The sequence below is a fragment of the Actinoplanes sp. NPDC051470 genome (genome assembly GCF_040682035.1).
Taxonomy (GTDB): Bacteria; Actinomycetota; Actinomycetes; order Mycobacteriales; family Micromonosporaceae; genus Actinoplanes.
Map to the genome: position 1 here is coordinate 287080 of NZ_JBFBAA010000003.1, position 55147 is coordinate 342226.

General features: G+C 72.0%; 57 protein-coding genes and 2 tRNA genes (2 of these 59 running past the window's edge). 31 read left to right on the forward strand and 28 right to left on the reverse strand.

Going from position 1 to position 55147, the window contains the following annotated elements; all coding sequences use genetic code 11:
• The 5 genes from AB0M54_RS08415 to AB0M54_RS08435 form a co-directional block, all read left to right on the forward strand.
• Positions 1–29: the end of an HD domain-containing protein gene (locus tag AB0M54_RS08415; protein WP_364328325.1), read on the forward strand. Its footprint begins 1768 nt before the window's first position; only the last 29 of its 1797 coding nucleotides appear in the window; its start codon lies beyond the left edge, outside the window; its stop codon occupies positions 27–29.
• A gap of 30 nt (positions 30–59) precedes the next feature.
• Positions 60–584 carry an NUDIX hydrolase gene (locus AB0M54_RS08420; protein ID WP_364328322.1) on the forward strand — a complete coding sequence of 175 codons (525 nt, stop codon included), beginning with the start codon at positions 60–62 and terminating at the stop codon, positions 582–584.
• Positions 578–1417, forward strand: coding sequence for a sugar phosphate nucleotidyltransferase (locus AB0M54_RS08425; protein ID WP_364470055.1), 840 nt, complete (start codon positions 578–580; stop codon positions 1415–1417). Before AB0M54_RS08420 ends, AB0M54_RS08425 begins: the two co-directional genes overlap by 7 nt.
• A gap of 184 nt (positions 1418–1601) precedes the next feature.
• Entirely contained in the window at positions 1602–2441 is an 840-nt protein-coding gene (locus AB0M54_RS08430; RefSeq protein ID WP_364469894.1) for an alpha/beta hydrolase, read from the forward strand.
• Complete coding sequence (locus AB0M54_RS08435; RefSeq protein WP_364469896.1) at positions 2434–2976, forward strand: TetR-like C-terminal domain-containing protein; 543 nt, start codon at positions 2434–2436, stop codon at positions 2974–2976. Before AB0M54_RS08430 ends, AB0M54_RS08435 begins: the two co-directional genes overlap by 8 nt.
• Before the next feature lie 76 nt (positions 2977–3052).
• Here AB0M54_RS08435 and AB0M54_RS08440 read toward each other — a convergent pair whose 3' ends face one another.
• Entirely contained in the window at positions 3053–3481 is a 429-nt protein-coding gene (locus AB0M54_RS08440) for a MarR family transcriptional regulator (protein WP_364328313.1), read from the reverse strand.
• A gap of 84 nt (positions 3482–3565) precedes the next feature.
• Between AB0M54_RS08440 and AB0M54_RS08445 the strand changes: the two genes are divergently transcribed.
• Positions 3566–4663 carry an epoxide hydrolase family protein gene (locus AB0M54_RS08445; RefSeq protein WP_364469898.1) on the forward strand — a complete coding sequence of 366 codons (1098 nt, stop codon included), beginning with the start codon at positions 3566–3568 and terminating at the stop codon, positions 4661–4663.
• On the forward strand, positions 4660–5706 hold the full coding sequence (locus AB0M54_RS08450; protein ID WP_364469900.1) for a hypothetical protein: 1047 nt from the start codon (positions 4660–4662) through the stop codon (positions 5704–5706). Before AB0M54_RS08445 ends, AB0M54_RS08450 begins: the two co-directional genes overlap by 4 nt.
• On the opposite strand, the gene AB0M54_RS08455 is transcribed toward AB0M54_RS08450, so the two are convergent.
• From AB0M54_RS08455 to AB0M54_RS08465, 3 genes are read right to left on the reverse strand one after another with little or no spacing between them, the layout of a single operon-like run.
• Complete coding sequence (locus AB0M54_RS08455) at positions 5692–6507, reverse strand: MerR family transcriptional regulator (protein ID WP_364328305.1); 816 nt, start codon at positions 6505–6507, stop codon at positions 5692–5694. The genes AB0M54_RS08450 and AB0M54_RS08455 overlap by 15 nt on opposite strands.
• Positions 6507–6995, reverse strand: coding sequence for a GyrI-like domain-containing protein (locus AB0M54_RS08460; RefSeq protein ID WP_364469902.1), 489 nt, complete (start codon positions 6993–6995; stop codon positions 6507–6509). Before AB0M54_RS08460 ends, AB0M54_RS08455 begins: the two co-directional genes overlap by 1 nt.
• 52 nt (positions 6996–7047) lie before the next feature.
• On the reverse strand, positions 7048–7500 hold the full coding sequence (locus tag AB0M54_RS08465; protein WP_364469904.1) for a pyridoxamine 5'-phosphate oxidase family protein: 453 nt from the start codon (positions 7498–7500) through the stop codon (positions 7048–7050).
• A 27-nt stretch (positions 7501–7527) separates the two neighbouring features.
• On the opposite strand from AB0M54_RS08465, the gene AB0M54_RS08470 reads away from it, so the two are divergent.
• Positions 7528–7911: a VOC family protein gene (locus AB0M54_RS08470; protein ID WP_364469906.1), complete on the forward strand. Its 384-nt coding sequence runs from the start codon at positions 7528–7530 to the stop codon at positions 7909–7911.
• Positions 7912–8070: 159 nt separating this feature from the next.
• On the opposite strand, the gene AB0M54_RS08475 is transcribed toward AB0M54_RS08470, so the two are convergent.
• Positions 8071–8577 carry a hypothetical protein gene (locus tag AB0M54_RS08475; protein WP_364469908.1) on the reverse strand — a complete coding sequence of 169 codons (507 nt, stop codon included), beginning with the start codon at positions 8575–8577 and terminating at the stop codon, positions 8071–8073.
• Between the two features lie 291 nt (positions 8578–8868).
• On the opposite strand from AB0M54_RS08475, the gene AB0M54_RS08480 reads away from it, so the two are divergent.
• On the forward strand, positions 8869–9156 hold the full coding sequence (locus AB0M54_RS08480; RefSeq protein ID WP_285680688.1) for an Lrp/AsnC ligand binding domain-containing protein: 288 nt from the start codon (positions 8869–8871) through the stop codon (positions 9154–9156).
• Between the two features lie 61 nt (positions 9157–9217).
• Here the strand turns inward: AB0M54_RS08480 and AB0M54_RS08485 are convergent, their stop codons facing one another.
• From AB0M54_RS08485 to AB0M54_RS08500, 4 genes are read right to left on the reverse strand one after another with little or no spacing between them, the layout of a single operon-like run.
• Entirely contained in the window at positions 9218–10837 is a 1620-nt protein-coding gene (locus tag AB0M54_RS08485) for a ubiquinol-cytochrome c reductase cytochrome b subunit (RefSeq protein ID WP_364328290.1), read from the reverse strand.
• Positions 10834–11937, reverse strand: a complete 1104-nt coding sequence (locus AB0M54_RS08490; RefSeq protein WP_364328287.1) for a Rieske 2Fe-2S domain-containing protein — start codon at positions 11935–11937, stop codon at positions 10834–10836. Before AB0M54_RS08490 ends, AB0M54_RS08485 begins: the two co-directional genes overlap by 4 nt.
• Positions 11934–12782 carry a cytochrome c gene (locus AB0M54_RS08495; RefSeq protein WP_364328284.1) on the reverse strand — a complete coding sequence of 283 codons (849 nt, stop codon included), beginning with the start codon at positions 12780–12782 and terminating at the stop codon, positions 11934–11936. Before AB0M54_RS08495 ends, AB0M54_RS08490 begins: the two co-directional genes overlap by 4 nt.
• A gap of 58 nt (positions 12783–12840) precedes the next feature.
• Positions 12841–13443, reverse strand: a complete 603-nt coding sequence (locus tag AB0M54_RS08500) for a heme-copper oxidase subunit III (RefSeq protein ID WP_364328281.1) — start codon at positions 13441–13443, stop codon at positions 12841–12843.
• A gap of 124 nt (positions 13444–13567) precedes the next feature.
• On the opposite strand from AB0M54_RS08500, the gene AB0M54_RS08505 reads away from it, so the two are divergent.
• The 4 genes from AB0M54_RS08505 (at position 13568) to AB0M54_RS08520 (ending at position 16337) form a co-directional block, all read left to right on the forward strand.
• On the forward strand, positions 13568–14491 hold the full coding sequence (locus tag AB0M54_RS08505; protein WP_364470057.1) for a cytochrome c oxidase assembly protein: 924 nt from the start codon (positions 13568–13570) through the stop codon (positions 14489–14491).
• A gap of 51 nt (positions 14492–14542) precedes the next feature.
• A complete protein-coding gene (locus AB0M54_RS08510; protein WP_364328279.1) occupies positions 14543–14968 on the forward strand; it encodes a hypothetical protein in 426 nt (141 codons plus the stop codon).
• Between the two features lie 6 nt (positions 14969–14974).
• The gene (trpD, locus tag AB0M54_RS08515) at positions 14975–16036 is read left to right on the forward strand and encodes an anthranilate phosphoribosyltransferase (protein WP_364328277.1); all 1062 of its coding nucleotides are present in this window, start codon (positions 14975–14977) and stop codon (positions 16034–16036) included.
• Positions 16037–16139: 103 nt separating this feature from the next.
• Positions 16140–16337, forward strand: a complete 198-nt coding sequence (locus AB0M54_RS08520) for a hypothetical protein (protein WP_364328274.1) — start codon at positions 16140–16142, stop codon at positions 16335–16337.
• Between the two features lie 56 nt (positions 16338–16393).
• Here AB0M54_RS08520 and AB0M54_RS08525 read toward each other — a convergent pair whose 3' ends face one another.
• Positions 16394–16819: a cytochrome c oxidase subunit 4 gene (locus AB0M54_RS08525; RefSeq protein WP_364328271.1), complete on the reverse strand. Its 426-nt coding sequence runs from the start codon at positions 16817–16819 to the stop codon at positions 16394–16396.
• 9 nt (positions 16820–16828) lie between these two features.
• Positions 16829–17776, reverse strand: a complete 948-nt coding sequence (gene coxB, locus AB0M54_RS08530; protein ID WP_364328269.1) for a cytochrome c oxidase subunit II — start codon at positions 17774–17776, stop codon at positions 16829–16831.
• 173 nt (positions 17777–17949) lie between these two features.
• Between coxB and AB0M54_RS08535 the strand changes: the two genes are divergently transcribed.
• Together AB0M54_RS08535 and AB0M54_RS08540 are read left to right on the forward strand one after the other, a co-directional pair.
• Entirely contained in the window at positions 17950–19098 is a 1149-nt protein-coding gene (locus AB0M54_RS08535; RefSeq protein WP_364328267.1) for an aminotransferase class V-fold PLP-dependent enzyme, read from the forward strand.
• On the forward strand, positions 19095–19307 hold the full coding sequence (locus AB0M54_RS08540) for a sulfurtransferase TusA family protein (protein WP_364328264.1): 213 nt from the start codon (positions 19095–19097) through the stop codon (positions 19305–19307). Before AB0M54_RS08535 ends, AB0M54_RS08540 begins: the two co-directional genes overlap by 4 nt.
• A gap of 48 nt (positions 19308–19355) precedes the next feature.
• On the opposite strand, the gene AB0M54_RS08545 is transcribed toward AB0M54_RS08540, so the two are convergent.
• The 4 genes from AB0M54_RS08545 to AB0M54_RS08560 form a co-directional block, all read right to left on the reverse strand.
• On the reverse strand, positions 19356–19862 hold the full coding sequence (locus tag AB0M54_RS08545; protein ID WP_364328261.1) for an ATP-binding protein: 507 nt from the start codon (positions 19860–19862) through the stop codon (positions 19356–19358).
• 7 nt (positions 19863–19869) lie between these two features.
• Positions 19870–20847 (reverse strand): carbohydrate kinase family protein, encoded by a 978-nt coding sequence (locus AB0M54_RS08550; protein WP_364469910.1) that lies wholly within the window; start codon positions 20845–20847, stop codon positions 19870–19872.
• A 109-nt stretch (positions 20848–20956) separates the two neighbouring features.
• Entirely contained in the window at positions 20957–21334 is a 378-nt protein-coding gene (gene erpA, locus AB0M54_RS08555) for an iron-sulfur cluster insertion protein ErpA (RefSeq protein ID WP_364328256.1), read from the reverse strand.
• Between the two features lie 106 nt (positions 21335–21440).
• Complete coding sequence (locus AB0M54_RS08560; protein ID WP_364328253.1) at positions 21441–22556, reverse strand: glycerate kinase; 1116 nt, start codon at positions 22554–22556, stop codon at positions 21441–21443.
• A gap of 49 nt (positions 22557–22605) precedes the next feature.
• Here AB0M54_RS08560 and AB0M54_RS08565 point away from each other — a divergent pair, with 49 nt between their 5' ends.
• The 5 genes from AB0M54_RS08565 to AB0M54_RS08585 all read left to right on the forward strand — a co-directional run bounded on the left by AB0M54_RS08565 (position 22606) and on the right by AB0M54_RS08585 (position 27004).
• Entirely contained in the window at positions 22606–22755 is a 150-nt protein-coding gene (locus AB0M54_RS08565) for a hypothetical protein (protein WP_364328251.1), read from the forward strand.
• 51 nt (positions 22756–22806) lie between these two features.
• On the forward strand, positions 22807–23985 hold the full coding sequence (nadA, locus tag AB0M54_RS08570; RefSeq protein ID WP_364469912.1) for a quinolinate synthase NadA: 1179 nt from the start codon (positions 22807–22809) through the stop codon (positions 23983–23985).
• A gap of 181 nt (positions 23986–24166) precedes the next feature.
• Positions 24167–25522: a UDP-N-acetylglucosamine 1-carboxyvinyltransferase gene (murA, locus tag AB0M54_RS08575; protein WP_364328245.1), complete on the forward strand. Its 1356-nt coding sequence runs from the start codon at positions 24167–24169 to the stop codon at positions 25520–25522.
• Between the two features lie 58 nt (positions 25523–25580).
• Entirely contained in the window at positions 25581–26201 is a 621-nt protein-coding gene (locus tag AB0M54_RS08580) for a DUF3043 domain-containing protein (RefSeq protein WP_364328242.1), read from the forward strand.
• A gap of 77 nt (positions 26202–26278) precedes the next feature.
• Positions 26279–27004 carry a TetR/AcrR family transcriptional regulator gene (locus AB0M54_RS08585; RefSeq protein WP_364469914.1) on the forward strand — a complete coding sequence of 242 codons (726 nt, stop codon included), beginning with the start codon at positions 26279–26281 and terminating at the stop codon, positions 27002–27004.
• 405 nt (positions 27005–27409) lie between these two features.
• Here AB0M54_RS08585 and AB0M54_RS08590 read toward each other — a convergent pair whose 3' ends face one another.
• Genes AB0M54_RS08590 through AB0M54_RS08610 form a run of 5 tightly spaced genes read right to left on the reverse strand, consistent with a single transcriptional unit; the run spans position 27410 to position 31650 of the window.
• On the reverse strand, positions 27410–28651 hold the full coding sequence (locus tag AB0M54_RS08590; RefSeq protein ID WP_364469916.1) for a sigma-70 family RNA polymerase sigma factor: 1242 nt from the start codon (positions 28649–28651) through the stop codon (positions 27410–27412).
• The gene (locus tag AB0M54_RS08595; RefSeq protein ID WP_364328230.1) at positions 28648–29028 is read right to left on the reverse strand and encodes a YciI family protein; all 381 of its coding nucleotides are present in this window, start codon (positions 29026–29028) and stop codon (positions 28648–28650) included. The genes AB0M54_RS08590 and AB0M54_RS08595 overlap by 4 nt, the downstream gene beginning before the upstream one ends.
• A gap of 45 nt (positions 29029–29073) precedes the next feature.
• On the reverse strand, positions 29074–30030 hold the full coding sequence (locus AB0M54_RS08600; RefSeq protein WP_364469918.1) for an ATP-binding cassette domain-containing protein: 957 nt from the start codon (positions 30028–30030) through the stop codon (positions 29074–29076).
• Positions 30027–30830 carry an ABC-2 family transporter protein gene (locus AB0M54_RS08605; protein WP_364328225.1) on the reverse strand — a complete coding sequence of 268 codons (804 nt, stop codon included), beginning with the start codon at positions 30828–30830 and terminating at the stop codon, positions 30027–30029. Before AB0M54_RS08605 ends, AB0M54_RS08600 begins: the two co-directional genes overlap by 4 nt.
• Positions 30823–31650: an ABC-2 family transporter protein gene (locus AB0M54_RS08610; RefSeq protein WP_364328222.1), complete on the reverse strand. Its 828-nt coding sequence runs from the start codon at positions 31648–31650 to the stop codon at positions 30823–30825. The genes AB0M54_RS08605 and AB0M54_RS08610 overlap by 8 nt, the downstream gene beginning before the upstream one ends.
• Before the next feature lie 2977 nt (positions 31651–34627).
• Between AB0M54_RS08610 and AB0M54_RS08615 the strand changes: the two genes are divergently transcribed.
• From AB0M54_RS08615 to AB0M54_RS08625, 3 genes are all read left to right on the forward strand, one after another.
• Positions 34628–35155 (forward strand): pentapeptide repeat-containing protein, encoded by a 528-nt coding sequence (locus tag AB0M54_RS08615; RefSeq protein WP_364469920.1) that lies wholly within the window; start codon positions 34628–34630, stop codon positions 35153–35155.
• Between the two features lie 1777 nt (positions 35156–36932).
• Positions 36933–38282: a WG repeat-containing protein gene (locus AB0M54_RS08620; RefSeq protein WP_364328216.1), complete on the forward strand. Its 1350-nt coding sequence runs from the start codon at positions 36933–36935 to the stop codon at positions 38280–38282.
• Positions 38283–38292: 10 nt separating this feature from the next.
• Complete coding sequence (locus tag AB0M54_RS08625) at positions 38293–39291, forward strand: aldo/keto reductase family protein (RefSeq protein ID WP_364328213.1); 999 nt, start codon at positions 38293–38295, stop codon at positions 39289–39291.
• Here the strand turns inward: AB0M54_RS08625 and AB0M54_RS08630 are convergent.
• Entirely contained in the window at positions 39288–40106 is an 819-nt protein-coding gene (locus tag AB0M54_RS08630; RefSeq protein WP_364328211.1) for a site-2 protease family protein, read from the reverse strand. The two genes, AB0M54_RS08625 and AB0M54_RS08630, sit on opposite strands and share 4 nt — an antisense overlap.
• A complete protein-coding gene (locus AB0M54_RS08635; RefSeq protein WP_364328208.1) occupies positions 40103–40300 on the reverse strand; it encodes a hypothetical protein in 198 nt (65 codons plus the stop codon). Before AB0M54_RS08635 ends, AB0M54_RS08630 begins: the two co-directional genes overlap by 4 nt.
• A gap of 144 nt (positions 40301–40444) precedes the next feature.
• Here AB0M54_RS08635 and AB0M54_RS08640 point away from each other — a divergent pair, with 144 nt between their 5' ends.
• Both AB0M54_RS08640 and AB0M54_RS08645 read left to right on the forward strand, forming a co-directional pair.
• A complete protein-coding gene (locus AB0M54_RS08640) occupies positions 40445–42103 on the forward strand; it encodes a bifunctional adenosylcobinamide kinase/adenosylcobinamide-phosphate guanylyltransferase (RefSeq protein ID WP_364469922.1) in 1659 nt (552 codons plus the stop codon).
• On the forward strand, positions 42100–42813 hold the full coding sequence (locus AB0M54_RS08645; RefSeq protein WP_364328202.1) for an adenosylcobinamide-GDP ribazoletransferase: 714 nt from the start codon (positions 42100–42102) through the stop codon (positions 42811–42813). Before AB0M54_RS08640 ends, AB0M54_RS08645 begins: the two co-directional genes overlap by 4 nt.
• A gap of 6 nt (positions 42814–42819) precedes the next feature.
• Here the strand turns inward: AB0M54_RS08645 and AB0M54_RS08650 are convergent, their stop codons facing one another.
• The 5 genes from AB0M54_RS08650 to gcvT form a co-directional block, all read right to left on the reverse strand.
• Entirely contained in the window at positions 42820–44163 is a 1344-nt protein-coding gene (locus tag AB0M54_RS08650) for an SDR family NAD(P)-dependent oxidoreductase (RefSeq protein ID WP_364469924.1), read from the reverse strand.
• Between the two features lie 34 nt (positions 44164–44197).
• Positions 44198–44270 (reverse strand) — tRNA-Ser (locus AB0M54_RS08655).
• A 13-nt stretch (positions 44271–44283) separates the two neighbouring features.
• Positions 44284–44358: transfer RNA gene (locus AB0M54_RS08660), tRNA-Ala, on the reverse strand.
• Between the two features lie 47 nt (positions 44359–44405).
• The gene (locus AB0M54_RS08665; RefSeq protein WP_364469926.1) at positions 44406–45359 is read right to left on the reverse strand and encodes an anti-sigma factor RsbA family regulatory protein; all 954 of its coding nucleotides are present in this window, start codon (positions 45357–45359) and stop codon (positions 44406–44408) included.
• Between the two features lie 50 nt (positions 45360–45409).
• Positions 45410–46480: a glycine cleavage system aminomethyltransferase GcvT gene (gene gcvT, locus AB0M54_RS08670; RefSeq protein ID WP_364328193.1), complete on the reverse strand. Its 1071-nt coding sequence runs from the start codon at positions 46478–46480 to the stop codon at positions 45410–45412.
• A gap of 138 nt (positions 46481–46618) precedes the next feature.
• Between gcvT and AB0M54_RS08675 the strand changes: the two genes are divergently transcribed.
• The gene (locus AB0M54_RS08675; protein ID WP_364328190.1) at positions 46619–48163 is read left to right on the forward strand and encodes a leucyl aminopeptidase; all 1545 of its coding nucleotides are present in this window, start codon (positions 46619–46621) and stop codon (positions 48161–48163) included.
• On the opposite strand, the gene AB0M54_RS08680 is transcribed toward AB0M54_RS08675, so the two are convergent.
• Positions 48164–48487, reverse strand: coding sequence for a hypothetical protein (locus tag AB0M54_RS08680; protein ID WP_364328187.1), 324 nt, complete (start codon positions 48485–48487; stop codon positions 48164–48166). It lies immediately after the preceding gene.
• Positions 48488–48630: 143 nt separating this feature from the next.
• Between AB0M54_RS08680 and lpdA the strand changes: the two genes are divergently transcribed.
• From lpdA to lipB, 5 genes are all read left to right on the forward strand, one after another.
• A complete protein-coding gene (lpdA, locus tag AB0M54_RS08685) occupies positions 48631–50040 on the forward strand; it encodes a dihydrolipoyl dehydrogenase (protein WP_364328184.1) in 1410 nt (469 codons plus the stop codon).
• Between the two features lie 40 nt (positions 50041–50080).
• Entirely contained in the window at positions 50081–51973 is a 1893-nt protein-coding gene (gene sucB, locus AB0M54_RS08690) for a 2-oxoglutarate dehydrogenase, E2 component, dihydrolipoamide succinyltransferase (RefSeq protein WP_364469929.1), read from the forward strand.
• 82 nt (positions 51974–52055) lie between these two features.
• A complete protein-coding gene (locus tag AB0M54_RS08695) occupies positions 52056–52973 on the forward strand; it encodes a TIGR01777 family oxidoreductase (RefSeq protein ID WP_364328178.1) in 918 nt (305 codons plus the stop codon).
• A gap of 31 nt (positions 52974–53004) precedes the next feature.
• On the forward strand, positions 53005–54873 hold the full coding sequence (locus AB0M54_RS08700) for a DUF2079 domain-containing protein (protein WP_364328176.1): 1869 nt from the start codon (positions 53005–53007) through the stop codon (positions 54871–54873).
• Between the two features lie 23 nt (positions 54874–54896).
• On the forward strand, positions 54897–55147 hold the start of the coding sequence (gene lipB / locus AB0M54_RS08705; RefSeq protein ID WP_364328173.1) for a lipoyl(octanoyl) transferase LipB. It continues 388 nt past the right edge of the window; only the first 251 of its 639 coding nucleotides appear in the window; its start codon is at positions 54897–54899; the stop codon falls past the right edge of the window.

Genomic DNA, 55147 nt, shown 5'->3' on the forward strand with positions numbered 1-55147 from the left:
TCATCACGCTCGTCGACCACCCGGACTGATTCGTCCGGCCGCCCGATAGCCTGGCCAACGTGAAGATCCCCCGGCGGCTGCGTGGCTACGGCTACCGCGCCTTCTACCAGCTGCCCGGTCGCGCCCGCCGCTTCCTGGTCCGCCTGGCCGGCCCGAAATACCTGGTCGGGGCGGTGAACGTGATCCGGTCCCCGGGGCAAGACCGCATTCTGCTGCTCCTCCAGCCACCGGGCCGGGGCTGGGGCCTGCCCGCCGGCCTGCTCAAGAAGCATGAGCAACCGGCCGTCGGCGCCGCGCGTGAGCTGTTCGAGGAGTCCGGGCTGCGGCTCGACCCGTCCGCGCTGACGCCGGGCCAACCGAACGCGATCGTGCACGCGCTGGGCTGGATCGACCTGGTCTTCTTCGGCACGGCGCCGGACGACGCCGTGTTCAAGGTGGACGGTGGCGAGGTGTTCGAGGCCCGCTGGTGGCCGGTCGGCGAACTGCCCCGGCTCACGCCGAACACCGAACTGCTGCTGGGCGTGTACGGCATCGGCCCGTCGGCCGGCCGCGATCCGGCCGACAGCGCCGGGGTGGACTGGTGACCGCCGCCGTCTGCGCGGTGATCCTGGCCGCCGGCGAGGGGCAACGACTCCGCCCGCTCACCACCCACCTGCCGAAGGCGCTGTGTCCGGTCGGCAACGTGCCCCTGCTCGACCGGGCGCTGGCCCGGGTCTCCGCCTCCGGTGTCGCCGCGGTCGCGGTGAACGCCTCCTATCTGGCCGGTCAGGTCGTCGCCCACGTCGGCGCCCGAGCTCATCTGTCGGTCGAGCCGGACGGCCCGCTGGGCACCTCGGGCGGCGTGGCCGAGCTGCGCGACTGGATCGACGGCCGCGGCGTGCTGGTCGGCAACGCGGACGCCTACCTGTCCGACCCGTCCCGTCCCCCCGGCAAGGACATCGCGGCGCTGCTCGACGGCTGGTCCGGCTCGTCGGTCCGGATGCTGGTCCGGCCGCTCCCCGACGGCGAATCGGGCGGCTTCAGCAACCACCGCTTCGCCGGCTTCTCGCTGCTGCCCTGGTCCCGGGTCCGCGACCTGGTTCCGTCGCCGGCCGGCCTGGTCCGCGACGTCTGGCGCCCGGCCGAGGCCGCCGGTGAGCTCGAGCTGATCCCGTTCGAGGGCACCTACCTGGACACCGGCACGCCCCCGCTCTACCTGGCGGCCAACCTGCACGCCGCCGGCCACCGCAACCTGATCGCCCCCAGCGCCTCGGTGTCCGGAACCTGCACGTCCGCGGTGATCGGCGCCGACGCCACGGTGCACGGCACGGTGACCCGCTCGGTGGTCCTGCCCGGCGCCACGGTCGGCGCGGCCGAGGTGCTCACCGATGCGATCCGGGTCGGCACCCTCACCATCCCGGCCGCTCTTCTTTCTTGAAGGGTGACCACTCACCCAGAATGAAGGGTGCGCGGCTCTGTTCTGGCCGCCCCGCGGCCTTGGAGCCGCGCGCCCGGCCTCGGCGGGAGCTGCGGTCTGAGCCACCCACCCAGGCACGACATCAATTTTTTGATCTTGCTCTGGGGCGGTTGACACCGCTGGCTAATGGCATTAGCTTTAGGCTATGAACAGTAGCCAGTTCCTCCCGATCAACGGCGGCACCATCGCGTACGAGGTCAGCGGCGAAGGCCCGCTCGTCGTGCTCGCGCACGGCATGGGTGACAGCCGCAACGCCTACCGCTTCGTCGTGCCCCAGCTGGTCGCCGCCGGTTACCGCGTCGCCAACGTCGACGTGCGCGGCTGCGGCGAGTCGAGCGTCGGGTGGCCGTCCTACACCCGCACCGACATCGCCGGCGACCTGCTCGCGGTGGTGCGACACCTCGGCGGCCCGGCCGTGCTGGTGGGTCACTCGATCTCCGGCGGCGCCGTCACCATCGCCGCGGCGCAGGCCCCCGAGCTGATCGAAGGCATCGTCGAGCTGGCCCCGTTCACCCGCAAGCAGGCGATCAACCTGGGCGACCTGCGGGCCAAGACCTACCGGGCCGGCATGCTCCGGCTGGTGCTGACCGGCGTCCTCGGCAGCGTCAAGTGGTGGCACCGCTACTTCGACGTCGCCTACCCGGGCCGCAAGCCGGCCGACTGGTCCGACCAGCTGCGCGACAACGCGGCCATGCTCGGCGAGCCGGGCCGGATGAAGGTCCTCCAGCGGATGGGCCAGACCCCGGCCACCGACGCCGGCGCCCAGCTCGGCAATGTTCGCTGCCCGGCCCTGATCGTCGAGGGTTCGCTCGACCCCGACTGGGCCGACCCGCGCGCCGAGGGCGAGGCGATCGTCGCGGCCCTGCCGTCCGGCGTCGGACAGCTCGCGATCATCGAGGGCGCCGGCCACTACCCGCACACCCAGTACCCGGACGAGACCGTCGCCCTGCTGCTGCCGTTCCTCAAGGCGTACGCCCGTGCCTAGAGCCGGCCTCGACCGGGCGGCCGTGGTCGCGGCCGCCGCCGTCCTGGCCGACGAGGTGGGCCTGGCCAACGTGACGATGGGCTCGGTGGCCGAGCGGGTCGGCGTCCGCGCGCCGTCGCTCTACAAACACGTCGGTGGCCAGGCCGACATCACCCGCCGGGTCGCCACGCTGGCCCTGACCGAGCTGGGCGACGCTCTGCGCGACGCGCTCCAGGGCCGCGCGGGCCGGGAGGCGCTGGCCGCCGCCGCGCGCACGATCCGGGCCTACGTGGTCGAACATCCGGGGCGGTATGCGGCCACGACGGTCCCGCCGGACGATCCGGCCGCGGGGGCGCGGGTGTTCGACTCGCTGGCGGCGGCGCTGGCCGGCTATCGGCTCGAGCCGGGCGGCGCGGTCCATCGGATGCGCCTGCTGCGCACGCTGTTCCACGGCTTCGCGTTGCTCGAGGTGGCCGGCGGCTTCCAGCTCGACAACGACGTCGACGAGAGCTTCGAGTGGATCATCGGCTTCGTCGACCGCGGGCTCCGTACCTAGAACCAGGTCGTAGCCGGGTGGGTGGTGCAGACCGTCGCTCCCGCCGAGGGTCGCTTCGCTCCACCGGCGTGCGTGGTCACCCTTCCTTGTGGTGGTCGAGCAGCTTGGACAGCAGGTCGGTCAGCTGCCGGCCCTCCTCGGCGGACAGCGGCGCCAGGAGCTCGGCCTGGGTCTCGGCCAGCCGTTTCTCCAGTCGCCGGAGCTGCCGCCGGCCGGTGGCGGTCGGCGAGACGATGTTGCGGCGCCGGTCGGCCGGGTCGGTGGCCCGTTCGACGAGGCCGGCCTCGGCCAGCGCGTTGACCGTGGCGACCATGTCACTGAGGTGGATGCCGCTCCGCCGGCCGAGCTCGGCCTGACTGGCCGGGCCGTGCTGCTCCAGCGTCGCCAGCACCCGGTAGTGGTAGCCGCGGGCGTTCACCGACGAGAACCCCTCGGTCACCAGCCGATGCGCGTGACCGGCCAGTTGCGTGAGCAGCCAGCTGGGCAGCCTCTCCCAGTTCTCCATGTGATCAGCCTAACCAAACGTTGACCGGATAAACGTTCGTGCGACTAACGTTAGGGCAACCAATGATTCACTCGGGGAGAAGCCATGATCACGCCGTTCCGGATCGACATCCCGCAAGCCGACCTCGACGACCTGGCCGACCGGTTGGCCCGCACCCGCTGGCCCAACGAGGTCGCCGGCGCGGGCTGGGACTACGGCTTCCCGCTGGCGCGGCTCCAGGAGCTGGCCGACCACTGGCGAACCGGCCACGACTGGCGTGAGCACGAGGCCCGGCTCAACCGGCTCCCCCACTTCAGCACCGAGATCGACGGCCAGAACATCCATTTCGTCCACGTACGGTCGGCCGACCCCGACGCGCTCGCGCTCGTCCTCACCCACGGCTGGCCCGGCTCGTTCCTGGAGTTCCTCGACGTCATCGAGCCGCTGTCGCGCGACTTCCACCTGGTCATCCCGTCCATCCCCGGGTTCGGTTTCTCCGGGCCGACCCACGAGCGCGGCTGGGACATCGTCCGCGTCGCCCGGGCCTGGGCTGAGCTGATGCGACGGCTGGGCTACCGGCGTTACGGCGCCCAGGGCGGCGATTTCGGCGCGGGGATCTCCACCTCGCTCGGCGCCGTCGCCCCCGGCCAGGTCGCCGGGGTCCACGTCAACTACCTGCCGACCCGGCCGGTCGCCGGCGTCGCCCTGTCCGAGGCCGACGAGGCGCGGCTGGACAAGGTCCGGCAGCTGATCGCCAACCGCCCCGCCTACCAGGTCCTGCAGGCCACCACCCCGCAGACCATCGGGTACGCGCTGACCGACTCGCCGGTCGGCCAGCTGGCCTGGATCGCCGAGCGCTTCGCGGCGTGGACCGACCCGCGCTCGCCGATCAGCGACGATCGGATGCTCACCGACGTCTCGCTGTACTGGCTGACCGCCACCGCGGCGTCCTCGGCCCGGCTGACCCGCGAAACCCCACGTGGGGCGGCGGCGTGCCCCGTGCCGGTCGGCGTGGCGGTGCTGCCGTACGACATCACGCAGTCGGTGCGGCCGCTGGCCGAGCGGCTCTACGACATCAGGCACTGGTCGGAGTTCGAGCGGGGCGGCCACTTCGCCGCGATGGAGGTGCCGGAGTTGCTCGCCGAGGACGTGCGGACCTTCTTCCTCACCACGCCCGGCGTCCATAGTAGATTGCCGCGGTGACGACAACCTCCGAAGCCGTGTCCCGGGCCGCCCGGCCGCCTCGCTCCTGGGAGACCCAGACCGTCGGCGTGCTGGTGGCCATCGCGGCGTCCGGCCTGCTCGGAGTGATTCTGCTGGCCACGCAGGTGGGGCTGTGGGCCTACCTGCGAAACGGCGGAACCACCACCGTGTCGGCGCTGGTGGTGTTCGTCATCGACAACGCGGGCCCGTTCGACGTGCTCTACGTCCTGCTGGTGATCGCCTACCTCGGCGCGTACTTCTGGTGGCGGCACCAGACCCGGGAGATGCTCCGCCGGATCGGTGACTTCACCGGCGGCGCGACCGTGCACTGGGCCGTCGTCGCGTGGGGTCTGCTGCTCGGGGCGGGGTTCTACATGACCCCGGGCATCTCCACGACCGGGACCACGGCCGACGAGCTGGCCACGATGTTCGGGTGGTTCGCGGTGCGGACCGTGCTGCGGCTGGCCGCGCTGGGAATGCTGTTCCTCGGGGTGTGGCAGATCCGCGATCAGGTACGCCGGGAGGTCGCGACGTCCGGTGTGGCCCTCCGGCTCGGCGAGCTCGGCGGGGAACGGACCGCCCGGACCACCCCGCTTCTCGCGCCGATCGCCGCCGCGGCCACCGATCACCTTCCGGTGGCGGACGACGAGTTCTGGGCGAAGGCCGGGCGGCTGGCCGCCGAGCGGAACGCCGACCTCGCGGTGCTGGAGGCCGTGGATGTGGTGGCGCGGCGGTGGGCGCTGATCCCGGCCGGCGGTGACGCGACCGCGGTGCGGGCGGCCATCCCGGCCGGCGCGGTGGTCACGGTCTTCCCGGTACCGCCGGCCCAGACCGAGATCGAGGGGTACGAGCCACCGGCCGCCGACGCCTACCACGGCTTCCTCGAGGACGGGGCGAGCGGCGCCCTGTGGTTCCAGTCGGTGACGCCCAAGCGGGTGCCCGCGTTCCTGGCCCGGGCCCGCAACGCTCGGCGGTGGGCGCTCTACCCCGTCGACGCGGCCGACGCCCTCACCGCGGTGGCGTCCGCGTCAGCGGAACGGTAGGGCCACGTCGCAGATCAGGTCGCTCGGCGCGGCCGTGTCGACGTCGGTGTCGTAGCGGTACACCTCGCGCGGCGGGGCGGCGACGGCATGCCCGCGGTCACGGACCCAGCGCCGGACCGAGTCGTAGACGGACAGGATCTGCGGCGCCTCGAAATGGCCCTTGATCACCGGGATGTACGCCTCCCGGTGGGCCGGCTCGCTGCGCCCGGCCGCGTCGGGACGCACCGGCAGGCACACCTCGACCGGGCCGTCGTCGTCCTCGCCGACCGGGCCGTGGAACACCACGAACCGCGGGCCGGCCGCTCCCCCGGCCCGGTCGGCCAGGGCGGTCAGGCGGGCGGTGGCCTCACGGATCCAGACCAGCTCGGCCGACGTGACGTAGCGCATCTCGGTGACGACATGCTGCTCGGCGACCTCGCGGACGGCCACCGGCCACGAGCCCTCGGGCGGCGCCGGGGTCTCGGCGGACAGGTTACGGACCAGGCGGTCGGCGAGTTCCCGCTGCGCGGCCAGGCGGCGTTCCACCGCGGTCCAGTAGCCGGCCAGGCGTTCGGCCGCCCGCGGCCCCGGCGCGTCGACGATCTCGGTGATCTCGGTCAGCGGCATGTCGAGGCGGCGCAGCAACGCGATCAGACGGCCGGCGTACAGCTGGCGGCTCGCGTACCGCCGATAGCCGGTGCCGTCCACCACCTCGGCCGGGCGCAGCAGGCCGATCCGGTCGTACAGCCGGAGAGCCCGGATCGACAGGCCGGACCGGCGGGCGAACTCGCCGATCGTCAGCAACCCGGGCCCGCCCGGCATCAGCTCACCGGGAACGCGACGTCGAACACCTCGTCGGAGCCGGCGGCGGCCCCGAAATCGATCCAGTAGGTCTCCCGCGGCGCCCGGGCGACGGCCAGCCCGTTGTCGGAGATCCACTTCTCGACCGCCTCGTACACGCCGCCCAGCTCACCCGACGTGACGAGGGCCTTGGTCACCCGCGCGTACGCCTCACGGTGGGCCGGAATCGTCCGGTCACCACCGGACGGCACCGTGGCGCACACCTCGACCGGCGTCGGCCCCTCGTTCGGATTGCCCTCGTAGATGGCCATCAGCAGTGGTTCGTCCGGGCCCGGCCGCTCCAGGAACGGCCAGTCCGTGGTGCCGAGCAGACCGCCCGCCTCCCGCGCGCGTTCCGCCACCCGGGCCATCGCGCCCGGCAGCCAGTCGAGCAGCTCGGCCTGGGTGACGCTTCTGGTCTCGCTCACGACGTGCTGTTCCGGCACATCCCGCAGTCGAATCTCGGTCATGATTACCTCCCGCCACGATGATGGGGTCTCCCCTTGTGTCAGGGTCAAGCGATCATGCCAGCCAGTCACCGTCACGCATGACGGCGCGGCCCGGCAGCTCGTTCAGCTCGCGCCAGGCCTGAATGCGTTCGGGGCGGAGGATCAGGAAGGCGTACGCGTCGCCGGCCGTGCGCGGATCCCAGTCGTTCTGGGCCGCGTACGCCTCGCCGATCGCCCCCGCCTCCTGGTTCGGCACCGTGCGTTCCAGCCGGGCGTCGATCAGCACCACGTCGCGGGTGCCACCCAGCGCCAGGCGGGCGATGCCCCCGGCGATCAGGTTGCGGGCGGTCGGCGCGCTCGTGTCGGTGGCGAGCACGATGCGGTCGTCGTGCCAGGCGGCCGTCAGCGGCACCAGACAGGGCCGGCCGTCGGCGGCGGTGGCGACCCAGACGTCGGCCACCGGCGCGGTCAGCTTGGCCAGCACGTCCGCCTTACGCTGCGCCCTGGTCCTCGGTTGCTCTCTCACCCCATGCACAATAGGTAACGTGGCCGGATGCGATCACGCTCCGGAGAGATGTGGTGGGGAGTCGCCGTCGAGGCGCCCGACCCGTCCGCGCTGGCCAGGTTCTACGCCGAGCTGCTGGACTGGCCGATCGTGCACGAGGAGCCCGGCACGTCGGTGCTCGGCGCCCCACCGGCCGGCGGCTCGTTCCTCGTCTTCCAACAGGCCGACGGGTACGAGGCTCCGGTGTGGCCGCCCGCTCCCGGCGCCCAGCGCGCCATGACCCACCTCGACTTCCAGGTCGGCGACCTCGCGTCCGCCGTCGCCGACGCGGTCGACCTGGGCGCCAAGGTGGCCGACTTCCAGCCGCAGGACCACGTCCGGGTCCTGTTCGACCCGGCCGGCCACCCGTTCTGCCTGTGCCAGACCGATTGACCCGGGAGGCGTGGGCGGCTTCTCCGAGCAGTTGGCCCGGCCATTGGCCGAGGTCCCCGAGGACGCCGTGGTCGTGCAGGTCGGCGACCTGGTCGACCGGGGGCCGGACGCTCACGGGAAGAACCATCAGCGGCTGGCCGCCGTCCGCGCGGCCCACACCTACCGGGCCGGGCCAAGCCCGGATGCCCCGGCGAAGTTCCACTGCTCGGGCAGGGTGCCGCCGCACACCGCGCAGGTGAAGTCGCCGTCCCGGACGATGTTGCGCTCGCCGCAATGCTCGCACCGGCGGAACGTGATCAGGTCGGTGTAACGGCCGGGATGGGCAATGCCCGCGCGCTCGAGGGACGCCGCCACGGCCGGCCAGGAGTCGGGATCCGGGCAGTAGCCGGTCGACTGGTTGCTCACCGCTGAGACGTCGGTGCCGTCGAACCCCATCTCCCCCGCGGCCAGCACATCCGCGCCCTCCGCGCAGGCGACATGCTCACTGCGCCGTGGCGCCAGCCTCAGCACCCCATCCAGGGTCACGACGAAGGTGGCCGGCTCACCCGCCTCGGCGTCGGCCAGCCACCGCTCGAGATCAGCAACGCCCCTGATGCCGGTGCCCGTGCCGCCACCGGCCGCCCGGCGAACATCATCCGGCCCGACATACCGATAGCGCCGCCCCATGGCCCGAGACGCTAACAACCGGAGCGGCGGCACGGGTTGGATTTTTCGGGCTTCGAGGGTGAGCACTCACTCAGAATGAAGGTCACGCGGCTCTGTTGTGGACGCGCCAGCGGCCAGGAGCCGGGTGGCCGCCCTCGGCGGGAGCTGCGGTCTGCACCACCCACCCCGATGCGACATCACGATCTTGATCCTGATCTTGAATGTGGGTGGCGCCGAGGAGAAACCGCCTCGGTGGAAGCGGTCTGGTCGACAGGGGGACGATCGGATGCCGCGGGATGATTGGATGTTCTTGTGAATACTGCGATCGTGCACATCGACTGTGCCACCGATTCGATTCCTGAGGTGGCTGAGGCCCTGGCCGCTCAGGACGGGGTCAGCGAGGTCTACTCGGTGGCCGGCAACGCCGACCTGATCGCCATCGTGCGGGTGCCGCACTTCGATGACATCGCCGAGGTGATCGCCGGGCGGATCTCCAAGACGCCGGGTGTGGTGAATACCGAGACCTATGTGGCGTTCCGGGCGTATTCCAAGCATGACCTGGAGGACGCCTTCGCGATCGGGCTGCCCGACGCCGACTGAACCGCGAGCATGCGAAGGGCCCGGGAGGTGAACTCCCGGGCCCTTCGTGTTGCGCCGTGGCTCAGCGGCCGGAGGTGATCTCCTCGCGCTTGTCCGGAGCGGTGACCGGCGGGACGGCCGGGGACACCGGCGCCTCGATCGGCTGCTCGACCGGGAAGAAGAAGCCCTTCACCGCGGGCGCCAGGGCGCCGAGGCGGTTCATCTTCTTCGGGACGACCCACCCGGCGTAGTCGAGCGGGACCGGGTGGCCATGGCCGTCGACCGGGCCGAGCGGCTGGTGGACCTCGTAGAACCGGCCGTCGGGGGCCCGCTTGATGATGCCGGTCTCGACACCGTGGGCGAGCACCTCGCGGTCGTGTTGCTGGAGGCCCAGGCAGACCCGGACGGCGATGAAGTAGGCCAGTGGCGGCAGAAGCACCAGGCCGATGCGGCCGCCCCAGGTCATCGCGTTCAGGCTGATGTGGAACTTGTCGGCGATCACGTCGTTGCCGCCGGACAGGGTGGCCACGAAGAAGAACGTGAAGGCCATGAAGCCCAGGCCGGTGCGCTCGGGCGCGTCACGGGGGCGCTGGAGCAGGTGGTGTGCCCGGTGGTCCTTGAGGCGCCGGGCCTCGATGAACGGGTAGGCCATCGGCACCGTGGTCAGCGCGCCGAGACCGACCACGGCGGGCCAGAACAGCGGCGGGATGCTGTAGCCGTCGCCGATCGGCAGCGTGATCTGCCAGGCGGGCATGAGCCGGACCAGGCCGTCCATGAACATGACGTACCAGTCGGGCTGGCTCGCCGACGACACCTCGGAGGCGCGATAGGGGCCGAACAGCCAGATCGGGTTGATCTGGAACAGGCCGGCCATCAGGGCGACCACCCCGAAGACGGCCATGAAGAAGCCGCCCTGCTTCAGCGCGTACCGCGGGAACATGCGCTCGCCGACCACGTTGTGGTTGGTCCGCCCGGGGCCCGGCCACTGGGTGTGCTTCTGGGCGAAGACCAGGCCCAGGTGCACGCTGATCAGCGCGAGCAGGCCGCCGGGGATGAGCAGCACGTGGGCGATGTAGAAGCGGCCGATGATCAGGTGGCCGGGGAACTCGCCGCCGAAGACCGACGCCGAGATCCAGGTGCCGGCGATCGGGATGGACAGCATGATCGCCGAGGCGATGCGGAGGCCGGTGCCGGAGAGGCCGTCGTCGGGGAGCGAGTAGCCGGTGAAGCCGGCCAGGAAACCCAGCAGGAACAGGGCCATGCCGATCGCCCAGTTGGCCTCGCGCGGCTTCCGGAACGCGCCGGTGAAGAAGATGCGCGCCATGTGCACGACGATGGACGCCATGAACAGCAGCGCCGCCCAGTGGTGCATCTGCCGCATGAACAGGCCGCCGCGCACCTCGAAGGACAGGTTCAGCGACGATTCGTACGCCGCCGACATCTCGACGTTGCGCAGGCCCGGGTAGGCGCCGTTGTAGGCCACTTCCTTCATCGACGGGTCGAAGAAGAGGGTCAGGAAGACGCCGGTGAGCAGCAGGATGATGAACGAGAACAGGGCGATCTCGCCCAGCAGGAACGACCAGTGGTCAGGGAAGACCTTGTTGAGCAGCCCGCGCAGCGGCGTGGCCGCCTTGTAGCGGTCGTCGAGACCCTTGCCGACATTGGCCGGGACCTGGGTCACATCGAATTTCCGGCGCTTCATGGCCGCTCCCAGAAGTCGGGTCCAACAGTCTCCCGGTAGTCCGAACTTGCCACAAAGAAGCCCTCCGCGTCCACCGAAATCGGCAGCGCGGGCAGCCTGCGACTGGCCGGGCCGAAGATCGGCCGGGCGTTGTCGGTGATCAGGAACTGCGATTGGTGGCAGGGACAGAGCAACCGGTTGGTCTGCTGCTCGTACAGGCTGGCGGGGCAGCCGGCATGGGTGCAGATCTTGGAGTACGCGACGTAGTTACCCCACATCACGCCCTTGTTGCGCGCGTCGTTCTCGGTCGCCTGGCGGGTCGCCTCGGCGTCCTGGTCGCGCAGGTGGATGAGCAGCGTCGGCGAGTCGGCGTACTCGTTCGTCGCGCCACCCGGGATGCCCGGGAAGACGGTGAGCTGGCCGCCCACGCTGACGTCGGAGGGCCGGATCGGGGTGCCGTTGGGCCGGGTGAGCCGGACCAGCTTGCCCTCGTTCGCCACCGGGTCGAAGCCGGTGTGGAACATGATCGGCTCGTCGTCCTTGTGTGGATTCTCGATCAGCCCGCCGATCAGCGGCGCCGCGGCGACCAGGCCGAGCGGCGCCAGGCCGAGCCCGATCGCGCCCTTGAGCAGCGGCCGGCGCTGCACGCCGAGCTCGTCGACCATGTAGGCCATGGTCTGGCCGGTGATCAGCCGGTCGTCGTCGCTGGACGGCTGGTCGTGCCGGTCCTGGATCGAGACCTCGTGCGGCAGCAGCTTCTTGGCCCAGGAGAGGATCGCGAAGCCGAGGGACAGCAGCGAGATGCCCAGCGAGATGCCGAGCACCGCGGTGTAGTAGTCGTTGATCTGGTGGCCCAGCTCGTACTCCCACGGCCACCAGATGTATGCCACCAGGAAGACCAGCGCGCCGGCGCCGGAGAGCAGGAACAGCAGCGCGATGTTGCGCACCACCCGCTTCTCGGCCTTGGAGTTGGCGCCCTGGAACTGCGACTCGTACGTGACGATCTCGATGTCGTCCCGGCGAGCGCCCTCCTTGATGATCTCGAAGCGCGACAGCCGGGGGTCCTGCACGTCGACCGGCTCGGTGCCGGAGTCGTGCGTACCGTCGTGCACAACCGTCATGACTTCCCCGCAATCCAGAGGGCCACGAAGACGAGAATGGTGATGCCGATGACGAAGATCGCCAGGCCCTCGGTCACTGGACCATAGCGCCCCAGGTTGAACACGCCGCCCGGGTCCTTGTCCTGCTGGAGCTGCAGATTGACGTACGTGATGATGTCGCGCTTCTCGTCGGGCGAGAGCTCGTTGTCACCGAACACCGGCATGTTCTGCGGGCCGGTGAGCATCGCCGCGTAGATCTCCTCGGGCGTCGCGTCGTGCAGGCTCGGCGCGTACTTGCCGGAGGACAGGGCGCCGCCGCCACCGCCGAAGCCGTGGCAGGAGGAGCAGTTGACCCGGAACAGCGCGCCACCGGCGGACAGCGCGTCGGGCTTGTTCTCCAGGTTCTCGACCAGCTCGCCGGACGGCAGCTGGGGGCCGCCGCCGATCTCCTGGATGTACTGACCGATCTGCTTGGTCTGCGCCTCGTCGAACTGCGGCGCCTTCTCCTCGGCCTGGGCCTCCTGCCGGGTCATCGGCATGCGGCCGGTGCCGACCTGGAACTCGACGGCGGCCGAGCCGACGCCGATCAGGCTCGGGCCGCGGTCGGTGACGCCCTGCGCGTCGCGCCCGTGGCAGGTGATGCAGCTGTTGTCGAACAGCGCCTTGCCCTCTTGCGCCGAGGCGGTCAGCGTGCGGTCGTCCTCCGCCGCCGCGTTCGGCGTGAACGCGGTGTAGACGCCGCCGGCCAGGGCCAGGGCGGCGATCATCCGGACCGCGGCGCCGAGGCGGCGGCGCGCACGGCTGGGTGCGCTGCGCTTCCGGGCGAAGACCCGGAAGCGAGGGCCGCCGTGGGGGTCAGAAGTCATCTGCGGTCGTCCTCTTGTGTCGAACCTTGCTCACGGACGGGCGGGCGAGGGTCCATGGTCACTGCAGCCAATAGATCATCGCGAACAGCGCGATCCACACGACGTCCACGAAGTGCCAGTAGTAGGAGACCACGATCGCCGAGGTCGCCTGGGCCGGCGTGAACCGGCCCATGGTCGTCCTGATCATGTAGACGATGAAGGCGATCAGACCGCCGGTCACGTGCAGACCGTGGAAGCCGGTGGTCAGGTAGAACATCGAGCCGTAGCCGTCGGCCTGGAGCGTGATGCCCTCGTGCGTGACCAGGTTGCGGTACTCGTTCGCCTGGCCGAGCACGAAGATCAGGCCCATCACGAAGGTGACCGTGAACCAGCGTCGCAGCCCGAACACATCGCCCTTCTCGGCCGCGAACACACCGAGCTGGCAGGTCACCGAGGACAGCACCAGGATCACGGTGAACGTGGTCGCGTACGGGATGTTCAGCGCCTCGGTGTGCTCCTCCCACAGCTGCGGCGCCGCCGCCCGGATGGAGAAGTACATCGCGAACAGCGCCGCGAAGAACATGAGCTCGCTGGAGAGCCACACGATGGTCCCCACGCTGACCATGTTGGGTCGGGTCAGCGAGTGAATCCTGCTCTTGTCGATGGCTGAAGCCGCAGTCACGGGCTCATTATTGCCCCGCGATCAGGACAACATGTCGCGGGGGGCCTAATCCGGCGTGTGTCGCGCCCCGGTATAACGATCACCACGACGGGAGGCCTAGCCTCGAACGGTGCATCTCGCCGAAATGCCTGCTCTCCTCGCCGACGCGGGGAATACTGCGCCGCCCCCGTTCACCGTCGGCGCGATCTTCACGCAGATCCACCTGACCAGCCTGATCGCCCTGTTCATGGTGGTGGCGGCGGCCGTGTATCTCTACGGCGTCCGGCGGCTGCGCCGGCGCGGGGACGCCTGGCCGGCCGGTCGCACCATCGCCTTCCTGGTGGGCGGGCTGGGCTCGATCGCCGCGGTCACGGTCAGCGGGGTCGAGGCGTACGACACCACGCTGCTGTCGGTGCACATGATCCAGCACATGGTGCTGTCCATGGTGGGGCCGATCTTCCTGGCGCTGGGCGCTCCGGTGACGCTTTTCATGCGTACGGCCGGAGCACGCCCGCGAAAGAAGCTGGTCAGCCTGCTGCACAGCCGCCCGGTGAGCGTGATCACCTTCCCGCTGGTCGCGTTCGGCCTGTTCGTGGCCAACCCGTTCGTCCTCTACTTCACCGGCCTCTACCGGGCCACCCTGGAACACGCCTGGCTGCACGAGTTGGTCCACGTGCACTTCATCGTGACCGGTTGCCTGTTCTTCTGGCCGCTGCTGGGCCTCGACCCGCTGCCCAACCGCTGGCCCTACCCGGCCCGCGCGCTGCTGATGGTGCTGTCGGTGCCGTTCCACACGGTCCTCGGGCTGACGATCATGCAGAGCACCACGCTGCTCGGCGGCGACTGGTACCCGAACCTGGCCCTGGCCTGGTCCGACCCCAAGAACGACCAGGTGGTGGCCGGCGGCATCCTGTGGGCCGGCGGCGAGGTGGTCAGTGTCACGATGCTGGGCATCCTGGTGCTGCAGTGGATCAGGCAGTCGGAACGTGAGGCTCGCCGCGTCGACCGCCAGCTCGACCGCGAGGAGGCGGCGGCGGCCTCGCGCGGCCCGGAGGCCCCGGCGGAATAGCCGGTTCGCTACGATCAGCAGGCAGCTACGACCCTGGGAGCGCGGGGAATCATGAGCGACAAGTACACCGTCCTGCTCTACAGCGACGACGTCGCCGTGCGCGACAAGATCCGGCAGGCCATCGGCCCCCGGCCCGCGGCCGATCTGGCGATCGAGTTCGCCGACGCGACGACCTGGGAAGATTGCCGCAACCTGCTCGACACGTACGAGATCGATCTGATGATCCTCGACGGCGAGGCCAACCCGGCCGGCGGCATCGGGATCGCCCGGCAGACCAAGGACGAGTACGCCGACCCGCCGCCCACCTGCGTGGTGATCGCCCGGGCCGCCGACCGCTGGCTGGCCGCGTACGCGCAGGTCGACGCCACCCTGCTCTTCCCGCTCGACCCGGTGACCACCGGCCAGACGGTGGCCGGCATGCTCCGCGCCCGGCGCAACGGCGCCATCCCGCTGGGCACCATGGGCAAGCTGGGCTGACGGGTCATGGCCGACCGCACCTGGCCCAACCTGCTGAGCAGCGTGCTCGCCGGCACCGACCTCGACACCACCGACACCGCCTGGGCGATGGGCGAGATCATGGCCGGCAACGCCACCCCGGTCCAGATGGCCGGCCTGGCCATGGCCCTGCGGGCCAAGGGCGAGACGCCCGGTGAGCTGGCCGGCCTGGTCGAGGCCATGCTGGCCGCCGCCACGCTGATCGAGCTGCCCGAAGACGTCCGGGCCGACGCGGTCGACGTGGTCGGCACCGGCGGCGACCGGGCCCACACGGTGAACATCTCCACGATGGCCGCGATCATCGTGGCCGCGTCCGGCGTGCGGGTGGTCAAGCACGGCAACCGGGCCGCCTCGTCCAAGTGCGGCACGGCCGACCTGCTCGAGTTCTTCGGCATCCCGCTCGATCTGGGCCCGCGCGGCGTGATCCGCACGGTCGCCGAGGCCGGCATCGGCTTCTGCTTCGCGGCCCGCTACCACCCGGGCATGCGGCACGCCTCGGTCACCCGCCGCGAGCTGGGCGTTCCCACGTTCTTCAACATGCTCGGCCCGCTGACCAACCCGGCCCGCCCGCGCTCGGCCGCGGTCGGCTGCTTCGACCTGCGGATGGCCCCGGTGATGGCCGAGGTGTTCGCGCGGCGGGGCGACACCGCGGTCGTGCTCCGCGGCGAGGACGGCCTGGACGAGTTCACCACCGCCGCGCCGACCCGGGTCTGGCTGGCCCGCGACGGCAAGGTCGAAGAGGCCCTGGTCGACTCGACCGAGCTGGGCCTGCCCCGGAGCCGGGAAGGCGACCTGCGGGGCGGTGACGCGCCGTTCAACGCCGACGCGGCCCGCCGCATGTTCGCCGGTGAGCCGGGCCCGATCCGCGACGCGGTGCTGCTCAACGCGTCGGCCGCGCTGGCCGCGCACGCCGGCCTGCCGGGCGACTTCCGCGAGACGCTGCGGTCGGGGCTGGTCCGCGCGGCCGAGACCGTCGACGCGGGAGCGGCCACCGCCCTGCTCGACCGCTGGGTGACCGTGGCCCAGGCCGCGAAGGCCGAGGAAGGCTGAGACGCGACACGCCGCGCCACATACCACGCTTCACCTGCGGTTCGTGGCAGCGTCGACAGCACAACCGGGGAATTCCACCTTCCGACGAGGAGAGGAGCCACCCGTGGGAGACCGTGAACTGCGCTGCGTCATCTGTGACCGCGACATGATGTTCGAGGTGCCGCCCTGCCCCGACGGGCATGAGGACGACTGTCCCGAACTGCTGTGCACGCGTTGTGGCGCCGCCGAGATGCTCTTCCCGCTGTCCTTGCGGGTCCGCCGCTTCCACGGCGTCGCCCCGCAGCAACGCCGAGCCGCCTGATCAACGAGCAAGGCCCGCGCTTCGAGAAGAAGCGCGGGCCTTGAAACGTCAGCAGATCAGTGTTCGGCCGGGTGCCGGGTGCCGGTGTAGTACTCGAAGATCATCGCGGACGCGGTGACGATCACCAGAATCAGGCCCAGGGCGATCAGCCACCACATCCAGAACACCAGGCCGAGGCCGGCGATCGAGGCGGACAGCGCCACACCGAACGGCCAGTAGCTGCCCGGGCTGAAGAAGCCGATCTCGCCGGCGCCCTCGGCGATCTCGCCGTCTTCCCGGTCTTCCGGGCGCAGGTCGATGCGGCGGGAGACGAACCAGAAGAAGCCGCCGCACATCGCGCAGAGCAGGCCGGAGAGGATCAGCGCGACCGTGCCGATCCACTCGACCCCGCCGCTGGCCCCGTTGGTCCACGTGCCGTAGACGGTCGCCGCGGCCCACAGGAAGGCGGCGACGCCGGCGAAGATCTTGTATTCGGTCTTCAACTCAGGCCCTTACTTTCCCGCGGTGATCTGCGTCTGGCCGGACTGGTTCCAGCTCTGGCCGTGCCGGCGGGTGTCGAACGGCTGAGTGGTCGTCGCGTACCGGTCGGCGCCGGTGAAGCCGATCGCCTCCATCGCCGAAGCGGTGTCCGCGCCGCCCTTCTTGGCCGCCAGGAACTGGTCGAACCGGGTGGGCGAGACCACGACCATCTCGAAGTTCATGAACGCGTGGTAGGTGCCGCACAGCTCGGCGCAGTGGCCGACGTAGCGGCCCTCCTTGTCGAGGGTGACCTCGAACTGGTTGCGCACGTTGCCCGGGAACACGTCGCGCTTGAAGAGCAGCTCGGGCACCCAGAACGAGTGGATGACGTCGGGGCTGGTCTCCTCGAACCGGATCTTCTTGCCGGTGGGCAGCACCAGCAGCGGGATCTGGTCGTCCGACCCCAGCGTGGAGGCCACCGTGCCGGCGTCCTTGCCCACGCCGTCGCGGTAGTTGAACTGCCAGTTCCACTTGAACGCGACGACCTCGACGACCTGGTCGGGATTGCGCGAGAGCTTGTCGACGTCGGTCTGCACGATCGCGGTGTAGTAGAAGAGCACCGCCACGATCAGCACCGGCGTGACCGTGTAGAGGATCTCCATCGGCATGTTGAACCGGGTCTGCACGGGCAGCTCGTCGCCGCGCTTGCGGTACCGGATGATGCACCAGAAGATCAGGCCCCACACGAAGAAGCCGACGACCAGCGCGGCGATGACCGAGCCGATCCAGAGGTCGTACATCTTGTGGGCCTGCAGGCTGACACCCGGTCCCGGCCAGCCGAAGTGGCCGAAGCGCTCGCCGAAGTCGACCAGCGAGCAGCCGGACAACAGCGCCAGCAGCCCCGCCGCAACAGCGCCGAGCCCGACGATCCGGGTGGCCCGTGGCCGAGCGGTCCTACTCTTTACGCCCACGTGCTCCATGCCTCCCAATCAGCGTCGTCCCCGTTGCTGAACCGGACACCGACGCCCAGGCGTTACCGACGGTCGCAGACTACTCGACCTGGCCCTACCGACCCGTTGCGGGGTCCGATCTCCGCGCCCCCGGACACGTGGCGGACGCCTGCTCTCAACAACCGGACGATACCGTTTCCCAGGTGGAAAACAGCGCCGATCCGGTCGGTGCGGCGTCGTACTTCGACGCCGCGACCGCTACCCCCCTGCATCCCGTCGCGCGGGAGGCCTGGCACGCCGCCCTGGAGGACGGGTGGGCCGACCCGGAACGGCTCTACGCGAGCGGGCGGCGGGCCCGCCGGCTGCTGGAGGCGGCGCAGGCCGCGGCGGCTGAGAGTCTCGAGGTACGCCCGGACGAGCTGTCCTTCTGGCCGTCCGGCACGGCCGCCCTGCACGCCGGCGTCCTGGGCGGCCTGGCCGGGCGGCAGCGGGCGGGCTCGACCCTGGTCCACTCCGCGATCGAACACTCCGCGGTGCTGCACATCGCCGCCGCGCACGGCGACTCCGCCTCGGTCGGTGTCGATCTGCTCGGGCGGCTCGACCTGGAGGCGTGGGACCAGGCGGTGTCCGCGCCCGGGGTCGCGCTGGCCAGCCTGATCAGCGCCAGCCACGAGGTCGGCACCGTGCAGCCGATCGAGGTGGCCGCCGCGTACTGCGCCGAGGCCGGGGTTCCGCTGCTGGTCGACGCGGCTCAGACGCTCGGCCGGGCGCCGGTGCCGGAGGGCTGGTCGATGCTGGCCGCCAGCGCGCACAAGTGGGGCGGCCCGCCCGGGGTGGGACTGCTGGTGGTGCGCAAGGGCGTTCGCTGGCGGTCGCCGTACCCCGGTGATGATCTTTATCGTCCCCGGTCGCCGGGCGCGGCCGACGTGCCGGCCATCGTCGCGGCCGCGGCCTCGCTGCGGGCCGTGCTGGACGAGGCGGACACCGAGGCGAAGCGGCTGTCCGCGCTGGTCGAGCGGATCCGGACCGAGGTCGCCCGGACCGTGCCGGACGTCGAGGTGGTCGGCGACCCGGACAACCGGCTGCCCCACCTGGTGACGTTCTCCTGCCTGTACGTGGACGGCGAGGTGCTGTTGCACGCGCTGGACCGCGCCGGGTTCGCGGTCTCCTCGGGTTCCTCGTGTACGGCGTCCACGCTCCAGCCGAGCCACGTGCTGGAGGCGATGGGCGTGCTCAGCCACGGCAACGTGCGGGTGTCGCTGCACCGCGGCACGACCGCCGACGAGGTGGAACGCTTCCTGGCGGTGCTGCCGGGGCTGGTGGCCGGCATCCGGGCGGAGGCGGGGATGTGACCGAGATCGACTGCCGGGGCCGCCGCTGCCCCATTCCGGTGATCGAGCTGGCCCGGTTCTTGAAGAACGCCGAGATCGGTACGGAGGTCCGGGTGCTCGCCGACGACCCGGCCGCCGCCAACGACATCCCGGCGTGGTGCAGGCTCAAGGGTCAGGAGTTCCTCGGAGCCTCCGGCCCGGCGGCCTTCGACGTGCGAAAGATCACTTAGACCCACGTCCACATTCGCCTCGCGAGGCCACGCCCCGGCAGCGAAAGATCACTGAGTGAGGTACGCGACCACGGGCGCCGTCGGGTCGCGGGCCAGGAACGTGTCCACGACCAGGCGCGGTCCCAGGTAGGGCTCCCACTCGGCCTGCCGCTCGAGCACCCGCACCCAGTCGGGAATGCCGTCGTGGTCGCGGGTGGCGTAGCGCGCCTCGACCCGGCGGCGGTGCTCGGCGTCGTCACCGCAGACCACCTCGACCACCCGCAGCCGCACCTTCTGGCGCTCGGCCAGGTCGACCCAGAGCTGGCGGGCCGCCCGGACCGGGTTCACCGCGTCGATGATCACGCTGTGCCCGACCCGGAGCTGCTCCTCGGCCAGGGCGGCCACCACCCCGTAGGCCGCGAACCCGGGCCGCTGCTCGGTCACCTGGTAGCGCTGGAGGGTGAAGTCGACCGTGTCCACGGCGAGCACCGCGGCCGGCAGAGCGCCCGCCACCTGCGCGGCGAGCGTGCTCTTGCCGACACCGGGCAGCCCGGCGAACACCGCCAGCACGGACATGGCGCGATCAGGCCGGCAGGTGGGACTTGATCTCGGCGGCGGCCTCGGACCCGTACGAGTCGGCGAAGCGCTTGGCGAAGTCGTCGCCCTTCACCTCGTACTCCTGGCCACCCGCCGTCTCCAGCACCAGGGCCGCCACCAGCGAACCCACCTGGGCGGAGCGCTCCAGGCCCAGCCCCCAGCTGATGCCGCTGAAGAAGCCGGCCCGGAAGCCGTCGCCGACGCCGGTCGGGTCGGTCGCCAGCACGTCGCGGGCCACCGGCACGTGGATCCGGTCGATGCCGTGGCCGGTGATCTCGACCCCGTCCTTGCCCAGCGTGGTGACCCGGATCTTGACCTGGTCGAGCACCTGGTCGCCGGTCAGGCCGGCCTTGGTCTCAAGCATCGAGCGCTCGTACTCGTTGGTCAGCAGGTAGTCGGCGCCCTGGATCAGCGCCATCACGTCGCTGCCCTCCATGCGCGCGAGCTGCTGGGACGGGTCGGCGGCGAAGGCCAGCCCGCGGGTGCGACACTCCTGCGAGTGGCGCAGCATCGCGGCCGGGTCGTTCGCGCTGATCAGCACCAGGTCGAGGCCGCCGGCGCGGGCCGCGACCGGGCCCAGCTCGATGTCGCGGGCCTCGGACATCGCGCCGGCGTAGAACGAGGCGATCTGGTTGAGGTCGTCGTCGGTGGTGCAGACGAACCGCGCGGTGTGCGCGACCTCGCTGATGTGCACCGAGCCGCAGTCCACCCCGTGCCGCTCGAGCCACGACCGGTAGTCGGCGAAGTCGGCGCCGACCGCGCCGACCAGGATCGGCGACAGGCCGAGCAGGCCCATCCCGTACGCGATGTTGGGCGCCACCCCGCCACGCCGCACCACCAGGTCGTCGACCAGGAACGACAGCGACACCTTGTGCAGCTGGTCGGCGATCAGGGACTCGGCGAAACGGCCGGGGAAGTGCATCAGATGGTCGGTGGCGATCGAGCCGGTTACGGCGATCTTCATGTCGGCCCTCGATGTCGTGAACGGGGGGTTGCCCGGCGAGCCTACCGGCACCGGCCCTCGGACGAGAAAAGGCCGCCCTCCACGCGGAGAGCGGCCTTTTCCGTTGCTGTCAGTGGAACGAGTCGCCACACGCGCACGAGTTCTGCGCGTTCGGGTTGTCGATGGTGAAGCCCTGAGCGTCGATCCGGTCGGCGAAGTCGATCGTCGCGCCGGCGAGATACGGAGAGCTCATCCGGTCGACCACGACCTCGACGCCGTCGAAGCCGGCCACGATGTCGCCGTCGAGCGAGCGCTCGTCGAAGAAGAGCTGGTAGCGAAGACCCGAACAGCCACCCGGCTGCACGGCGATACGCAGGCGCAGGTCGTCGCGCCCTTCCTGTTCGATGAGGGCCTTGACCTTGACAGCGGCAACGTCGGTCAGGGTGACGCCGGTCGGCGCGGCGACCGTGGTGGCCTCGGTCGACTCGGTGTGCGCTTCAGTGGTCACTGCGGATCTCCCAGCTTGCGGACGGTGTTCTGCCGTTAGTCAGCAACGCTAACCCTGTTGGCGGAGATTCCCAATCCAGGAGATCGGAATCACCCGAGGCCGGAAATCACCTGCTCCATTGTCCCGCCAGCCGGGCGCCGATCTCGCGCAGCCCCCGGGCCGGCTCGGCCAGCGCCTGCTCGGTGCCGCCGAAGTGGTCGACCAGCGAGTGCGTCTCGGTCACACCGGCCGCGGCCGCCTCACGCATCCCGGTCTCCACCCGGCCGGCCACCACCACGCAGGCCAGGCCGCGGTCCCGGGCGCCGTTGGCCACGCCGGCGGCCACCTTGCCCCGCAGGCTCTGGTGGTCGAACGAGCCCTCGCCGGTGATCACCAGGTCGGCCCGGTCCAGCTCGGCCTCCAGCCCGATCGCCTGGGTGATCAGCGCAATCCCGGAGACCACCCGGCCGCCCAGCGCCAGGAGCGCCGCGCCCAGCCCGCCCGCCGCGCCGGCGCCGGGGGCGGTCCGCAGCCCGTCCACGCCCAGGTCGCGCTCGAGAATCCCGGCGAAGTGGTCGAGCGCGGCGTCCAGGCGGAGCACGTCCTCGCGGGAGGCGCCCTTCTGCGGGCCGAAGACGCTGCTGGCGCCGTGCAGGCCGGTCAGCGGGTTGTCCACGTCGGTGGCGGCGATCAGCGAGACCGGGCGGAGGGTGGGTGGTCCGGCCAGTTTGTCGGCCGAGATCAGGGGCGCGCCGCCGTACGGGAGGGCGAAGCCGACCACGTCCAGCGGGCCGGCGCCGAGCGCGGCGAGCAGGCCGGCGCCGCCGTCGTTGGTGGCGGAACCGCCCAGGCCCACGATCACCTCGGTCGCGCCGGCCTCGGCGGCGGCCGCGATCAGCAGCCCCAGGCCGTACGACGTGGTCGCGCCGGGATCGCGCTCCTTCTCGGTGAGCAGGTGCAGGCCGCAGGCTTGAGCGCTTTCCACGTACGCCGTGGTCCCGGCCAGCAGCACCTCCCCCGCCGCCGGCCGGCCCAGCGGATCGACGGTCCGCACCGGCAGCCGGGTGGAGCCGTCGATCGCGGCGGCGAGCACCTCCACGAACCCCGGGCCGCCGTCGGCCAGCGGCCGCAGCACCGTCTCGTCGTCGGGCCGGGCCGCCCGCCAGCCCTCGGCCAAGGCCTCCGCCGCGGCGGGGGCGGAGAGCGTGCCGGCGAACTTGTCGGGGCAGATGAGTACGCGCACGGGGTGACCGTACAGGCGACGCTCAGCAATTCATGTCACTGTGGGTGTCATGGCCACTCTCATGCAGCGACTGCAGAAGTTCCTCCGCAGCCCGCAGGGGCAGCGGATCGTCGAGCAGGGCCGGCGCCAGGCGGCCAAGCCCGAGAACCAGGCGCGCGCCCGGCGGCTGCTGGCCCGCCTCCAGGGCCGCCGCCGCTAGTGCCGCGGGGTGGTGAACGCCACCGTTATGCGGCGGCAACGCTGTGCCACCATGATTCTTGTGACGTCTACCTGGACTGAGCCTTCCAACACGGCCACCGCCCTGCTCCTGCTCGGCCGCGGCACCGACCCCGCCAGCGAGCGCGGGGTCGACTGCCCGGGCGATCTGCCCGCGCCCAGCGACCCCGGTCTGGTCGAGCGGGCCCGCGCCGCCAAGGCGGCGCTGGGCGACCGCGTCTTCGTGCTCGGCCACCACTACCAGCGCGATGAGGTCATCCAGTTCGCTGACGTCACCGGCGACTCGTTCAAGCTGGCCCGCGAGGCCGCCGCCCGGCCCGACGCCGAGTTCATCGTGTTCTGCGGCGTGCACTTCATGGCCGAGAGCGCCGACATCCTGACCTCGCCGGCCCAGCGCGTCGTGCTGCCCGACCTGGCGGCCGGCTGCTCGATGGCCGACATGGCCGTGCTCGGGCAGGTCGAGACCGCCTGGGAACAGTTCGAAGACCTCGGCCTCACCGACCAGATCATCCCGGTGACGTACATGAACTCCTCGGCCGACATCAAGGGCTTCGTCGGCCGCAACAAGGGCGTGGTGTGCACGTCGTCCAACGCCCAGCGCGCGCTGACCTGGGCGTACGAGCAGGGCAGCAAGGTCTTCTTCCTGCCCGACCAGCACCTCGGGCGCAACACGGCGGTCCTCGAGATGGGTCTCACGCTCGACGACTGCGTGCTCTACGACCCGCACAAGCCGAACGGCGGGCTCACCGCCGATCAGGTGCGCGACGCCAAGATGATCCTGTGGCGCGGGCACTGCTCGGTGCACGGGCGCTTCACCATCGACAGCGTGCGTGAGGTGCGCGCGCGCGTACCCGGCGTCAATGTCCTGGTCCACCCGGAATGCCGGCACGAGGTCGTCCGGGCCGCCGATCAGGTCGGCTCGACCGAATACATCATCAAGGCGCTGGAGGCCGCGCCCGCGGGTTCGGCCTGGGCGGTGGGTACGGAGCTCAATCTGGTCCGCCGGATGGCGAACGCCCACCCCGACAAGCAGATCATGTTCCTGGACCGGGCGGTCTGCTACTGCTCCACGATGAACCGCATCGACCTGCCCCATCTGGTGTGGGCGCTGGAAGAGCTGGTCGCCGGCCGGGTCCCCAACCAGATCGCCGTCGACCCCGACACGGCCCATCACGCGCGGGTGGCGCTCGACCAGATGCTGGCCCTTCCCTGACCATTACGCACGGTTACGCCCTGTTGTCCGTACGCACGGGTGTGTCTTTGTGTTGCCTTAATCATCAGGGATTCGTGCCATCTCGCGGCTTGTGGTGACTGCCGCCCGCATCACTCAGGGCTATGCTCTCCGGGCCCCTCATACCCGCCGGGCGGCTTCCCCCGCCCCCTCTGGAGGTTCCGTGACCGACGACGTCCTGGCTGTGCACGGCGGTGCGCCGCTGCACGGGCAGATCCGGGTCCGTGGTGCCAAGAACCTGATCTCCAAGGCCATGGTGGCCGCCCTGCTGGGCGAGTCGCCCAGCCGCCTGTTCGACGTACCGGGCATCCGTGACGTGGAGGTCGTCCGCGGCCTGCTCGAGCTGCACGGTGTCAAGGTCAGCGACGGCGTCGACGACGGTGAGCTGGTGATGGACCCGACGCATGTCGAGACCGCCAGCACCGACGAGATCAACGTGCACGCCGGCTCCAGCCGCATCCCGATCCTGTTCTGCGGCCCGCTGCTGCACCGGCTCGGCCACGCGTTCATCCCCGACCTGGGCGGCTGCCACATCGGGCCGCGCCCCATCGACTTCCACATCCAGGCGCTGCGCGAGTTCGGCGCGGTCGTCGACAAGGCGCCCGAGGGCATGCACCTCAGCGCGCCCAACGGGCTGCACGGCGCCAAGCTGGAGCTGCCGTTCCCGAGCGTCGGCGCCACCGAGCAGGTGCTGCTCACCGCCGTCCGCGCCGAGGGCGTCACCGAGCTGCGCAACGCGGCCATCGAGCCCGAGATCCTCGATTTGATCTGCGTGCTCCAGAAGATGGGCGCGATCATCACCGTGCACACCGACCGGGTCATCGAGATCCAGGGCGTGCCGAGGCTGCACGGTTACAGCCACCGTCCGATCCCCGACCGGATCGAGGCCGCCAGCTGGGCCTCGGCCGCCCTGGCGACGCACGGCGACGTCGAGGTGCTCGGCGCCCGCCAGGCCGACATGATGACGTTCCTGAACGTCTTCCGGTCCATCGGCGGCGAGTTCGAGATCACCGACGAGCGGGTCGGCCGGCCCGGCGTCACCCCGCACGAGGGCGGCATCCGCTTCTGGCACCCGGGCGGCGAGCTCCAGGCGGTCGCCCTGGAGACCGACGTGCACCCCGGCTTCATGACCGACTGGCAGCAGCCCCTGGTGGTCGCCCTGACCCAGGCCCGCGGGCTGTCGATCGTGCACGAGACCGTGTACGAGCAGCGGCTCGGCTACACCGACGCGCTGAACGCGATGGGCGCCACGGTCCAGGTCTACCGTGACTGCCTGGGCGGCACCCCGTGCCGCTTCGGCCGGCGCAACTTCAAGCACTCGGCGGTCATCGCCGGGCCGTCCAAGCTGCACGCCGCCGACCTGGTCATCCCCGACCTGCGGGCCGGGTTCGCCCACCTGATCGCGGCGCTGGCCGCCGAGGGCACGTCGAAGGTGTACGGGGTCGACCTGATCAACCGCGGCTACGAGCACTTCGAGGACAAACTGTCGGCCCTCGGCGCGCACGTCGAGAGGATCTAGATTTATTGGCGTAGGGCGGCTCTCCGCATGTGAGCCGCCCTTCGTTACCCTTCATGACGTGCCCTCGCTGTTTCGTCGCAAGACCTCAGACGCCCCCGCCACCTCCGACGTGGCCGAGGAGGTCGTCGAGCCTGCCCGGCCCAAGAACTACACCCCTTCCAAGAAGGAACTGGGCCAGGTCACGCCCAAGCGGGTGAGCAGCCAGCGGCGGGTGACCGAGCCGGCGCCCCAGAACCGGCGCGAGGCGTACAAGAAGATGCGCGAGCGCCAGCGCGAGGAGCGCGCCGAGGCCTCCGCGGGCATGCGGGCCGGCGACGAGCGTTACCTGCTGGCCCGTGACCGGGGCCCCGAGCGGCTGCTGGTCCGCAACATCGTCGACAGCCGCCGCACCGTCGGCACCTACTTCTTCGCCGGCGCGATCATCGTGCTGATCGGCTCGTCCACCCGGATGCCGCAGCCCGTGCAGCTCGCGGCCAACCTGCTGTGGGCGATCCTGGCGGTCGCGGTGATCATCGACAGCTTCCTGATCGCGCGCAAGGTGCGGGCGCTGGTGCGCGAGCGGTTCCCGAAGACGACGCAGCGGCTCGGGTCGTTGTCGCTGTACGGGATCATGCGGGGGCTGACGTTCCGCCGCATGCGCGTGCCGAAGCCGGCCGTTCAACTCGGCGAGAAGGTCTGATTCGTTCCTCCCCCGTCGTTCGGGTTGGCACGTCAACTCCGTGGACGGAGTGAGTACTCACTCCGTATCGTCAGGGCATGACCGACGAGACCGCCCGGCGCCGTGCCCCGGGAATGACACCCGAAGAACGGCGCGCCATGATCGTGCGCGCCGCCCTGCCCCTGGTCGCCGAGTTCGGCGGCGCCGTCACCACCGCCCAGGTCGCCCGCGCGGCCGGCATCGGCGAGGCCACCGTCTTCCGGGCCTTCGACGACAAGGACGCCCTGATCAGGGCCTGCATCGCCGAGGCGCTCAACCCGGCGGACATGCTCCGCGAACTCCACTCCATCCCGCTGGACACCGCGCTGGAAGACCGGCTCCTCGAGGCCGCCGAAGCGCTCGACGCCCACCTCGGCCGGATGGGCGCGGTGATGGGCGCGATCCACGCCTCGGGCATGCCACACCGCCGCCCGCCCCGCGACCGCGCCGACGCGAACCCCGACCGGCCGGCAGCGGAGGGCCGGCCGGCTCGTCCGCTCGGGCCGGAGGCCGTACTGGAAGCGGGCCGGTCGTCCGGGCGGGAGGCTCCGCTGCCCGAAGCCCGCTCGTCGGCCCGGGAGGCATCGCGAATCGCCGTCGCCGAAGCCATCACCGACCTGATGGAGCCGGATCGCGCCGAGCTGCGGGTCTCCCCTGCCCAGGCCGCGGGTGTGTTCCTGCAGTCGCAGTTCGGGCGGCCGCCCGTGATGGAGAGCACGGACCGCCGTCTGATGATCGACCTCTTTCTGCACGGCGCTCTCCGCCGGGAACCCACCCCGGCCTGACCCACCCACCCCCGGCCGGATCCGCGCTACGGGGCGAGGGGCCGCTGCTGGCCGCCGATCGCGCCGACTTCATGGCGACGCTGCTGTCGGCCGGATCGCCGCACACCCGGCGGGACATCTACGTGCTCCAGCTCGAACCGGGCAGCCCGCGCGAGGCCGAGGCGCACATCCCGGGCAGCGTCGAGCACGTCGTGGTCGGCGCGGGGCAACTCGTCGCCGGCCCCTCCGACGACACGGTCGAGCTCGCGCCGGGCGACTACGTGGCGTTCCCCGGCGACGTCCCCCCACCGCTACGAGGCGGTCGCCCCCGGCACCTGGGCCATGCTCGTCATGGAACATCGTTAGAAACATTCTTGAGTACGCGCGACGTGAGCTCGCCGTGGCACACCGCGAGCGAGTCGCTGGTCAGGGCCGTGAACGCGAGTCTCGCGTGTCTGCCAGTCGGCCGAGCAAGAACGAACGCTCTTTCTCGCTGTCCGTGAGAGCCAGCGCCTCCTCGTACGCGTCGATCGCCTCGTCCCAGCGCCCGAGGCGGCGCAGAAAATCCGCGCGGGCGGCGCTGAGGTAGCCGTACGTGGCCAGCGCGGGGTCGTCGAGCAGCGGCGCGAGCGCGTCCAGGCCCGCCGCCGGCCCGTCCCGCAGGCCGATCGCCACGGCGCGGTTGAGCTCGACCACCGGCGACGGCCAGAGCCCGCGCAGCACGTCGTACAGGGCGGCGATCTCCGCCCAGTCGGTGTCGGCCCAGGTCGCCGCCTCGGCGTGCACGGCGGCGATCGCGGCCTCCACCGCGTACCGCGTAGGTGGCCTTCGGCGTAGCGCGTCGGTCAGCAGGGCGACGCCCTCGGCGATCAGGCCGCCGTCCCACCGGGTGCGGTCCTGTTCCGGCAGCAGCAGCATCCGGCCGTCGGCCGACACCCGGCTGCCCGAACGCGCGTCGATGAGCAGCAGCAACGCGAGCAGCCCGCTGACCGCGGCGTCGGTCGGCATCAGCAGGTGCAGCGTGCGGGCCAGGTCGATCGCGCTGTCCACGAGGTCGCGGCGGATCAGGCGCGGTCCGGCCGGCGCGGTGTGCCCGGTCGTGAAGATCAGGTGCACCACGTCGAGGACGGCGCCGACCCGCTCGGCGAGATCGTCCGCGGCGGGCACCCGGTACGGGATGCGCGCGGTGGCGATCTTCTTCTTGGCCCGGGTGATCCGGGCGGCCATGGTCGGCTCGGACACCAGGAAGGCGCGGGCCACCTCGGCCGTCGACAGGCCACACACGAGGCGCAGGGTCAGCGCGATCCTGGCCTCGCCGGACAGCGCCGGATGGCAGCAGGTGAAGATCAGCCGGAGCCGGTCGTCGTCCAGGCCGTCCTCCGGGCCGGGCGCCGGGTCCTCGGCCACCAGCAGCGGCATCCGGCGGCGGAACCGCTCCTCGCGGCGGCGCAGGTCGAGCGCCCGGTTCCGGGCGACGCTGGTCAGCCAGGCGCCCGGCCGGTCCGGCACGCCGTCCCGGGCCCAGGTGTGCAGGGCCTGCTCGTACGCGTCCTGGGTGCACTCCTCGGCCAGGTCGAGGTCGCGGGTCACCTGGGCCGCACAGGCCAGCACCCGGCTCCAGTCGCGGCGGTGCGCCTCGGCGACCGCCGCGACCACGTCCTCGGTCATCCGTGCTCCACGACCGGGCGGATCTCCACGCCGCTGTGCCCGGCCCGCACCTCGGGCAGCAGCGACGCCAGCTTGATCGCCTCGTCCAGATCGGCCGCCTCCAGCAGGTAGAAGCCGCCGAGCACCTCCTTGGTCTCCAGGAACGGACCGTCGGTGGTCACCACGCCGCCCGCGCCATCCGCCCGCAGCGTCGTCGCCGTCGTCGCCGTCTCGAGCTGCTCGCCGCCGAGGATCCGGGCGCCGGCCTCCGCGCTGAAGGCGCCGTGCGCCGCGCCGTGCGCCGTCCACTGGTCCGGGGTCATCGCGTCCCACTGCCGCGGGTCGCCCTGGATGAGGAGCATGTACTTGGCCATGTCACGCCTTTCGTCGAGGTACATCTACCCTCACGACGTCCGGCGGGGAAGGCGGATCGACAACCGGGGTCAGCGGGCGGTGTAGAGGCGGGCCACCACGTCCTCGATGTCCGGCTCGACCAGGGACAGGTCGCGCACCGGGGCGGCGGTCATCAGGGCTGCCACGGCCTCGGCGGCGGTTGCCGACTCGAGCGTGAACGACACCCGGTGGCCGTCCGCCTCGGTGGCCGCCAGGGTGGCCCCGGCCAGCGCGAACGACGCCGGCAGGGGCGCGTCCAGGTCGGCCACCAGGCGGCGGCGGGAGCCGTAGCGGGCGTGCAGGTCCTCGATCGTGCCGTCGTGCACCACGTGACCGTGGTCGATCACGACCAGGCGGCGGCACAACCGTTCGATGTCGGCCAGATCGTGGGTGGTCAGCATCAGCGTGACGTCGCCGGTCGCGCCCAGCTCGGCCAGGAAACCGCGGACCGCCTGCTTGCTGACCACGTCCAGGCCGATCGTCGGCTCGTCCAGGAACAGCACCTCGGGGCCGTGCAGCAGGGCCGCGGTGATCTCGCCGCGCATCCGCTGGCCGAGCGACAACTGGCGCACCGGGGTGTCGAGGAACGGGTCCAGGTCGAGCAGCGACCGGCACCGCGCGAGCCGGGCCGCGTGGTCGGCCGGCGGCACCCGGTAGATGTGCCGGAGCAGCGTGAACGACTCGTGCAGCGGCAGGTCCCACCACAGCTGGGAGCGCTGGCCGAAGACCACGCCGATGCGGCGGGCCAGCCTCGTACGCTGCGGGACCGGGGTCAGCCCACACACCGTCACGGCGCCCGCGGACGGGGTCAGGATGCCGGTCAGCATCTTCAGCGTGGTCGACTTCCCGGCGCCGTTCGGGCCGATGTAGCCGACCATCTCGCCCCGGTCGACGGTCAGGTCGATGCCGTCCACGGCCGGCACCGTGCGTTTTCGACGGCGGAACCGGCCCACCCGTACGCGTACCGCGAAGTCTTTTCGAAGGTCTCGCATCTCGATGACAGTCATGATCCGGTGCTCCGGTAGTGGCGGATGCCGGCACGCCAGGCCAGCGCGGCGACGGCGGCCGCGACCAGCGCGACCAGCGGTGAGAGGTAACCGGCCCAGGCGGGCAGGCCGAGCGGATCGGTGCGGCCCAGGAGGGTCAGCGCCGGCTGGTAGGCCACAAAACCGAAACCCAGCGCGTACGCGAAGACGGCCCGGAACCAGGCCGCATAGACCGGCACCGGGTACGTCGTGAAGTCGCGCCCGCCGTAGGTGAACGCGCTGCCGATCTCGCCCGAGTCCACCCACCAGAACGCCAGGCTGGCGCTCAGTACGAAGATCGCGCCGAAGAAGACCAGCCCCGCCAGCGGGGTGACCACCAGCAGAACCACCCGGGCCGGTGTCCAGTCGAGGTCGTTGAGCCGGACCGCGATGGCCAGCACCACGCCCGCCAGGACCACCCGCAGCACCTTGCGGAACGGCAGATCCATGCACAACAGCTGCCACAGGGAACCCAGCGGACGCACCAGGATCACGTCCATCAGGCCGCTGCGGACGTACGTCTTGAGGTGATCGACGTTGCCGACGAGCAGGTCGGCCAGCGCGAACCCGACCGACGACAGCCCCGCGACGAGCAGCGCCTCCTCCAGCGTGAAACCGCCCACCCGCCGGCCGGCGCCGAACAGCACCAGGACCGTGCTGATGTCCAGCACCACGGTCAGCGAGTGGGAGATCATCTCGACCAGGAACGACAGCCGGTACGACACCATCGACCGGAACTGGCCGCCGATCAGATGGGCGTACGCCCGGGCCTGGTCACCCACCCTGGACCACCAGCTTGCGCTCGGCCCGCTTCTGGACCTTGAAGCAGGCGACCAGCAGGCCCACGGCCCACATCGCCTGAACCGCCACCAGCCCCGACTGGAGCAGCGGCCCGTCCCGCTCGACCAGCACGTCGGCCGGCGACTGGAGCACGCTCGGGAACGGGGTGGCCACGTACAGCAGAATCGCCGCCCAGTCCGGCAGCAGCCGCAGCGGGAAGTACAGCCCCGCCAGCACGCCCGTCGACAGCGTCCACAGGGCGATCGGGCCGCGGGCGTCGGCCAGCCAGTACGCCGTCGCGTTCACCAGGAACCGGCCCCCGAAGCTGACCACCGAGGCCAGCAGCATCGACAGGACGAACAGCGGGATCGTGCCCGGGCGCTGCGGGACGTACAGCGGGAAGAAGATCGCGCCGACCACGATCGGCGGCACGAACCGAGTCAGCACCGCGTGCCCGAAACGCCCCATATCAGCGGCCAGGTAGCTGACCACCGGCGGAATCGGGCGCAACAGGTCGGCCGCCACCTCGCCGGTGCGGATCCGGTCGGCCAGCTCCGTCCAGCCCCAGATCCCCACCACACTGATCAACCCTTGACCCAGCCAGACGTACGTGGCCAGCTGCGCGACGTCATATCCGGCCGCGGTCCCGCTGACCGTCGCGCCCGCAACGGCCAGAATGACGTAACAACGGAGGAAGCCGAAGACGACATTCGTGAACGCACCGGCTATGGTGGCCTGCCGATAGGTCGACCAGCGCCGGAACCCCGACCGAGCTAGTGCACCGAACGTGACCACGCCCTCCCTGGCGTCGAGCCGGTCCACGTCGATACGCTCCTTCCCAAACCCCCGCAGTGGAGCCGGGCGACTGTACCCCGGTGGCACGGCTCGCCACCGCGCTTTTCCTTTGAGGTGGAGCCCGCCGTGACAGAGCGTCGCCAACCATCGGGCCGAGGTGCCCGATGAACGGCTGGAGCTCCCACGTGGGCGCGGGCGGCTGGGACGACGAGCCGGCCTGGCTCTACGAGATCACCTGGGAATGGGAGCCGCTGCCGGGTCAGCGCTATCCCGGCGACCCCGGGCGCCGCCGCCGGGCCGTGCACACGCCGATCTACGAGGCCGGGTCGGAGGAGCCGGCGTACCCGGAACATCCTGGGTCCGCGGGTCCTCAGTGGAACGAATACGGATCCGGCGATCCGCTGCCTCGACGCGGCGGGCCGGTGCCGCCGCAGCGCCAGCCGTATGACGGTGGCCCCGGGGTTCGTCCCGCCGACCCCTATGGGTCCGGGCGACCGCAGCCCGCGGGGTATGGCACTGAACGGCCGCCCAACGGGTACGGCCAGGGCCGGCCGTCGTCTCCCGGGGCGCCGGGCGGGCACGGTCCGGGTACGGGCTACGGCCAGGCGCGGCCGTCGTCCGGGGCTCCCGCCGGCTACGGTCCGTCACCGGCGTCCGGTTACGGGCCGCCCCCGGGCCACGCTCCGGCGCCCGGCTACGGCCCGACGCCGTCCTCGCCACCGCCCTCCGGCTATGGCGCCGTGCCTTTCTCCGCCCCGCCCGGCGGCCACGGCCCTGCGCCCTCCTCAGCCCCGCCGGCCGGTCGGCCGGCCCCGCGGGCGGCCGACAACTCCCGCCCGGTGCCACAGGACGTGCGCCCGGCCTTCCGGGACGCGCCGCCTCCCGTGCAGGACATGCCGGCGCCGTTCCACGGTCAGTCGCGCGACACCCGCCCCGGCCCGAGGCGCCCCGACCAGCCCGCGCCGCCGACCCACCCCGAGCCGCCGCGGTCATACGACGGCCCGCGCCCCTACGTCTCCGGCCCCGCACGACCCGCTGCCGAAACCCGCCCACCCGGATGGACGGACCCTTCCGCCGACCCCGCCTCCACCCTGGCCGGCCCCGACCGCCGCCCCGCACCCACCCGCCCGTCCTGGGACGCGCCAAGATCCGCCTGGAAGCAGCAGGGCCCCGAACCCGCCTGGAACCCCCTGGAGTCCCCCGCCGGCGCCTGGAACCGAGCCGACACCACCCCCGAGACCACCTGGGCCGGCGCACCCCCCGAAGCACCACCAACCCGACCCGCGCCGCCCGCCAACCCCGTTCCCGGCCGCCAGGCTCCAGCCCGCAACCCCATGCCCGGCCGCCCGGAAGCACTGACCGACGCCGGCCCAGGACGTCCCGTCCCCGGCCGCGACACCGCCCCCGGCCGTCCGGAAGCACTGACCGACGCCGGCCCAGGACGGCCCAGCCAAGGCCGCAACACCGCACCCGGCCGCCCGGAGGCGCTGCACGACACCGGCTCAGGACGTTCCATCCCCGGCCGCGACCCCGCCGCCGGCCGCCCGGAAGCACTGCGCGACACCACCCACGGACGGCCCGAGGCACCACGCGACGCCGGCCTGGGACAGCCGACCACCCCCAGCCGCTCGGAAGCACCGCGCGGCGGGGGTTCCGGACGGCCGAACCCGGCGAGCGAGGCGATGCCTGGCCGGCAACGGTCTCAACCCGACTCGGGGTTCGGTCCGGCGCACGGAGCGCCGCCGGCGTGGGCGGGGATTGCCGACCCTTCCCTGTCCGGAACCGACCCCGCCGACACCTGGGCCGGCCCGCCCAGCCCGGCCGACATGTGGGCCGGACCACCCAGCCCGGCCGACACGTGGGCCGGCCCGCCCAACCCAGCCGATACCTGGGCCGGACCACCCAGCCCAGCCGACACCTGGGCCGGTCCACCCGACCCCGCCGACACGTGGGCCGGCCCGGGTTCGCGGCCGACCCCCACAGCGCATGGTCCTGGCGACCGCGCCCCCCGGGTCTCCCCGGCCGGCGAGCCGACCGGTTGGGAGCCGCCCGCACCCCGGCCACCGAGTGATGTCGACCGGCGGCCGTCCAGCCTGGACTCACGGCACAACGCACCCGTGCCGCGGACGGCGTGGGACTCGTCATCCGCCGACCCGGCCAGCACCCTCGCCGGCCCGGCCCGCCCAGCCTCTCCCGGTGCTACCCGCCCGGCCTCGCCCAGCACCACCCGACCAACCTCGCCTGACACCAGCCACCCGACCTCGCCCAGCACCGCCCGCCCAAGCTCGCCCGGCGCCACCGGCGCAACGTCTCCTGCGACACCGGGACGCAGCGCACCGCCAAACCCGCCGGTTCCCACCCCGCCGGGGTGGGAACCGGCGGGCACGTATTCCGGACCGCCCTCCGCGCGGGACAGGACCGCCGACCCGGCGAGCACTTTCACCAGCCCACCCGCCACATGGAGCGAGACCTCCGACCCAGCCGGCACTTTCGCGGGCCCGCCCGCCCCCTGGGGAGCACCCGCGGACCCCGCCAGCACCTTCGCGGGACCACCCACCGCGCGGGACGACACCGCCGGCACCTTCACGGGCCCACCCGCCACATGGGACAGGACCGCCGACACCGCCAGCGCCTACGCCGGCCCGGCACCGCGATCTGGTTGGAACGCGCCGAACGCAGACCCGTCCGACACGCTGGCGGGCGCGGTTTCCGGCGAGGTGATCGACCCGGCGACAGGCCTGCCGGTCATCGAGGGCGAGGTCGTATCCGACGACTTCGACACCCACTCCGAACCCACCTGGACTCCCCCAGCGGCCCGAGTCCCACTCTCCGAGCCGTTGGCTTTCCAGCCTCCGACTCCGCCCAGGCCAACTTCTCCGGCCGCGCCGTCGCCCGCATCAGCCCCTCCGACCGCGTGGCCCGGCGCTCCCACCCAACCGAGTTCGACCGCACCCGCCTCCGGACCAGGCAACCAAGCCGACCCCACCTCAGGTGCACCCACGGCATGGCCCGGAAGCCCCTTTCAACCCACCTCAGGCGGATCTACGGCGTGGCCCGGAAGCCCCGCCCAACCCACCTCGGGCGCACCCGCCACCTGGGCTGGTCCTGCTCAACGCACCTCCGGCGCGTCCGCCGCGTGGCCCGGCAGTTCCGCCCGACCCGCCTCGGACGCGTCCGCCGCGCCGCCCAGCGGTCCCGCGCAACCCACTTCGGGCGCGCTCAGGACCAGCGGCGCCGGGTCGGCCGCGCCCGGGTCCACACCGAACCCGGTCGTCCCAGCGCCGAGGAAGCCCGTGTCCGGGGTGCCCGCCTCAGGGACGCCCGCCTCAGGGACGCCCGTATCCGGGGTGCCCGCCTCAGGGACGCCCGCCTCAGGGGTGCCCGTCTCGGGGATGCCGGCTTCCGGAGCACCTGTCTCGGGGGGCTCGGCCTCTGGGGAGGCTGCGGGAGACGAGGATGGCGAGCAGCGTGGGCTCGGCTGGCTGCTGAAGATGAGCGGGCTGGGGGCCGAGACCACGGAGGCTCCGGCTGAGGCGGAGCCGGTTTCGCCTGCTCCTGTCGCGCCTGTTGAGGAAGAGCCGGCGGAGGACGAGGAGCGGCCTACTTGGTTCGAGCCGAATACGGACGCTCGGATGCAGCGTCCCGCGTCGCTGGCGGACAAGACCTTCCCGCCTGAACGGGACGACGTGGCAGCCACGGCGGCTGAAGAGAAGCCGGACTCCGCCGCGCAGGAGGGCGGAGACGACACGATCTCCGCGCACGACGGCGGGTCTCTCGATCAAGTGGGCTCGAGTGACACGGAGCCTGGCGAGGGAATTGACGGCGGCTCGGCGACTTGGCGGAACGACCTGAAGAGCGTCGAGCCACGGAATACCGACGGCACTGGATTCGCGCAAAGCACCGCGGCTGGGCGGGACACCACGCTCACGCAGGACGCCACAGCCGAGCAAAGTAGCCCAGCCACGCGGGATGCCATTGCTGAGCAGGGCACACCGGCCACGCGGGATGCGACGGCCGAGAGAGGTGCCACGGCTGAGCGAGACACGAGCGCTAGGCAAGACGCCGGCGCTGGGCAGGACCGTGCGGTCGGCCGGGAAGGTGCGGCGGGGCGGGAAGGTGCGGTCCAGCGTGACGATGCGGTCGAGTTCGGCGGGGCGGCCGGAGTAGGCAGCGCGGACGGCATTGTCTCTGCGGCGACAGTGGGTGGGGACGGCGCTGGTTCGGGACGTGGGGGTTCGGGCGCGGGAGTCTCGACCGGTGCCGGCGGAGATGCTGGGGAAGGTCGGCGGGGCGGGGCGGGACGGGTTGCGCCTGCTGACGATGCCGAGGGCTGGAAGAAGGCCGAGGGCTGGAAGAAGTCTGAAGCGGTTGGGCTGGGAGGCGCTGGTCGCGGGCAAGGGCTCGGCAAGCTTGCGGCGCTGGGTGGGGGCGGGTCGGGTAGCCGCGTCGCCAGCGATGAGGCCGCGCGGGGCGGTGGCTCTGGGCTGGACGATGCGGGGCGGTCGCCCGGCCGCGCTCGCGGTTCTGATGGCAGCGTTGGTTCCACAGGAGACTTGCTGGATTCGGGTGCTCCGGATGCGGGGGCGGCGGGGCGGAAGGCTGATCAGGGGAGTTCGGGTGCGGCCGACGAGGTCGCGGCTGACGTTGTGACGGATTCGGGGGGCTCGGCGGGCGCGGGGAGCGACGCCGGCGCATCCGCGGAGACGGAAGAAACGAGCTACGGCTCCGGAGTGGCACGCTCGAACAGCGACGCCGGAACGGTGACCGAGGCACGAGCGGCCAGCGAGTCACGCACAGCCGACGAGACCCGCAGGCCAGGAGATACGCGCGCGGTCGGTGCGCCTGTTGAGGCCGGCGCGACAGGCGACGCGGACGCATCCACGAAGACGAAGCCCGCCGGCGAGGGTGGAGCGTCGGCAGAGGCACGCACGGACACGGAGACGCGCGCCATCGGTGACTCCGGCGCGGCCGTGGAGACGAGCACGGGTGGTGAGCGGGCAGACGAATCCGCGGCCAGCCGCGACGCCACGGTGGCAGGGATGCGCGCAAGCACTGCCGGCGACGACGCAAGGCCGAGTGAGGAACGCACAGCCGCGCCGGCTGAGACCGGCGGGACCAGCCAGGGCGAGGATTCGGCGGAGGTAGCCGCGGTCGCCCAGGGCCGTGCTGCCGATGAAGGCGAGACTGGGACGGAAGGCGACGGCGGCGCGGACGGTCACAGCGGCGCCGACGGTCACGGCGGCGCGGATGGTGCGGCGGAGGACGGCGACGCCGGGGAAGAGAGTGGGGCGGGGGCGGCTGAGGGGGCGGTGGCTGATGCTTCGGAGCGGTTGGCGGCGGCTGTCATCGGGGCGGGTGCGGCCGGCGGGACCACTGACTCCGCCCGGAACGTGGGGCAATCAGCGGTTGACCCACGGAGCCGGCTGGTCGACCCCGAGCAGGTGTTGTCCGCGTACCCCTTCAGGTTCAAGCCCGGCACCCTGCGCGAGATGGCCGACCACCCGGACCAGCTCCGGGCCGTTCGTGATCGGCTCACCGACAAGCTCGAGTACGCCGAGCGCGACGCGATCCGGGCCCGGCTGCTGAGTCTGCGCGCCGTGGTGTCGCGGGTGCTCGGGGATCTCGACTTCGCGCTGGCCGACGGGCGGGCGGCGCTGGAGCACGCCGAGCGGACCGGTGAGTTGCGGCGGAAGGCGATCGTGCAGGCGCGGCTGGCCAACGTGCTGCGGTGGCGGGGCGACTTCACCGAGGCGGACCGGCTGTTCGAGGATGCCATCGACCCGGAGCTGCCGGATCGGCTGCGGGCCGAGATCTCGGACCTGGCGGGGCGGTCGGCGTTCGAGCAGGACCGGTACCTGGAGGCGATGAGCCGGTTCGACGAGGCTCTGCGGTGGCGCCGGGGTGACGATCCGGACCGGACCGCGCTGGCGCTCGACCTGGTGACCGACCAGATCCGGCAGCACGGGTGGGGGCCGTTCCAGCGGACGCCGGACGAGATTCTGGGCAAGGTGACGCCGGAGCCGTTGCGGGCCGGCGAGACCTGGGCCGAGGTGCAGGCGTACTCGGAGGGGCTGGCCTGGGCGCGGCGGCCGGATTCGTGGGCCTGGGAACTGGTCGACGCCGACGGGCGGACGGTTCTCGGGGGATATGTCCGGGTGCAGCCGTTCCATGAGGGGCTGGCCTGGGTGTCCCGGGAGGAGCGGGGCGGCTGGTTCGCCATCGACGCACAGAACCGGCTGGTCGTGCCGGGCGGATTCGAGGAGGCGCTGCGGTTCCGGAACGGGGTCGCGGCGGTGAAGGCCGGCCGGTGGGGTGCGGTCGACCGGTACGCGCGGCCGGTGGTGCAGCCTCGGTACCAGCGGTTCGCGACCGTGCTGACCGGCGGGCGCCAGGTGGACGGGTTCACCCGGGAAGGGCTGGCCATCGTCGACGCCGGCAACCGGCTGGGCGTGATCGACCGGCGCGGGCAGCTGGTGGTGGCGCCGGTGCATCCGGCGCTGGTGATCCACCCGGTGGCGTTCCTGATCGCCGACCGCGACGGGCGCTGGGGCGCGCTCGACCGGGAGGGCGAGCCGCTGATCGAAACCGTGCACCGCAGCGAGGCGGATGTGGTGGACGCGATCGACCTTCTGTTGGCGGACACCAAGCCGGTGCTCTAGAAATGCAGGCATGGAACATCGTCATCTCGGCCGCTCCGGCCTCCTGATCAGCGAGATCGCCTACGGCAACTGGATCACCCACGGCTCACAGGTCGAGGAGGAGGCCGCCGCCGCGTGCGTGCGGGCCGCCCTCGACCTCGGCATCACGACGTTCGACACGGCCGACACCTACGCCGGCACCCGCGCCGAGGAGGTGCTCGGCCGGGCGCTGAAGGGTGAGCGCCGCGAGGGCCTGGAGATCCTCACCAAGGTGTTCTGGCCGACCGGCCCGGGTCCCAACGACCGCGGCCTGTCCCGCAAGCACATCTACGAGTCCATCCACGGCTCGCTGCGCCGGCTGCAGACCGACTACGTCGACGTCTACCAGGCCCACCGGTACGACTACGCGACGCCGCTCGAGGAGACGATGCAGACGTTCGCCGACATCGTGCACTCGGGCAAGGCCCTGTACCTGGGGGTCTCCGAGTGGACGGCGTCGGAGATCCGGGCCGGCTGGGAGCTCGCCCAGGACCTGAAGATCCAGCTGGTGTCGAACCAGCCGCAGTACTCGATGCTGTGGCGGGTGATCGAGGCCGAGGTGGTGCCGACGTCGATCGAGCTGGGCATCGGCCAGCTGGTCTTCTCGCCGATCGCGCAGGGCGTGCTCACCGGCAAGTACGAGCCGGGCAAGCAGCCGCCGGCCGGGTCCCGGGCCACCGACGACAAGTCCGGCGCGACCATGATCTCGCGCCTGATGTCCGACGAGGTGCTGACCACCGTGCAGGGCCTCAAGCCGCTCGCCGAGCAGGCCGGCCTGACGATGGCTCAGCTGGCCGTGGCGTGGGTGTTGCAGAACCCCAACGTCTCGGCGGCGATCGTCGGCGCGACCCGGCCGGAACAGCTCGAGGACAACGTCAAGGCGTCCGGCGTGAAGCTCGACGACGACCTGCTCAAGGCGATCGACCAGGTGATCCAGCCGATCGCCGAGTTCGACCCGGCCAAGACGGTCAGCCCGCCGAAGCGTCCCTAGAACCAGTCCGACCAGAAGCGCATCAGATTGAAACCCTCGCCGGCCAGCGCCGGTGAGATCCCGATGGCTTCGGCGACCCAGTAGACGAAGGTGAAGAACCACACGTTGATCCGGGACTGCCAGAGCAGCACGAAGAGCAGCATGAAGCCGTACGGGGCGAAGAGGTTGTAGGCCCGCTGATAGGGCGGGCTCAGCCACGGCTGCAGGATGTTCCCGCCGTCCAGGCCCGGTACGGGGATCAGGTTGAGCACGCTGGCGGTGATCTGCAGCACCGCCAGCAGTGCCAGCGCTTCCCAGAAGGCCAGGTGCGGGTTCTCCCCGTACAGCACGTTGCCCTCCATGTCCGGGCCCAGCCCGGCCAGGAACGGCACCGCCAGCACCAGCGCGAACAGCACGTTGGTGAGCGGGCCGGCCGCGCTGATCAGGGACAGCTTGGTCTTGCTGCCGATGTGGTCGTGGTTCACCCAGACCGCGCCGCCGGGCAGGCCGATGCCGCCGAGGACCACGGCCACGATCGGCAGCACGATGGACAGCAGCGGGTGGGTGTACTTCAGCGGGTTGAGGCGCAGGTATCCACGCTCGGCCACCTCGTGATCGCCGGAGAAGAAGGCGACGATCGCGTGTGCGTACTCGTGCAGGCACAGCGACAGCAGCCAGCCGCAGATCACCATCAGGAAGACGTCGACCTTGACGTTTCCGAAGCCGGTCCAGGTCATCCAGCCGCTGACCACGGTCAGGGCGAGGATGCCGACGAAGACCGGGCTGGGTACGAACGCGTTCCGCGGCGTCTGCCGGGCCGCCTGAAAACCGGTCATTCGCTCGGCAGCAGGCTCATGTCGTAGTCGACCCGGTCGTCCTCGACCAGCACGACCTTGGTGACCCCGGCGGCGGCCAGCTCACGCCAGGCCTGGCCGATCCAGGACTCGGCGTCGGCCTGGCTGCTGAACGTCTCGGCCGGACCGGCCACCGGTCGCCCGTCGACGCCCTCGTACCGCCAACTCCACGGCATGCGCCGCCCCCTTTGTTCTATTCCTTGCACGGCGCCTCCACCCTACGGCGTCGCTCTGTGCGCCAGCGCTGGGCCAAGTCTCAAATTCGCCTCGCGAAGCACCGCCTCGCGATCGAATTTGAGACAAGGCCTAAGGTACGGGTCATGTCCGTTGATCGGTGGAACACCGCGCTGGTGCTCGGGGGCATCCGTTCCGGCAAGTCCGCATTCGCCGAGGAGCTGGTGGCCGACGCGGCGTCGGTGCACTACGTCGCGACCGCCGTGGGCGCTGAGGACGACCCGGAGTGGATGGGCCGCATCGAGGCCCATCAGCGGCGCCGCCCGCAGACCTGGTCCACCGAGGAGACCGGCGGCGACCCGGCCCGGCTGGCGGCGGTGCTCGCCGAGGCCAAGCCGGACGACACGCTGCTGATCGACGACCTGGGCGGCTGGGTGGCGACACTGCTCGACCCGGCCAATCAGCCGCAGAACGACGTGGCGATGGTGGCCGCGCTCGCCGACGCGCTGCGCGCGTGCGCGGGGCGGGTGGTGCTGGTGAGCCCCGAGGTGGGGCTGTCGCTGGTTCCGGCCACGCCGGTCGGTCGCGCTTTCGCTGACGCGCTGGGTACGACGAACCAGGCGCTCGCCTCGGTGGTCGACCGGGTGGCTCTGGTCGTGGCCGGTCAGCACACCTGGATCAAGGCGGCGGCCGTAAACCCGCGCCCGGCGCAGAAGGTCGTGGCGCCCGCTCCAGTGCCGGCCGAAACCCAGCCCGCGCTGCTCGTTTCGTCCGACTCGCCGGAAGAATCGGACGACGTCGTCTTCGAGCCGGGCATGGACCTCCCGATGCCCGACCAGGACACCGGTCCCGACGCGCACGACCGCCTGGCCACCCTCGACCTCACCGGCGCCGGGCTCGGCTCGCTCGGCGAGGCGATCGAGTTCGCCGCCGCCACCCAGTCGACCGTGACCCCGCAGCCCTGGTCCGCGGTCCGCGTCCTGCTGCTCACGGGCACGCACGCCGGCGGCGCGGGCGCGGGCTCCGACCCGGCCGACGCCGCGCGCCGGATCGCCGACGCCGAGGCGGGCGCCGGTCCGCTGATCCGGCTGGCCGGGCAGGTCGGCGCCGACGTGGCGGTGGTCCGCGCGGCCGATTCCGGGGCCATGGAGGACGGCCCGGTGCTGGACGCCGAGGCGGTCGAGGCGGCCCTGCGGCACGGCTGGCAGCTCGCCGGGGCGGCCCGCGCGGACGGCCGGGACGCCCTGGTCATCGCCGCGTACGGCACGGGCGCCGAGGCGGCCGCGACCGCGGTGCTGTCGGCCACCACGGGCGCCGAGCCGGTGGCCGTGCTGCCGCGGGTGCTGGCGCCGGGCGGAACCTACGACGACAACGCCTGGATGGTGCGCTGTGCCGCGGTGCGGGACGCGCTGCACCGGATCCGGCAGGAGTCCCGCGGCGCGCTGGACATCCTCGCCCAGGTCGGTGGCGCGGACGTGGCCGTGGCGACCGGCGCGCTGCTCGGTGCGGCGGCCCAGCGGCTGCCGGTGCTGCTGGACGGCCCGGTGGGCATCGCGGCCGGCCTGGTCGCCCGCGACCTGGGCAGTCAGGTGCGGCACTGGTGCCTGCTGCCCGACGCGGGCACGTCCGAGCTGGTCAAGCAGGGCGCCGACGTGCTCGGGCTGACGCCGGTGACCCAGCTCGGGCTCGACCTTGGCGAGGGGCTGAACGCGCTGACCGCGCTGCCGGTGCTGCGTACCGCGATCGGCCTGGCCTCCTCGTTGCCGGCCCACCCCGCGCTGGGCGAAGACGCTCCGGACGATTGAACGGCCTCCGCCTGGCACTGACCACGCTGACCGTGCTGCCGCTGCGGGCGGGCCGGGTCGATCGCCGGGCGGCGCGGACGGCGATGAGCGTGGCGCCGCTGGTCGGCCTGCTGCTGGGCGCGGTCCTGGCCGGCCTGTTGTGGCTGCTGGACAGCGCTCCCCCGCTGGTGGCCGGCGGCGTGACCGTGGCCGTGGCGGTGCTGCTGACCCGCGGCCTGCACCTGGACGGGCTGGCCGACACGGTGGACGCGCTCGGCTCCTACCGCCGTGGCGCCGACGCCCTGGACATCATGAAAAAGCCGGACATCGGGCCGTTCGGGGTGGCCGCGGTCGCGCTGACCCTGCTCGTTCAGGCCGCCGCCCTGACCCCGGTGGCCGCCGTGGTGGCCTGGACCGCCGGCCGCGCCGCCCTGCCGCTGGCCTGCCGCCGCGGCGTCCCACCGGCCCGTCCGGACGGCCTGGGTGCGATGGTCGCGGGCACGGTCCCGGCGCCGCTGGCCGTGGGCATCGCGATCGCCGTCGCCGGCGCGGCCTGGTGGGCGGTGCCGGGCCGGCCGTGGCAGGGCCCGGCCGCCGTCGCCGCCGCCCTGCTCGTCGTGGTCCTTCTTCTCAGGCATGCGGTACGCCGCTTCGGCGGCATCACCGGTGACGTCCTCGGCGCCTGCGTCGAGCTGGCCACCACGGTCACGCTGGTCGGGCTGGCCCTGTGAAGCTCCCTACCAGGGGACGACGGCGTAGTTCTTGAGCAGCACACCGTGCATCGGGGCGCCGGCCTCGCCGCTGACGATCGGGTGGTAGATGCGGGCGGCCGCGTCGACGACGTCCAGCGGCGGGCGCCAGCCGGTGGCCTCGCGGCGGGCCTTCCGCTCGGCCGGGTTCTCGTCGGTGATCCAGCCGGTGTCGACGCCGCACATGTAGACCAGGTCGCGGGCCAGGTCGGCCGCGCCGGCCCGGGTCAGCATGTTCAGGCCGGCCTTGCTGACCGAGGTGTGCGGGTGCCGGTACGGGCCGGGGTCGCCGGCGCCCAGCCAGCCCTCGCGGCCGGTCACGTTCACCACGTACCGCCGGGTGGTGCCGGGCGCGGTCAGCACCGGGCGGAGCCGGTCGACGAGCAGGAACGGCGCCACCACGTTGACCAGTTGCACCTCCAGCAGCTCGACCGGGTCGATCTCGCCGAGCCGGGCGCTCCAGGAGTTGTGGGCGCCGCCGACGGCCAGCGCGCCGGTGGCGTCGGTGACCGCCGCGAGCTCGGAGCCGGCCGTCTCCAGCGCGGCGCTCCACTCCGGCGGTGCGGCCCCCGGCCGGTAGCCGGCCACCGTCTCGACCGCCTTCCCGGCCAGCAGTTCCGCCGCGACCAGCGGCTGATAGGCCCAGTCCGGCCGCCGTACGGTCTGCGCCGCGTTGTTGACCAGGATGTCCAGGGTCCGGCCGCCGTCGGACAGCCGCTGGGCCAGATCCAGCACCTGGCGCGGGTCGCGCAGGTCGGCGCCGATGATCCGCGGCGACGAGGACCAGCCGGTGGCGTCCGGCTCCCGCTCGAACCGCCGGGTGGCGTCGGCCGGGAACCGGGTCACCACCGTCACCTCGGCGCCGTCGCGCAGCAGCTTCAGGGCCACCTGGTAGCCGATCTTGACCCGGCCGCCGGTCACCACGGCGCGGCGGCCGGTCAGGTCGGTGCGGGCGTCGCGATGCTCGCGGTGCGCGCCGGCGCAGGCCGGGCAGAGCGCGTGATAGAACGCGTCGACCTCCCGGAACCGCCCGCGGCAGATGTAGCAGCGGCGCTCGCGGCGGGTCCGGCCGGCGGCGTCGGTCCCCACGCCGTCGACGGGTACGACCGGCACGCCCTCAGCGCGGTCCGGCGCGCCCGTGGCCGCGGTCGAGACCACGGCCCGGTCGCCGGCCGCGGTCCGCCGCCGGCGGTCGGCCCGGCGCCGCTTCTGGGCGTCCTTGACCAATCCGTCGACCGCGCGCTGCACCCGGAGCCGGACCGGGTTGTCGGCCGGGAGCGCCCGGACCTCACCGAGCACCCGCAGCGCCGCCTCGACCTCGTCGCCGTTCATCGCCTTCTCCCGAGCTGAGCAGGGCCGTGGAAGGGTGGCCGGGCCGGACTCGAACCGGCGTCCTCCGCATGAGCAGTGCGGCGCGTCAACCTCTGCGCTACCGGCCACACGACGAGCGGGTGGGACCAGACCGGACTCGAACCGGAATCCTCCGCACTGCGACTGCGGCGCGACTACCTCTGCGCTACAGGTCCCACCCTGCGCGGGATCGTACCGAGACCGATCAGTTCGGGGCGATCACATTAACCGAGCTTGCCGGCGGTGAGGCGGAGGGTGTAACCGTCCGGCGAGGACTCCGCCGTGACGTGGTTGCACGACTGGTGGACGATCCACAGCCCGCGCCCGCCGGTGGCCCGGTCGGTCGCCGGCATCATCCCGGCGAACGGGTCGGCCGGGCCGGCGCCGGCGTCGCTGATGGCGACCACCATGCGGCCCTGGCCCGTCCAGACCCGCGTCCGGACCGGCTGGACGCCGTGCACCATCGCGTTGGTCACCGCCTCGCTCACGGCCACGACCAGGTCGTCCAGGTCGTTGTCGTCGAGCACGCCGGCGTTGGCGGCGCGGATCGCGGCCCGGGCCGCCGCCGGGGTGGGCGCGGCGAGGTCGACGATCGGCCGGCCCGCCTGGAGCCGGTCGGGCGTCACCGGGCGCGGCTCGCTCAGGTAGGTGACCGGGTCGAGGTAGGCCGGGCTCGGCGGGTGGGTGCCGTCCGGCCGGGCGGTCCGGGGGTGGGTGCGGGCGACCTCCACCAGCATGTGCTCGGGGGTGGTGCGCCGGTCGTAGGTGCAGATGCTCCACAACGGGAAGTCGTTGTACGCGTGGTTGATCGCCGACTCGTAGCGGGCCCACCAGTCCCAGCCGGCACCGGCCGCGGCCATCGGCACCTCGCCGACGATCCGGATCTGTCGCGCCCCCGCCCGCACCCGGTCGGCCAGCAGCCGCCGGTAGGAGTGGATGGCCGTGGCGGGCCGGGCGTAGACGGCACCGCCGGCCAGGAACTCGACGCCGGAGCCGGCGGGCAGGGCCGAGCGGATCAGGCCGGTCCTCCGCTCGTCCAGCGTCACCATGGACGGCTCACCGGCGGCGCGGCCCTCCATCAGGAACGGCACGGTCACGGCCACCAGTTCCTCGTCCGAGGCGTAGCACAGGGACTCGTGGAAGTAGCCCTCGTGGCCGGTCGCGGCGCCGGTTCTCATCGGGCCGCCTCGCTGCTCACCCGGCCAGCATAGAACGCGGCCCGCCGCCGCTATCGCACCGAAGGGTCGACGAACGGCGGCTTGACCAGCGTGGCCTCGGCGCGGCGGCCGCGAATGTCGACCTCGACCAGGTCGCCCTCGGCCAGCCCGGCGGACGTGTCGATCAGGGCCAGCGCGATGCCCACCTTCTTCGTCGGCGAGAACGTGCCGCTGGTGGTCTCGCCGACCGCGCCGTCACCGGCGTACACGGTCATGTGGCCCCGCGGGATGCCCCGGCCGGTCAGCTGAAGTCCGCGCAGGACCCGCCGCGGACCCTCGGTCTTCTCCCGGATCAGCGCCTCGCGGCCCCAGAACTCGGGCTTCTTCCAGCCGACGGCCCAGCCGGCCCGGGCCTGCACCGGGCTGATGTCCAGGGTCAGCTCCTGGCCGTGCAGCGGATAGCCCATCTCCGTACGCAAGGTGTCGCGCGCGCCCAGACCGGACGGCCGGACCCCCGCCTCGACCAGCCGGTCCCACAGCCCGCCGGCGTCGTCCCACGGCACCACCAGCTCGTAGCCCAGCTCGCCGGTGTAGCCAGTGCGGCACACCACGATCTCGTTCTCGGCGCTGAACGACATGTACTCGTGGCCGGTGGGCAATCCGAGCGCGCGCACCGCGGCCTCGGACGAGGGCCCCTGCACGGCCAGGATCGCGTAACCGGTGTGCTCGTCGGTGACCGTGACGCCCTCGGGGGCGGCCGCCGCGAGCCGGGCGACCACCTCGGCCGTGTTCGCCGCGTTCGGGATCAGGAAGACGTCGTCGTCGCCGAACAGGTAGGCGATCAGGTCGTCGACCACGCCGCCGGAGGAGTCGCAGCACATCGTGTACTGCGCCTGGCCGGGCTTGACGCGGCCCAGGTCGTTGGTCAGGCAGCGGTTGACGAACGCCGCGGCGCCCGGCCCGGCCACCCGCGCCTTGCCCAGGTGGGACACATCGAAGACCCCGGCCTGGGTACGGACGGCCGTGTGCTCCTTGATGACGCCGCCACCGGCGTACTCCAGCGGCATCTCCCAGCCACCGAATTCCGCGAGTTTCGCGCCGAGCTGGAGGTGTCGATCGTGTAGTGGTGAGCGCTGGAGCATGGAGTCAACTTACCCGTGATCAGAGTGCCCGTTATTGTCGCCTGGTACCCCCTTGCGCCCGGCCGCACCGTGCCGGGCGTCGCCAGCGCCGGCGCCGCCCACAGGCGACACCGGCTCCCGACTTTCCGGAGAGCCCGCGTGACCCTGCCCCGCCTCAGCCTGGTCGACACCGATCCCGCTGAACTCGCCGTCGACGCCATCGTGATCGGCCTGCACAGCCAGCCCGACGAGGGCGGCGCGCTGCTGCCCGCGGCCGGTGCCGAGAGCATCGCGGCCGCGTTCGACGGCAAGCTGACCGCGACGCTGGCCCTGCTCGGCGCGACCGGCTCGCCGGGCGAGGTGACCAAGCTGGCCACCCTGGGCACGGTCACGGCGCCGCTGGTGGTGGCGGTCGGCCTGGGCGACGAGCCGACCGGTTCGGCGCCGGCCACCGAGACCCTTCGCCGGGGTACGGGCGCCGCCGTGCGCGCGCTGGCCGGCAGCGAGACGGTCGCGCTGGCCCTGCCGCTGCCCGACGACGCGGACGCGCCCGGTGTGCTGCGGGCGATCCTGGAAGGCGCGCTGCTCGGGTCGTACCGGTTCGCCGGCTACAAGACCAAGCCGCAGCCGGGCCGCCGGGAGCCGATCGCCGCGCTCCAGGTGCACGTGCCCGACGCCGCCGACGAGGCGGCCCGGGCCGAGGTGACGCGGGCCGGGACGGTGGCCGGTGCGGTCCGCCTGACCCGTGACTGGGTGAACACCTCGCCCAACAACCTGCGCCCGCCGGCGTTCGCCGACGCGGTGGTGGCCGCGGCCGAGGGCACCGGGCTCGAGGTCGAGGTGCTCGACCTCGAGCAGCTCCAGGCCGGCGGGTACGGCGGGATCGTCGCGGTCGGCCAGGGCTCGTCGGCCGGTCCCCGCCTGGTCAAGCTCAGCTACACCCCGGCCGGGGTGACCGACCCGAAGCGGGTGGCGCTGGTCGGCAAGGGCATCACCTTCGACACCGGCGGCATCAGCATCAAGCCCGCGGCCGGGATGTGGGAGATGAAGTCGGACATGGCCGGGGCGGCCGCGGTCGGCGCGGCGATGCTGGCGGTGGCCGCGCTCAAGCCGGATGTCGCGGTGAGCGGTTACCTGGCCATGGCCGAGAACATGCCGTCGGGTACGGCGTACCGGCCCGGTGACGTCATCACCATGTTCAACGGCAAGCGGGTCGAGGTGCTGAACACCGACGCCGAGGGCCGCATGGTGCTGGCCGACGCGATCGCCCGGGCCTGCCAGGACGGCGCCGACTACCTGTTCGAGACGTCCACGCTCACCGGCGGGCAGGTGATCTCGCTGGGCAAGCGGATCGCCGGCGTGATGGGCGACCCGGCGACCTGCGAGCGGGTCAAGGCGGCGGGCGAGTCGGTGGGCGAGCCGGCCTGGCCGATGCCGCTGCCGGACGAGGTGCGCAAGGGCATGGAGTCGGAGATCGCCGACATCAGCCAGACGAACAACGCGATGGACCGGGCCGGGCACATGCTCCAGGGCGGCGTGTTCCTGCGCGAGTTCGTGGCCGACGGGGTCGACTGGGCGCACATCGACGTGGCGGGACCGGCCTTCCACTCGGGCGAGCCGACCGGTTACCTGACCAAGGGCGGGACCGGCGTACCCGTACGCACGCTGCTCGCCCTGGTGGAAGATGTCGCCGCCAACGGCTGATCAGCCCTCCGGTCGGGTCTTCTTGCGCGCGTTGTAGTCGCGCATGCGCTGGGGGTAGCCCATCAGCTTCACGTCGTAGATCGGCATGGCGAGCTGGTGGGCGAAGCGACGGGCCGACTCGGGCGACTCGACGCGGCGACGGGTCCACTCGCCGTCGTGTGCCACGAGCAACAACGTGGTCTCGGTCACCGTGGTGCGCGGCTCGATGAAGCCCTCGACACCCCGGCGGGAACGGACAAACTCCGCAAGGTGCTCCAGACCGGCACGATCAGCACCACGATCGGCCGTACGACCCGACTCCCTGCGCCGGCGGAACCAGGCCACCGAGCCCTCCTCACGTTTATTTCGCGCAAGCGTACTTGGCCGGGGCATGTCGTTGGGTCCCTGAGTGCATCGACCGGTTCCACAAGTGACAAGATGGCCAGGACGACTGTGACCGTTTCGCTTGTGTGACCCGCGGCGGAACGATGCAAAGGGAGTTGACCGTGAGCCAGCCGAACGGCGGAACATTCGACATCGTGATCCTCGGGGCGGGCAGCGGTGGATACGCCGCCGCGCTCCGCGCCGCCGAGCTTGATCTGTCGGTGGCGCTGATCGACAAGGCCGAGCTGGGCGGCACGTGCCTGCACCGCGGCTGCATCCCGACCAAGGCGCTGCTGCACGCCGCCGAGATCGCCGACCAGACCCGCGAGAGCGAGCAGTTCGGCGTCAAGGCCGACCTGGTCGGCATCGACATGGCCGGCGTCAACTCGTACAAGGACGGCGTGGTCGCCCGGCTCTTCAAGGGCCTCACCGGGCTGCTCACGGCCAACAAGAAGATCACCGTGGTGCAGGGCGCCGGCAAGCTGGTCGCCAAGGACACCGTCGAGGTCGACGGCAAGCGCTACACCGGCCGCAACGTGATCCTGGCCAGCGGCTCCTACTCGCGCTCGCTGCCCGGCCTCGAGGTCGACGGCAAGCGGGTCATCGCCAGCGAGCACGCGCTCAAGCTCGACCGGGTGCCGAGCTCCGCGATCGTGCTGGGCGGCGGCGTGATCGGCGTCGAGTTCGCCAGCGTGTGGAAGTCCTTCGGCGCCGACGTGACCATCCTCGAGGCGCTTCCCCGGCTGGTGGCCGCGGAGGACGAGGAGATCTCCAAGACGCTCGAGCGCGCGTTCCGCAAGCGGAAGATCAACTTCAAGGTCGGCAAGCCGTTCGAGAAGGTCGAGCACACCGAGAACGGCGTCCGCGCGACGATCCAGGGCGGCGAGACGGTCGAGGCCGAGGTGCTGCTGGTCGCGGTCGGCCGCGGCCCGACGACCAAGGACCTGGGGTACGAGGAACAGGGCGTCACCCTCGACCGCGGCTTCGTGATCACCAACGAGCGCCTGCACACCGGCGTCGGCAACATCTACGCGGTCGGCGACATCGTCCCCGGCCTCCAGCTCGCCCACCGCGGCTTCGCACAGGGCATCTTCGTGGCCGAGGAGATCGCCGGCCTCAACCCGCCGGCCATCGACGAGAAGGGCATCCCGCGGGTCACCTACTGCGACCCCGAGATCGCCTCCGTCGGCATCACCGAGACCCAGGCCAAGGAGAAGTACGGCGCCGACAAGGTGAAGACGTACAACTACAACCTGGGTGGCAACGGCAAGAGCCAGATCCTCAAGACCGCGGGCTTCGTCAAGCTCGTCCGGGTCGAGGACGGGCCGGTCGTCGGCGTACACATGATCGGCGCGCGGATGGGCGAGCAGGTCGGCGAGGCCCAGCTGATCTACAACTGGGAGGCGTTCCCGGAAGAGGTCGCCCAGCTCGTCCACGCTCACCCGACGCAGAACGAGGCGCTCGGCGAGGCCCACCTCGCGCTCGCCGGCAAGCCCCTGCACGCACACGCCTGATTTCATCCATCCGCACGCACCTGGTTAGGAGTTCGAGAACATGCCGGTATCGGTCACCATGCCGCGGCTGGGTGAAAGTGTCACCGAGGGCACCGTCACGCGCTGGCTGAAGCAGGAGGGCGAGCGGGTCGAGGCCGACGAGCCGCTGCTCGAGGTCTCCACCGACAAGGTCGACACCGAGATCCCCTCGCCCGCCGCCGGCGTGCTCACCCGCATCGTGGTCGGCGAGGACGAGACCGCCGACGTCGGCAGCGAGCTGGCCGTGATCTCCGGCGACGGCGAGGAGTCCGGCTCGTCCGAGCCCGCGCCCGCCCAGGAGCAGGCCGCCGCGCCCGCCCAGGAGCAGGCCGACGAGCAGGCCGACGCCGAGCCCGAGCCGGCCGCGCCGAACGAGCCGTCGACCGAGAAGCCGGTCGAGGCCGAGGCGCCCGCACCGCAGACCGCCGCACCGGCCGGTGGTGGCGAGGGCACCGCGGTGAAGATGCCGGCGCTCGGCGAGAGCGTCACCGAGGGCACCGTCACCCGCTGGCTGAAGCAGGTCGGCGACAGCGTCGAGGTCGACGAGCCGCTGCTCGAGGTCTCCACCGACAAGGTCGACACCGAGATCCCGTCGCCGGTGGCCGGCACCGTCATGGAGATCAAGGTCCAGGAGGACGAGACCGCCGACGTCGGCGCCGACCTGGTGATCATCGGCTCCGAGTCGTCGGGCGGCGGCGACTCCGCTCCGGCGCCGTCGCAGCCCGAGCCGGCGAAGGAAGAGCCGAAGCGCGAGGAGCCCAAGCAGCGCGAGGAGCCCAAGCAGGCGCCGGCTCCGCAGCAGGCCGAGGCGCCCAAGGTCGAGTCGAAGCCGGCGCCGCAGGTGGCGTCCTCCGGCGAGTCCTACGCCGACCCGTCTCCCGAGGTCGAGCAGGGCAAGGTCGAGCAGGGCAAGCCGGTGCAGCAGCCGTCGGCCCCGGCCCCCGCACAGGCGTCGGCCAACGGCGGGTCCGGCGACGCCGGGTACGTCACGCCGCTGGTCCGCAAGCTCGCCGCCGAGAAGGGCGTCGACCTGGCCAAGCTGAGCGGCACCGGCGTGGGTGGCCGGATCCGCAAGCAGGACGTGATCGAGGCGGCCGAGAAGGCGGCCGCCGCCGCGGCCAAGCCGGCTCCGGCCGCCGCGCCCGCCGCGACGTCGTCGGCCGCGGCCGCCGCGCCCAAGGCGGCGCCGAGCCCGCTGCGAGGCCGCACCGAGAAGCTGACCCGCACCCGCGCCACGATCGCCCGGCGCATGGTCGAGTCGCTGCAGATCTCGGCGCAGCTCACCACGGTCGTCGAGGTCGACATCACCAAGGTCGCCCAGCTCCGTCAGAAGGCCAAGGCCGACTTCCAGGCCAAGCACGGCGTGAAGCTGACCTTCATGCCGTTCCTGGCGCTGGCCGCGGTCGAGGCGCTCCAGGAGCACCCGGTGGTCAACTCGTCGATCGACCAGGAGGCCGGCACGGTCACCTATCACGACGGCGAACACCTGGGCATCGCGGTCGACACCCCCAAGGGCCTGATCGTCCCGGTCATCCGGGACGCCGGCGACCTCAACCTGGCCGGGCTGTCGAAGCGGATCGCCGACGTGGCCGACCGCACCCGCAACAACAAGATCAGCCCGGACGAGCTGTCCGGCGGCACGTTCACGCTGACCAACACCGGCAGCCGGGGCGCGCTGTTCGACACCCCGATCATCAACCAGCCGCAGGTCGGCATCCTCGGCACCGGCGCGGTGGTGAAGCGGGCCGTGGTCGTCGACGACCCGAACCTGGGCGAGCTGATCGTGCCGCGGTCGATGATCTTCCTGGCCCTGAGCTACGACCACCGGATCGTGGACGGCGCCGACGCCGCCCGCTTCCTGACCACCATGAAGCAGCGCTTGGAAGGCGGCCAGTTCGAAGCTGAACTGTCCTAGATCGTCTCCGCTGAGATGGGCCCCGCGATCGCGCGGGGCCCTTTCAGTTTTGAACCTGTTCGAATCCGGGCATGATGGGGACATGCGGATCCTCATGGCCGGCGCGTCCGGCTTTCTCGGCGTCCCGCTCGCGCGGCGGCTGCGCGAGGCCGGCCACGACGTGACCCGGCTGGTCCGGCGGCCCGCCGAGGCCGCCGACGAGGCGACCTGGCAGCCGTCCCAGGGCCAGCTCGACCCCACCCTGGTGGCCGGGGCCGACGCGGTGATCAACCTGGCCGGCGCCGGCGTCGGCGACAAGCGCTGGACGGCGGCGTACAAGAGCACCATCCGGTCCAGCCGGGTCGAGACCACCGGGACCATCGCGCGGGCGATCAGCCGGCTCCCCGAGGCCGACCGGCCGCGCACGCTGCTCCAGGGCTCGGCCGAGGGCTGGTACGGCGAGACCGGTGACCGTCGCGTGACCGAGGAGTCGCCGGCCGGTCGCGGTTTCCTCGCCGACGTCGTCCGGGTGTGGGAAGCGGCCGCCCGGCCCGCCGAGGACGCCGGCACCCGCGTCACCCTGCTCCGCAGCGGGCTCCCGCTGCATCAGGACGGTGGGCTGCTCAAGCCGATGATGCCGATCTTCCGGGCCGGGCTGGGCGGCCGGCTGGGCAGCGGCAAGCAGTACATGCCCTGGATCGCGCTGGACGACTGGCTGCGTGCCGTCGAGTTCCTGCTGGAACGCGACGACGTCACCGGGCCGGTCAACATCGTCGGGCCCGAGCCGGTCACCAACGCCGAGTTCACCGAGGTGATGGGCCGCGTGCTACATCGGCCGGCGGCGCTGTGGGTGCCCGGGCTCGCGCTCCAGGTCGCGCTGGGCGGCTTCGCCGAGGAGGCGCTGGGCAGCAAACGGGTGATGCCCGGGGTGCTCGGCAAGGCCGGCTTCCAGTGGGTTCACCCGACCATCGAGTCGGCCCTGCGGGTGGCCGTCGGGCAGGCGCCGAGCGCGGCGACATAAGCGGAGGTCCGGGACTGTTAGCTTGTAGCCGATGTCCGTGACCGCCACCGCGCCCGCCGAGTCCTCCGACCCGCCCGCCGAGCCCGCCGCCGCGACCACCGTGCGCCGCCGCTGGCCCGGCCATCTGCTCATGGCCGTGGTGTCGATCACCCTCGCCGCCTACGTGACGCAGGGCCTGTGGGCCGACCCGTACGGCAAGGTGCTCCTGCGCAATGCCGGCGACCAGGCGTTCTTCGAATGGCTGCTGGGGTACGGCTGGTACCTGCTGAGCCACGGCGCCGACCCGTTCTTCACCGACATGATGAACGTGCCGGACGGCGTGAACCTGGCCGCGAACACCTCGATCACGGTCTTCATCGTGGCCATGGCGCCGATCAGCCACTTCCTCGGCCCGCAGGTCAGCTTCGCGGCCATCCTGACCGGCAACCTGGCCGGGGCGGCGTTCGCCTGGTACCTGTTCTTCAACCGCTACGCGACCACCCGCCGGGGTGTGGCCGCGGTGGCCGGCCTGTTCTGCGGGTTCGCGCCCGGCTTCGTGTCGCATGCCAACGGCCACCTGAACTGGTCGGCCGGCTGGGTCGCGCCGCTCGTCCTGTGGTGGGTGCTCAAGCTGCGCCAGCCCGATCGGTGGCTGCGCAACGGGCTGGTGCTCGGCCTGCTGGTCGCCTGCGGGTTCTCGATCGCGGCCGAGGGGCTGTTCTTCACGGCGCTGGCCAGCGGGGTCTTCCTGGCGGCGTGGGCGCTGGCGCCGGCCACCCGGGGGGAGGCGCGCGCGGCGCTGCCGACGGTCCTCAAGGGGCTCGGCGTCACCGCGGGCGTGGCCGGAGTGCTCCTCGCGTACCCCCTCTACATGCATTTCGCGGGTCCGCAGAGCTTCTCGGGCACCGGGTTCAACCAGCGGCACTACGTCGAGGACGTGGCGTCCTACCTGAGCTACGCCGAACGCAGTTTCGCCGGGTGGGCCGGGCTGGACAGCGCCTGGCTCGCGCCGAACTCGACCGAGGAGACGTCGTTCTTCGGGCTGCCGCTGATCGTCCTGATCATCTCGGGACTGGTCACGCTGTGGAAGCGGGCCGACCCGGGGCGTCGAGCCACGCTGCGGGCGCTGATCATCGTCGCGATCACGTTCGTGCTGCTGTCGTGGGGGCCGCGGCTGCAGATCTTCGAGATCGAGACGCCGATCCCGCTGCCGTACGCGGCCCTGGCCCACCTGCCGCTCTTCGACTCGGCCCTGCCCGCCCGGTTCGCGCTGGTGCTGGTCGGGGTGTTCGGCATGGTGCTGGCGTTGCTCGGCGACCTGCTGCTGAAGGACAAGACGCTCTCGTCGACGGCGCAGACGGCCTTCGGGGCGGCGTACGCGGTGGCCCTGGTCCCGATCATGCCGATTCCCCTGCTGACCATGGACCGGGCGCCCGAGCCGCAGTTCATCGCCGACGGCACCTGGAAGCGCTACGTGGACGACGGCGCGTCGCTCAGCTCGCTGCCGTTCGCGAGCAACCTGTCGGCCGACGCGCAGCGCTGGCAGGCGTACACGATGGCTCGGGGTGGAAAGCAGTTCCGCATCCCGGACGGCTACTTCCTCGGCCCCGGCGGGCACGACGGCACCGGGCAGATCGGCGCGCGCTGGCACTGGACGGACTGGCTGCTCGCGCGGGCCGGCCGGTACGGCGAGGTTCCGCAGATCACCGAGGCCGACCGGATCCGGGCCCGGGAGGACCTGGCCTACTGGAACATCCAGGGCGTGTTCCTGGCCGACCGGGTGACCGGCGCGGACGGTCCCGAGTTCCGGGCGGCGGTCGAACTCACCGCGCGTGACCTGTTCGGCGAGCCGCAGCGGGTGGACGACGTCCTGTTCTGGCGGATCCGGCCGGGCGTGGACCCGGTCACACCACCGGGCTGACGACTGGGGCTAGGCTTTCTTCCGTGACCAGCCCGACGCTCAGCATCCTGCGGCCCGGCCTCGTCGACTACCGCGAGGCGTGGGACGAGCAACGCCGCATCCACGCCGAGGTCGCCGAGGGCAACCAGCCCGACACGATCCTGCTGCTGGAGCACCCCAGCGTCCTCACCGCCGGCAAACGCACCGAGCCCGCCGACCGGCCGATCGACGGCACTCCCGTGGTCGAGGTCGACCGCGGCGGCAAGATCACCTGGCACGGCCCGGGCCAGTTGGT

What these genes read in the sequence shown, in the direction of transcription:
- AB0M54_RS08460 (WP_364469902.1), bottom strand. Translation starts at nt 6,995, where the DNA reads ATGACCGAGATTCGACTGCGGGATGTGCCGGAACAGCACGTCGTGAGC.
- AB0M54_RS08490 (WP_364328287.1), bottom strand. Translation starts at nt 11,937, where the DNA reads ATGACGGTTGTGCACGACGGTACGCACGACTCCGGCACCGAGCCGGTC.
- AB0M54_RS08545 (WP_364328261.1), bottom strand. Translation starts at nt 19,862, where the DNA reads ATGTCCGTGCTGGCGGTGTTCGCCGGGCTGCCCGGTGTCGGCAAGAGC.
- AB0M54_RS08510 (WP_364328279.1), top strand. Translation starts at nt 14,543, where the DNA reads ATGAGCGACAAGTACACCGTCCTGCTCTACAGCGACGACGTCGCCGTG.
- AB0M54_RS08455 (WP_364328305.1), bottom strand. Translation starts at nt 6,507, where the DNA reads ATGCCGGGCGGGCCCGGGTTGCTGACGATCGGCGAGTTCGCCCGCCGG.
- AB0M54_RS08445 (WP_364469898.1), top strand. Translation starts at nt 3,566, where the DNA reads ATGATCACGCCGTTCCGGATCGACATCCCGCAAGCCGACCTCGACGAC.
- AB0M54_RS08485 (WP_364328290.1), bottom strand. Translation starts at nt 10,837, where the DNA reads ATGAAGCGCCGGAAATTCGATGTGACCCAGGTCCCGGCCAATGTCGGC.
- gcvT (WP_364328193.1), bottom strand. Translation starts at nt 46,480, where the DNA reads ATGCTCCAGCGCTCACCACTACACGATCGACACCTCCAGCTCGGCGCG.
- AB0M54_RS08650 (WP_364469924.1), bottom strand. Translation starts at nt 44,163, where the DNA reads ATGAACGGCGACGAGGTCGAGGCGGCGCTGCGGGTGCTCGGTGAGGTC.
- AB0M54_RS08630 (WP_364328211.1), bottom strand. Translation starts at nt 40,106, where the DNA reads ATGACCGGTTTTCAGGCGGCCCGGCAGACGCCGCGGAACGCGTTCGTA.
- AB0M54_RS08700 (WP_364328176.1), top strand. Translation starts at nt 53,005, where the DNA reads ATGTCCGTGACCGCCACCGCGCCCGCCGAGTCCTCCGACCCGCCCGCC.
- AB0M54_RS08470 (WP_364469906.1), top strand. Translation starts at nt 7,528, where the DNA reads ATGCGATCACGCTCCGGAGAGATGTGGTGGGGAGTCGCCGTCGAGGCG.
- AB0M54_RS08495 (WP_364328284.1), bottom strand. Translation starts at nt 12,782, where the DNA reads ATGACTTCTGACCCCCACGGCGGCCCTCGCTTCCGGGTCTTCGCCCGG.
- lpdA (WP_364328184.1), top strand. Translation starts at nt 48,631, where the DNA reads ATGCAAAGGGAGTTGACCGTGAGCCAGCCGAACGGCGGAACATTCGAC.
- AB0M54_RS08505 (WP_364470057.1), top strand. Translation starts at nt 13,568, where the DNA reads ATGCCTGCTCTCCTCGCCGACGCGGGGAATACTGCGCCGCCCCCGTTC.
- AB0M54_RS08625 (WP_364328213.1), top strand. Translation starts at nt 38,293, where the DNA reads ATGGAACATCGTCATCTCGGCCGCTCCGGCCTCCTGATCAGCGAGATC.
- AB0M54_RS08430 (WP_364469894.1), top strand. Translation starts at nt 1,602, where the DNA reads ATGAACAGTAGCCAGTTCCTCCCGATCAACGGCGGCACCATCGCGTAC.
- AB0M54_RS08440 (WP_364328313.1), bottom strand. Translation starts at nt 3,481, where the DNA reads ATGGAGAACTGGGAGAGGCTGCCCAGCTGGCTGCTCACGCAACTGGCC.
- AB0M54_RS08550 (WP_364469910.1), bottom strand. Translation starts at nt 20,847, where the DNA reads ATGAAGATCGCCGTAACCGGCTCGATCGCCACCGACCATCTGATGCAC.
- AB0M54_RS08600 (WP_364469918.1), bottom strand. Translation starts at nt 30,030, where the DNA reads ATGACTGTCATCGAGATGCGAGACCTTCGAAAAGACTTCGCGGTACGC.
- AB0M54_RS08635 (WP_364328208.1), bottom strand. Translation starts at nt 40,300, where the DNA reads ATGCCGTGGAGTTGGCGGTACGAGGGCGTCGACGGGCGACCGGTGGCC.
- AB0M54_RS08595 (WP_364328230.1), bottom strand. Translation starts at nt 29,028, where the DNA reads ATGTACCTCGACGAAAGGCGTGACATGGCCAAGTACATGCTCCTCATC.
- sucB (WP_364469929.1), top strand. Translation starts at nt 50,081, where the DNA reads ATGCCGGTATCGGTCACCATGCCGCGGCTGGGTGAAAGTGTCACCGAG.
- AB0M54_RS08615 (WP_364469920.1), top strand. Translation starts at nt 34,628, where the DNA reads ATGGCCCGGAAGCCCCTTTCAACCCACCTCAGGCGGATCTACGGCGTG.
- AB0M54_RS08640 (WP_364469922.1), top strand. Translation starts at nt 40,445, where the DNA reads ATGTCCGTTGATCGGTGGAACACCGCGCTGGTGCTCGGGGGCATCCGT.
- AB0M54_RS08565 (WP_364328251.1), top strand. Translation starts at nt 22,606, where the DNA reads ATGGCCACTCTCATGCAGCGACTGCAGAAGTTCCTCCGCAGCCCGCAG.
- AB0M54_RS08585 (WP_364469914.1), top strand. Translation starts at nt 26,279, where the DNA reads ATGACCGACGAGACCGCCCGGCGCCGTGCCCCGGGAATGACACCCGAA.
- nadA (WP_364469912.1), top strand. Translation starts at nt 22,807, where the DNA reads ATGATTCTTGTGACGTCTACCTGGACTGAGCCTTCCAACACGGCCACC.
- coxB (WP_364328269.1), bottom strand. Translation starts at nt 17,776, where the DNA reads ATGGAGCACGTGGGCGTAAAGAGTAGGACCGCTCGGCCACGGGCCACC.
- AB0M54_RS08695 (WP_364328178.1), top strand. Translation starts at nt 52,056, where the DNA reads ATGCGGATCCTCATGGCCGGCGCGTCCGGCTTTCTCGGCGTCCCGCTC.
- AB0M54_RS08475 (WP_364469908.1), bottom strand. Translation starts at nt 8,577, where the DNA reads ATGGGGCGGCGCTATCGGTATGTCGGGCCGGATGATGTTCGCCGGGCG.
- AB0M54_RS08665 (WP_364469926.1), bottom strand. Translation starts at nt 45,359, where the DNA reads ATGAGAACCGGCGCCGCGACCGGCCACGAGGGCTACTTCCACGAGTCC.
- AB0M54_RS08590 (WP_364469916.1), bottom strand. Translation starts at nt 28,651, where the DNA reads ATGACCGAGGACGTGGTCGCGGCGGTCGCCGAGGCGCACCGCCGCGAC.
- trpD (WP_364328277.1), top strand. Translation starts at nt 14,975, where the DNA reads ATGGCCGACCGCACCTGGCCCAACCTGCTGAGCAGCGTGCTCGCCGGC.